59 protein-coding genes (1 of these 59 only partly in view) are annotated in these 56628 nt (G+C 62.0%); 25 read left to right on the top strand and 34 right to left on the bottom strand.

Translation table 11 applies throughout. The features are described from left to right. Positions 1-310, top strand: a 310-nt coding sequence (locus tag ACH2EI_RS15015; RefSeq protein WP_395160633.1) for a hypothetical protein, incomplete at its 5' end; no start/stop codon positions are given. A 64-nt stretch (positions 311-374) separates the two neighbouring features. Here the strand turns inward: ACH2EI_RS15015 and ACH2EI_RS15020 are convergent. Further along, the gene (locus ACH2EI_RS15020; protein WP_395160635.1) at positions 375-632 is read right to left on the bottom strand and encodes a hypothetical protein; all 258 of its coding nucleotides are present in this window, start codon (positions 630-632) and stop codon (positions 375-377) included. Positions 633-728: 96 nt separating this feature from the next. Here ACH2EI_RS15020 and ACH2EI_RS15025 point away from each other — a divergent pair, with 96 nt between their 5' ends. The 3 genes from ACH2EI_RS15025 to ACH2EI_RS15035 all read left to right on the top strand — a co-directional run bounded on the left by ACH2EI_RS15025 (position 729) and on the right by ACH2EI_RS15035 (position 3867). Then, the gene (locus tag ACH2EI_RS15025) at positions 729-2615 is read left to right on the top strand and encodes a hypothetical protein (protein ID WP_395160637.1); all 1887 of its coding nucleotides are present in this window, start codon (positions 729-731) and stop codon (positions 2613-2615) included. A gap of 212 nt (positions 2616-2827) precedes the next feature. Continuing rightward, the gene (locus tag ACH2EI_RS15030) at positions 2828-3496 is read left to right on the top strand and encodes a nitroreductase family protein (RefSeq protein ID WP_395153640.1); all 669 of its coding nucleotides are present in this window, start codon (positions 2828-2830) and stop codon (positions 3494-3496) included. Continuing rightward, positions 3493-3867, top strand: coding sequence for a limonene-1,2-epoxide hydrolase family protein (locus ACH2EI_RS15035; RefSeq protein WP_395153639.1), 375 nt, complete (start codon positions 3493-3495; stop codon positions 3865-3867). The genes ACH2EI_RS15030 and ACH2EI_RS15035 overlap by 4 nt, the downstream gene beginning before the upstream one ends. A gap of 76 nt (positions 3868-3943) precedes the next feature. On the opposite strand, the gene ACH2EI_RS15040 is transcribed toward ACH2EI_RS15035, so the two are convergent. The 8 genes from ACH2EI_RS15040 to ACH2EI_RS15075 all read right to left on the bottom strand — a co-directional run bounded on the left by ACH2EI_RS15040 (position 3944) and on the right by ACH2EI_RS15075 (position 12669). Next, the gene (locus tag ACH2EI_RS15040; RefSeq protein WP_395153638.1) at positions 3944-5209 is read right to left on the bottom strand and encodes an aromatic ring-hydroxylating dioxygenase subunit alpha; all 1266 of its coding nucleotides are present in this window, start codon (positions 5207-5209) and stop codon (positions 3944-3946) included. A gap of 41 nt (positions 5210-5250) precedes the next feature. Then, positions 5251-6366 (bottom strand): phosphotransferase, encoded by a 1116-nt coding sequence (locus ACH2EI_RS15045; protein WP_395153637.1) that lies wholly within the window; start codon positions 6364-6366, stop codon positions 5251-5253. A gap of 15 nt (positions 6367-6381) precedes the next feature. Continuing rightward, positions 6382-6771, bottom strand: coding sequence for a cobalamin-dependent protein (locus tag ACH2EI_RS15050; RefSeq protein WP_395153636.1), 390 nt, complete (start codon positions 6769-6771; stop codon positions 6382-6384). Continuing rightward, complete coding sequence (locus ACH2EI_RS15055) at positions 6768-8402, bottom strand: methylmalonyl-CoA mutase (protein WP_395153635.1); 1635 nt, start codon at positions 8400-8402, stop codon at positions 6768-6770. The genes ACH2EI_RS15050 and ACH2EI_RS15055 overlap by 4 nt, the downstream gene beginning before the upstream one ends. Continuing rightward, positions 8399-9217 carry an SDR family NAD(P)-dependent oxidoreductase gene (locus ACH2EI_RS15060; RefSeq protein WP_395153634.1) on the bottom strand — a complete coding sequence of 273 codons (819 nt, stop codon included), beginning with the start codon at positions 9215-9217 and terminating at the stop codon, positions 8399-8401. Before ACH2EI_RS15060 ends, ACH2EI_RS15055 begins: the two co-directional genes overlap by 4 nt. Then, the gene (locus ACH2EI_RS15065) at positions 9214-10485 is read right to left on the bottom strand and encodes a cytochrome P450 (protein ID WP_395153633.1); all 1272 of its coding nucleotides are present in this window, start codon (positions 10483-10485) and stop codon (positions 9214-9216) included. The genes ACH2EI_RS15060 and ACH2EI_RS15065 overlap by 4 nt, the downstream gene beginning before the upstream one ends. Positions 10486-10509: 24 nt before the next feature. Next, positions 10510-11598, bottom strand: a complete 1089-nt coding sequence (locus ACH2EI_RS15070) for an LLM class flavin-dependent oxidoreductase (RefSeq protein ID WP_395153632.1) — start codon at positions 11596-11598, stop codon at positions 10510-10512. A gap of 87 nt (positions 11599-11685) precedes the next feature. Continuing rightward, positions 11686-12669, bottom strand: coding sequence for a TIGR03621 family F420-dependent LLM class oxidoreductase (locus ACH2EI_RS15075; protein WP_395153631.1), 984 nt, complete (start codon positions 12667-12669; stop codon positions 11686-11688). 110 nt (positions 12670-12779) lie between these two features. Between ACH2EI_RS15075 and ACH2EI_RS15080 the strand changes: the two genes are divergently transcribed. The 4 genes from ACH2EI_RS15080 to ACH2EI_RS15095 are packed head-to-tail and all read left to right on the top strand — an operon-like array spanning position 12780 to position 16779. Then, on the top strand, positions 12780-14969 hold the full coding sequence (locus tag ACH2EI_RS15080; protein WP_395160639.1) for a molybdopterin-dependent oxidoreductase: 2190 nt from the start codon (positions 12780-12782) through the stop codon (positions 14967-14969). Next, a complete protein-coding gene (locus tag ACH2EI_RS15085) occupies positions 14966-16273 on the top strand; it encodes an aromatic ring-hydroxylating dioxygenase subunit alpha (RefSeq protein ID WP_395160641.1) in 1308 nt (435 codons plus the stop codon). Before ACH2EI_RS15080 ends, ACH2EI_RS15085 begins: the two co-directional genes overlap by 4 nt. After that, positions 16270-16458, top strand: a complete 189-nt coding sequence (locus ACH2EI_RS15090) for a hypothetical protein (RefSeq protein ID WP_395153628.1) — start codon at positions 16270-16272, stop codon at positions 16456-16458. Before ACH2EI_RS15085 ends, ACH2EI_RS15090 begins: the two co-directional genes overlap by 4 nt. After that, a complete protein-coding gene (locus ACH2EI_RS15095; RefSeq protein WP_395153627.1) occupies positions 16459-16779 on the top strand; it encodes a carboxymuconolactone decarboxylase family protein in 321 nt (106 codons plus the stop codon). 44 nt (positions 16780-16823) lie between these two features. On the opposite strand, the gene ACH2EI_RS15100 is transcribed toward ACH2EI_RS15095, so the two are convergent. After that, positions 16824-17228 (bottom strand): putative quinol monooxygenase, encoded by a 405-nt coding sequence (locus tag ACH2EI_RS15100; RefSeq protein ID WP_395153626.1) that lies wholly within the window; start codon positions 17226-17228, stop codon positions 16824-16826. Between the two features lie 19 nt (positions 17229-17247). On the opposite strand from ACH2EI_RS15100, the gene ACH2EI_RS15105 reads away from it, so the two are divergent. Next, a complete protein-coding gene (locus tag ACH2EI_RS15105; RefSeq protein WP_395153625.1) occupies positions 17248-18462 on the top strand; it encodes a cytochrome P450 in 1215 nt (404 codons plus the stop codon). Here the strand turns inward: ACH2EI_RS15105 and ACH2EI_RS15110 are convergent. From ACH2EI_RS15110 to ACH2EI_RS15160, 11 genes are all read right to left on the bottom strand, one after another. After that, entirely contained in the window at positions 18454-18753 is a 300-nt protein-coding gene (locus tag ACH2EI_RS15110; RefSeq protein WP_395160643.1) for a DUF1330 domain-containing protein, read from the bottom strand. The two genes, ACH2EI_RS15105 and ACH2EI_RS15110, sit on opposite strands and share 9 nt — an antisense overlap. Positions 18754-18817: 64 nt before the next feature. Beyond that, positions 18818-19627 carry an SDR family oxidoreductase gene (locus ACH2EI_RS15115; RefSeq protein WP_395153624.1) on the bottom strand — a complete coding sequence of 270 codons (810 nt, stop codon included), beginning with the start codon at positions 19625-19627 and terminating at the stop codon, positions 18818-18820. Between the two features lie 8 nt (positions 19628-19635). Beyond that, positions 19636-21648, bottom strand: coding sequence for an ABC transporter permease (locus ACH2EI_RS15120; RefSeq protein ID WP_395153623.1), 2013 nt, complete (start codon positions 21646-21648; stop codon positions 19636-19638). Positions 21649-21678: 30 nt separating this feature from the next. Beyond that, complete coding sequence (locus tag ACH2EI_RS15125; RefSeq protein WP_395153622.1) at positions 21679-22404, bottom strand: ABC transporter ATP-binding protein; 726 nt, start codon at positions 22402-22404, stop codon at positions 21679-21681. Beyond that, on the bottom strand, positions 22401-23246 hold the full coding sequence (locus ACH2EI_RS15130; protein WP_395153621.1) for an ABC transporter ATP-binding protein: 846 nt from the start codon (positions 23244-23246) through the stop codon (positions 22401-22403). The genes ACH2EI_RS15125 and ACH2EI_RS15130 overlap by 4 nt, the downstream gene beginning before the upstream one ends. Before the next feature lies 1 nt (position 23247). Then, positions 23248-25797: an ABC transporter permease gene (locus ACH2EI_RS15135; protein ID WP_395153620.1), complete on the bottom strand. Its 2550-nt coding sequence runs from the start codon at positions 25795-25797 to the stop codon at positions 23248-23250. Positions 25798-25924: 127 nt separating this feature from the next. Next, positions 25925-27367 (bottom strand): hypothetical protein, encoded by a 1443-nt coding sequence (locus ACH2EI_RS15140; protein WP_395160645.1) that lies wholly within the window; start codon positions 27365-27367, stop codon positions 25925-25927. 245 nt (positions 27368-27612) lie between these two features. Then, positions 27613-28539: an SDR family NAD(P)-dependent oxidoreductase gene (locus ACH2EI_RS15145; RefSeq protein ID WP_395153546.1), complete on the bottom strand. Its 927-nt coding sequence runs from the start codon at positions 28537-28539 to the stop codon at positions 27613-27615. Positions 28540-28605: 66 nt separating this feature from the next. Further along, entirely contained in the window at positions 28606-30363 is a 1758-nt protein-coding gene (locus ACH2EI_RS15150; protein ID WP_395153547.1) for an amidohydrolase family protein, read from the bottom strand. A gap of 104 nt (positions 30364-30467) precedes the next feature. Beyond that, entirely contained in the window at positions 30468-31004 is a 537-nt protein-coding gene (locus ACH2EI_RS15155; RefSeq protein WP_395153548.1) for a VOC family protein, read from the bottom strand. Between the two features lie 30 nt (positions 31005-31034). Next, complete coding sequence (locus tag ACH2EI_RS15160; protein WP_395153549.1) at positions 31035-32069, bottom strand: zinc-binding dehydrogenase; 1035 nt, start codon at positions 32067-32069, stop codon at positions 31035-31037. A gap of 92 nt (positions 32070-32161) precedes the next feature. Between ACH2EI_RS15160 and ACH2EI_RS15165 the strand changes: the two genes are divergently transcribed. The 5 genes from ACH2EI_RS15165 (at position 32162) to ACH2EI_RS15185 (ending at position 35692) form a co-directional block, all read left to right on the top strand. Next, entirely contained in the window at positions 32162-32509 is a 348-nt protein-coding gene (locus tag ACH2EI_RS15165; RefSeq protein WP_395153550.1) for a putative quinol monooxygenase, read from the top strand. Further along, complete coding sequence (locus ACH2EI_RS15170) at positions 32506-33168, top strand: HAD family hydrolase (RefSeq protein ID WP_395153551.1); 663 nt, start codon at positions 32506-32508, stop codon at positions 33166-33168. The genes ACH2EI_RS15165 and ACH2EI_RS15170 overlap by 4 nt, the downstream gene beginning before the upstream one ends. A 102-nt stretch (positions 33169-33270) precedes the next feature. Continuing rightward, complete coding sequence (locus ACH2EI_RS15175) at positions 33271-34680, top strand: SRPBCC family protein (RefSeq protein WP_395153552.1); 1410 nt, start codon at positions 33271-33273, stop codon at positions 34678-34680. Further along, positions 34677-34889: a hypothetical protein gene (locus ACH2EI_RS15180; RefSeq protein WP_395153553.1), complete on the top strand. Its 213-nt coding sequence runs from the start codon at positions 34677-34679 to the stop codon at positions 34887-34889. The genes ACH2EI_RS15175 and ACH2EI_RS15180 overlap by 4 nt, the downstream gene beginning before the upstream one ends. An 8-nt stretch (positions 34890-34897) precedes the next feature. After that, positions 34898-35692 (top strand): SDR family NAD(P)-dependent oxidoreductase, encoded by a 795-nt coding sequence (locus tag ACH2EI_RS15185; RefSeq protein WP_395153559.1) that lies wholly within the window; start codon positions 34898-34900, stop codon positions 35690-35692. A gap of 26 nt (positions 35693-35718) precedes the next feature. Here ACH2EI_RS15185 and ACH2EI_RS15190 read toward each other — a convergent pair whose 3' ends face one another. From ACH2EI_RS15190 to ACH2EI_RS15200, 3 genes are all read right to left on the bottom strand, one after another. Continuing rightward, positions 35719-36369: a nitroreductase family protein gene (locus ACH2EI_RS15190; RefSeq protein ID WP_395153554.1), complete on the bottom strand. Its 651-nt coding sequence runs from the start codon at positions 36367-36369 to the stop codon at positions 35719-35721. Then, positions 36366-36884 carry a pyridoxamine 5'-phosphate oxidase family protein gene (locus ACH2EI_RS15195; protein ID WP_395153555.1) on the bottom strand — a complete coding sequence of 173 codons (519 nt, stop codon included), beginning with the start codon at positions 36882-36884 and terminating at the stop codon, positions 36366-36368. The genes ACH2EI_RS15190 and ACH2EI_RS15195 overlap by 4 nt, the downstream gene beginning before the upstream one ends. 84 nt (positions 36885-36968) lie before the next feature. Beyond that, positions 36969-38273, bottom strand: a complete 1305-nt coding sequence (locus ACH2EI_RS15200) for a cytochrome P450 (protein ID WP_395153556.1) — start codon at positions 38271-38273, stop codon at positions 36969-36971. 69 nt (positions 38274-38342) lie between these two features. On the opposite strand from ACH2EI_RS15200, the gene ACH2EI_RS15205 reads away from it, so the two are divergent. Continuing rightward, positions 38343-39134, top strand: a complete 792-nt coding sequence (locus ACH2EI_RS15205) for a sugar phosphate isomerase/epimerase family protein (protein ID WP_395153557.1) — start codon at positions 38343-38345, stop codon at positions 39132-39134. Between the two features lie 38 nt (positions 39135-39172). On the opposite strand, the gene ACH2EI_RS15210 is transcribed toward ACH2EI_RS15205, so the two are convergent. The 8 genes from ACH2EI_RS15210 to ACH2EI_RS15245 form a co-directional block, all read right to left on the bottom strand. Then, positions 39173-39922 carry an SDR family NAD(P)-dependent oxidoreductase gene (locus tag ACH2EI_RS15210; RefSeq protein WP_395160647.1) on the bottom strand — a complete coding sequence of 250 codons (750 nt, stop codon included), beginning with the start codon at positions 39920-39922 and terminating at the stop codon, positions 39173-39175. A gap of 102 nt (positions 39923-40024) precedes the next feature. Continuing rightward, complete coding sequence (locus ACH2EI_RS15215; protein WP_395155019.1) at positions 40025-40894, bottom strand: LLM class F420-dependent oxidoreductase; 870 nt, start codon at positions 40892-40894, stop codon at positions 40025-40027. Between the two features lie 28 nt (positions 40895-40922). Further along, positions 40923-41450 carry a hypothetical protein gene (locus tag ACH2EI_RS15220; protein WP_395155020.1) on the bottom strand — a complete coding sequence of 176 codons (528 nt, stop codon included), beginning with the start codon at positions 41448-41450 and terminating at the stop codon, positions 40923-40925. A 55-nt stretch (positions 41451-41505) separates the two neighbouring features. Next, positions 41506-42288 carry an SDR family NAD(P)-dependent oxidoreductase gene (locus ACH2EI_RS15225; RefSeq protein WP_395155021.1) on the bottom strand — a complete coding sequence of 261 codons (783 nt, stop codon included), beginning with the start codon at positions 42286-42288 and terminating at the stop codon, positions 41506-41508. 28 nt (positions 42289-42316) lie between these two features. Continuing rightward, the gene (locus ACH2EI_RS15230; RefSeq protein ID WP_395155022.1) at positions 42317-43096 is read right to left on the bottom strand and encodes an SDR family NAD(P)-dependent oxidoreductase; all 780 of its coding nucleotides are present in this window, start codon (positions 43094-43096) and stop codon (positions 42317-42319) included. A gap of 140 nt (positions 43097-43236) precedes the next feature. Then, on the bottom strand, positions 43237-43881 hold the full coding sequence (locus ACH2EI_RS15235) for a TetR/AcrR family transcriptional regulator (RefSeq protein WP_395155023.1): 645 nt from the start codon (positions 43879-43881) through the stop codon (positions 43237-43239). Further along, on the bottom strand, positions 43878-44672 hold the full coding sequence (locus tag ACH2EI_RS15240; RefSeq protein ID WP_395155024.1) for an SDR family NAD(P)-dependent oxidoreductase: 795 nt from the start codon (positions 44670-44672) through the stop codon (positions 43878-43880). Before ACH2EI_RS15240 ends, ACH2EI_RS15235 begins: the two co-directional genes overlap by 4 nt. A 125-nt stretch (positions 44673-44797) precedes the next feature. Then, positions 44798-45976, bottom strand: a complete 1179-nt coding sequence (locus tag ACH2EI_RS15245) for a sugar ABC transporter substrate-binding protein (RefSeq protein WP_395155025.1) — start codon at positions 45974-45976, stop codon at positions 44798-44800. A 163-nt stretch (positions 45977-46139) separates the two neighbouring features. On the opposite strand from ACH2EI_RS15245, the gene ACH2EI_RS15250 reads away from it, so the two are divergent. The 3 genes from ACH2EI_RS15250 to ACH2EI_RS15260 are packed head-to-tail and all read left to right on the top strand — an operon-like array spanning position 46140 to position 49798. Continuing rightward, positions 46140-47642 (top strand): sugar ABC transporter ATP-binding protein, encoded by a 1503-nt coding sequence (locus tag ACH2EI_RS15250; RefSeq protein ID WP_395155026.1) that lies wholly within the window; start codon positions 46140-46142, stop codon positions 47640-47642. Positions 47643-47701: 59 nt separating this feature from the next. Then, positions 47702-48835 (top strand): ABC transporter permease, encoded by a 1134-nt coding sequence (locus ACH2EI_RS15255; RefSeq protein WP_395160649.1) that lies wholly within the window; start codon positions 47702-47704, stop codon positions 48833-48835. A gap of 12 nt (positions 48836-48847) precedes the next feature. Further along, a complete protein-coding gene (locus tag ACH2EI_RS15260; protein ID WP_395155028.1) occupies positions 48848-49798 on the top strand; it encodes an alpha/beta hydrolase in 951 nt (316 codons plus the stop codon). A 45-nt stretch (positions 49799-49843) separates the two neighbouring features. On the opposite strand, the gene ACH2EI_RS15265 is transcribed toward ACH2EI_RS15260, so the two are convergent. Both ACH2EI_RS15265 and ACH2EI_RS15270 read right to left on the bottom strand, forming a co-directional pair. Further along, positions 49844-50614: an SDR family NAD(P)-dependent oxidoreductase gene (locus ACH2EI_RS15265; protein WP_395155029.1), complete on the bottom strand. Its 771-nt coding sequence runs from the start codon at positions 50612-50614 to the stop codon at positions 49844-49846. Continuing rightward, on the bottom strand, positions 50611-50967 hold the full coding sequence (locus ACH2EI_RS15270; protein WP_395155030.1) for a nuclear transport factor 2 family protein: 357 nt from the start codon (positions 50965-50967) through the stop codon (positions 50611-50613). The genes ACH2EI_RS15265 and ACH2EI_RS15270 overlap by 4 nt, the downstream gene beginning before the upstream one ends. Before the next feature lie 121 nt (positions 50968-51088). On the opposite strand from ACH2EI_RS15270, the gene ACH2EI_RS15275 reads away from it, so the two are divergent. From ACH2EI_RS15275 to ACH2EI_RS15305, 7 genes are all read left to right on the top strand, one after another. Beyond that, a complete protein-coding gene (locus ACH2EI_RS15275; protein ID WP_395155031.1) occupies positions 51089-51844 on the top strand; it encodes an SDR family NAD(P)-dependent oxidoreductase in 756 nt (251 codons plus the stop codon). A 12-nt stretch (positions 51845-51856) separates the two neighbouring features. After that, complete coding sequence (locus tag ACH2EI_RS15280; RefSeq protein WP_395155032.1) at positions 51857-52624, top strand: ThuA domain-containing protein; 768 nt, start codon at positions 51857-51859, stop codon at positions 52622-52624. A 72-nt stretch (positions 52625-52696) separates the two neighbouring features. Further along, positions 52697-53278, top strand: a complete 582-nt coding sequence (locus tag ACH2EI_RS15285; protein ID WP_395155033.1) for a TetR/AcrR family transcriptional regulator — start codon at positions 52697-52699, stop codon at positions 53276-53278. Between the two features lie 88 nt (positions 53279-53366). Next, on the top strand, positions 53367-53807 hold the full coding sequence (locus tag ACH2EI_RS15290) for a Zn-ribbon domain-containing OB-fold protein (protein WP_395155034.1): 441 nt from the start codon (positions 53367-53369) through the stop codon (positions 53805-53807). Beyond that, positions 53804-54943: a thiolase family protein gene (locus ACH2EI_RS15295; protein WP_395155035.1), complete on the top strand. Its 1140-nt coding sequence runs from the start codon at positions 53804-53806 to the stop codon at positions 54941-54943. The genes ACH2EI_RS15290 and ACH2EI_RS15295 overlap by 4 nt, the downstream gene beginning before the upstream one ends. Next, positions 54943-55944, top strand: coding sequence for a thiamine pyrophosphate-dependent dehydrogenase E1 component subunit alpha (locus tag ACH2EI_RS15300; RefSeq protein ID WP_395155036.1), 1002 nt, complete (start codon positions 54943-54945; stop codon positions 55942-55944). The genes ACH2EI_RS15295 and ACH2EI_RS15300 overlap by 1 nt, the downstream gene beginning before the upstream one ends. After that, a protein-coding gene (locus tag ACH2EI_RS15305) for an alpha-ketoacid dehydrogenase subunit beta (protein WP_395155037.1) crosses the window boundary here: on the top strand, positions 55941-56628 show its 5' portion. It continues 302 nt past the right edge of the window; 688 of the gene's 990 nt are visible here — the first part of the coding sequence; the start codon lies at positions 55941-55943; its stop codon lies beyond the right edge, outside the window. The genes ACH2EI_RS15300 and ACH2EI_RS15305 overlap by 4 nt, the downstream gene beginning before the upstream one ends.

The raw sequence follows: 56628 nt of genomic DNA on the forward strand, positions 1-56628 counted from the left end.
CAATATCGTGTCCGATACCGGCAGCATCACGACGCTCATTCCCGCGTTCGTCGGCGTGATCTTCGTCGTGCTCGGCGCCGTGGGCCGCGCCAAGCCGGATCTCAACCACCACGTCATGCATGCCGCCGCAACACTTGCGTTAGTGGCGCTTCTTTCGAGCGCCGGGTCAGCAATCGGACGCGGCAGCACCGGTTTGGCGCTGTTTACGCAACTCGCCACCATTGTGGTGACGGGTGCCTTTCTGGTGCTGGCAATTCAGTCCTTCCGGGCCGCCCGGGTCGCACGAGAGGCCGAGGCCGCTTCGGCCTGAACCGGCCTTCGCCGTCAACACTGACGACGTCAGGCACGTCGCAACATGCCGAGGCCGAACTGAATCAGGTGTGAATTTCGTACATCCAGGTGTGAGCGCCAATCGCCTTATGGGCCACCCGTTCCACTCGGGCTTCTGGGATCACATCGCGGATGAACTCGAATTCGCTGGCGCATGCCTGGCCGAATTGTCTCGCGACGTCCCAGATGGGACAGCTGTGCAGGTTGATGTGAAAGCACTCGGCCCACATCTCAGAGCGCACGGCGGTGCGGTCGGACTCCCGATAGTCGTCCAAAATCGCCTCCGCCGAGATCGAAGCCATTGTCGGTTGCGACGCTCGATCGCGGCGGCAAATTTTTCCAGCCCCAGCTCTCGGTTGGGCACGCAGACAGGTGAAACAGCAGTGGGCGAACAGGTTGTGACGGAAAGTCAGTCGAAGCCCGATCCGGTGCAGCGCCATACCCTGAGCCAACGTCTGGGTTACCGGTTCGACGCAGCGCTGTCGCGTGGCCCGTCGATCGTGATCGGCTGGCTCGGGCTGCTCACCCTGATCGTTATCATGATCTCGGCGGTCATCCTGACGATCACCCGCCTCCGCGGTGTGGGCGGCGGCGAACGCCTGCCGCTCGGCGAGGCCCTCTGGCAGTCGATGCTGCGAGTCGTCGACGCCGGCACGTTCGCCGGCGACAGCGGTTGGTGGTCCCGAATCCTCGGTTTGCTCGTCACGTTGGCCGGCATCTTCATCGCCGGCAGCCTCATCGGTCTCATCGCGAGCGCTGTCGATCAACGCATCGAGGCGCTCCGCAAAGGACGCAGCACCGTCCTCGAGCACGGCCACACCCTCATCCTCGGGTGGTCCGAACGCGTGCCCGCCATCGTCAGCGAGTTGGTACTGGCGAACGAGAGCCTCAAACGTGCCGCGATCGTCGTGCTCGCAAACGAGGACAAGGTGATGATGGAGGAAACGTTGCGCGATGCAATCGACGACTTCCGCACCACGAAACTCGTGTGCCGCAGTGGACACACCTCCGGGTTTGCCGATCTCGCACTGGTCAACGTGACCGGGGCCCGCAGCATTGTGGTGATCGGGGGCAACGATGCATCCGTGGTCAAGACGCTGCTCGCGATGCGCCACCTCGGTACACACCCAGATGTGCCGATCGTCGCCGAACTCGTTGGCCAGGACGCGGCGACTTCCGTTCGTGCGTTGTTCGATCAACAGGTTCTGATCGTGAACTCCGACGCCGTCGTGGCTGAGCTCACCGCCCAGGCCTGTCGCCAGCGCGGCCTCAGCCAGGTCTTTCGTGAACTCCTCGATTTCGATGGTGACGAGATCTACTTCGAGGTGTTCCCCGAACTCGTCGGCACCAGCTTCGGTGCAGCACATCTCATGTTCGAGACGAGCAGCCTCCTGGGACTGGTGACGCCAGACCGAGACGTCGTCCTCAACCCGCCGTCCGACAGAGTGCTGGCCGTCGGCGATCAACTGATCGGCATCGCCTCCGACGACAGCACGTTTGTCGTCGGGCAGGCCATTCAGCCGCAGGAGCTTGAGGTCAAAAACCGACTCGTCGACGACGGCAACGCAGATCGTCGCATCATCCTCGTCGGGTGGAGCCAGCTCGGGCCCCGCGTCGTTGCCGAGCTCGACGAGTTCCTCGGCCCCGAGACAACCGTCGAGATCATCGTCGACCCCGCGATCCACGATCCGATCGAGGTGAGGCAGTCGTTCGAGACGCAGACGATCGCGATCGAGGTACACACCGTTTCCGGACGACCCGAGCAGATCGCTCAGGCTGTTGCGTCGCGAACTTTTCACGAGGTCATCGTTCTGGGTCGACGAATCGGGATGTCGGCTGAGGAAGCCGATGCTGCGACGCTGCTGACACTCATGTCGTTCAACCAACTGCCGCAGCGTGACGGGGCCGAACGGGTCCGTATCGTCGCTGAACTCCTTGAGCAGCGGCACGCGCCGTTGGCGATGGCAACTGGTGCGGACGACTTCATCGTCAGCGATGAACTGACGAGTTTGATGATGGCGCAGCTCTCCGAGCACGGCGCACTTGATCGAGTGTTCCGCATTCTGTTCGATCGCGGTGGCGCCACTATTCAGATGTTTCCGGCCGCCAGCTACGGCGTGACCACACGCACCGGGACGTTCGCAGACGTCGTCGCAGCAGCGACGGCCATCAACCAGTGCGCCATCGGATATCGACGCCACGAAGACGGCGAGGTCGTGGTCAATCCGGCCAAGAATGCCCCGCTGCGGCTCGATGACCTCGATGCCGTCGTCGTCTTGCGCTGACGTACCCCGCAACCGGTTCAGCCCGAAGAAGCCCTGCAGGCGAGTGACCCCGTGACGCATCGAAACCGATGTACCAACCGGTGCGACGAGCGTCCGGCTCGGTTGGACATCGGTGCCAGCGTTAGCGTGGGCTGGTGGCGTTCAGTCACACAGCACGCGCGCCACCACACCGCCGTCACTCCACGAAACGAAACACCGAAGGGGACCCCACCATGAAGCTGAACCTCAGCGTCGACGAGGTGCTCAGCACCACCCGCGCCGTCCGCAAGCGACTCGACTTCGACAGGCCCGTCGACCCAGCGGTGCTCGAGGAATGCCTCAAGCTGGCCGTTCAGTCGCCTACCGGGTCGAACATGCAGGCCTGGCAATGGCTGGTGGTCACCGATCCCGAAAAGCGCAAGGCCCTCGGTGACATCTACCGCAAGGGTTGGGAGATCTACACGACGATGGAGGGCAACGTCGCCACCGCGTACAAGGGTGACGATGCTGACCGTGAGGCGCAGCAAGACCGGGTGCTCGGCTCGGCCACGTATCTCGCTGAGAACTTCGAGAAAGCGCCTGCAATGTTGATCCCCTGCCTGCCAGGGCGCCTCGACGGGCTCCCGGCCATGGCGGGTGCATCGATGTTCGGTTCGATTCTTCCCGGCGTCTGGAGCTTCATGCTCGCGGCCCGCGAGCGCGGCCTCGGCACGTCGTGGACGACCATCCACCTCATGCACGAGCAGGAGGCGGCCGACGTCTTGGGCATCCCGTTCGACGAGGTGACCCAGTGCGCGCTCATCACCGTTGGCTACACGAAGGGGACCGACTTCAAGCCGGCCGCGCGGCCACCGATGGAGACGGTGACGCACTGGAATAGTTGGGGCGGTCGCCAGGCATGACGCCCGAGGAGACCGTCGACGCATTCATCGCGGCGCTCGAACACAAGGACCTCGACGCGGCCGTTGCCCTGGTGAGCGACGATTGCGAATACGACAACGTGCCGATGGGCAAGGTGCGCGGCCGAGCGGAGATCCGCGCCATCCTCGAGCCGATGATCACGGCCTGCGCAACCGTCGAGTGGATCGTCCATCGACAAGCCGCTGCCGGAAACCTCGTCATCAACGAGCGTCTCGACCGGTTCGAGATGCCGTTCGGATGGATCGAGATGCCGGTCGCCGGTGTCTTCGAGCTCGATGACAACGGCAAGATCGCACTGTGGCGTGACTACTTCGACCTCGCCACTTACCGCAATCAGTTGCCGGCGAGCTGACACCCGATCGATCATTTGTCTCGTCAGGCATGGTGCGGAACCTCTCCGTTCGGGATCGCGGTCGCGATCTGTCCACCTACGTCTCGACGTACGGCTGCAGAACGGGCGACATGCGCCACTTCTCGGGGACATTCTCGACACCGATGACGCGGTCAATCTCCTCGTGCAGGTGCCAGATGCGACGCTCCTGATAGTTGATCGGGATCCCACGCAAGGCAGGCGACTCCATCGACCGCTGCATTGGAGCCATGTTTCGCTCGTCCTCGGCCATGATCGAGTTGTAGCCATCGCGCCGTGTTTTCCAATGCTCAGGAAGGTCGTCAGGGTCGAATCGGTCCTGCCCCTCCGGTGGAAGGCCGTAGTAAATCCATTCGAGCAGGGTCGTGCCCTTGTCGATCGGCCAGAAGACATTGATCGGGAACCCAATCGGGCCAAGCGGGATGATCACGTTGGGGAAAATGCTGACCGCCGAACTCGTGCAACTCGCCATATTGGGCACCCCCGTGATCGACGCGAACGGACGGTGATCAATCGGCCTCCAATCGTCCCAGTCGGCCATGCCCATGCGGGCCGCATGCTGCGCGGAGAACGGTGTGATCATCCGGCTGTGTCCGTTCGGGTACAAACCCATTGCTGCGCCACGATTATCGAGGACGCTGACGCCACCGTGGGAGTGAATGTGCTTGAAGTGGTACACCTCGAGAAATGCTTCGGCGGTCACCTTCCAATTGCAGGGCACGATCCGCGTCTCGCGATACACCTCGCGCAGCTCCGAGCCTCGGAACGGGTCGAGCATCTCGGCAAGTGGCCCGATCCAATCGACCAACGGGTCGGCATCAAGGTCGAGATTGACGAAGACGAACCCGCCATACGCGTCGCAACTCGCCCTCGGCAGACACCGTTGTTCCCAGTCGAGGTCAACGAAGTCCCGTTCATCGGGCACGGCGACGAGCGTGCCACCGTCGACTTCGTACGTCCACGAGTGATATTGGCACCGAAGGCGCCGCGCCGACCCTCGTTCATCACGCACAACCGGCGCCCCACGGTGCTGGCATGTGTTGTAAAAGCAACGCACCACATCGTCGGTCCCACGCACCACGAGCAGCGGCACACCGAGCTTGTCAAACGTGAAGTAGTCACCTGGATTCGGGACGTCCTCGAGCCGACCCGCGATCACCCACGTCTTGGACCAGAGATGCTCACGTTCGAGATCGTGGAACGCATCGCTCGTGTGCCGTTCAGTGGCAATGTCGTGGAACGCCGGGAAACCTTCTGGAGGCGCGGTGCGCTGGAACTCATAGGCCATGTCGGCGCGGATGCGTTCCACCAGCAGATCGTCCATCCCGTCCGTCCTGTCTGTCCCGTCTGTCGCGTCCATCGGCCTCAGCTCACGAGTTGATTGATCGCCGAAACCCCGTCGAGGTCAACGATTGCCTCGACCGAACGCCGGAGGAGCTGACGAGTCATCTGCTGACTTGCGTCCGGCAAATTCTCGTAATCGGGATATGAGGCGAAGCCATACATGAGACAGAACGCTGCAGCGCAACGAACGTCGAACCACAACTGCTCGATGTCACGCTCGACGCCGTGCGCGGCCAACTGGCTGACGTATCGCTGTACCAGTTCCCGCTCCCGTCCAGCACGCGTTTCGCGTTCCAACGACTGACTCAGAAAGTACGCCAAGTCATAGGCGCCATTACCGGTCGCCATAATCTGGAAGTCGAACACGATCACGTTGCCGTCGTCGTCAAAGAACATGTTGTCGGTCCGCCAATCACCGTGGAGTAACGACGGCGACGTGCTGACGAGATCCAGCATGTGCCGAAGGTGGTCGGCCCAGGCATCGCCGAAATCAATCAGTTCTGGCGGAAGGAGATCGGATGCATGTTCCTTTGCCGCGGGCCAGCCAACGGCATGTAACCCTGGCAGCGCAGCGAGGTGGATCGGATTCTGGAAGGAGATGAACGTCTCGGACAGATCGTCGAGTTCAGAGGATCCAAACCACGTGGCATGAAATGCAGCGAGTGCGTCAAGTGCAGCCAGCGCTTGCTCCCACGTGGCACCCGTTGATGCATCTGCCTGTGAGAAACAACTCAGGTCCTCTATGACCAGACAGCAGTTCGACTTGTCGTCGGCCATCATCGCCGCGTGCACAACGGGTGTCCGGATGGGCGACTGAGGCACCACCTCGGTATAGGCCTTCACCTCCCGTTCGTAAATGTTGAACGCGTCAGCAATGCCGCGCTGGTGCGGAATGACCGTCGGGAACTTGACGATCACCGTGGCCGGACCCGGCGGGCCACCCACATATTCGAGCGTCGATCGAAAGAGCTGCGACAGCAAACCAACGCCGACTGCAAACGGCTCATTGCTGATCGAGCTCACCGAGACGTCGGCGGTGAGCGCACCACTCACGCGCAGGACGTTGGTCATCCACGACGCTGTGACTTCTTCGATGTCGGTCGGAATCCCGACCTCTTGTCCTGCGATTGCCACCATAGAAATTCTCCGTTCTTAGTGCTCTGCGAGCACGTTTCGTACCGCTTCGACGACCTGCGCGGCCGTCGCTCCCGGTGTCAGTACCGCGGCTACTCCCGCCGCTTTCAACGCGGCGAAATCATCGGCCGGCACGATGCCGCCGACGATCACGGGGATCTCGGCTCCTCGACTCCGTACGGCCTCGACGACCAGCGGAGCCAAGGTCATGTGCGCTCCCGACAACATCGACAGCCCAATGGCATCGACGTCCTCGTCGACTGCCGCAGCAGCAACCGTTTGCGGAGTCTGGAAGAGCCCGGTGTAGATCACTTCGAAGCCAGCATCGCGAAGGATTCGCGCAACGATCTTGACGCCGCGGTCGTGACCGTCGAGACCCACTTTCGCGACGAGAATGCGATGGCTCATATCACCGGTACTTCGACGTGGCGGCCGAAGACGCCTGCCATCGTGTTCATCATCTCGCCAAGTGTGACGTAGGCACGCGATGCCTCAAGCAGCGTCGGCATCAAGTTGACCTCGGGATCAGCGGCCTCGGCCGCCAGCTTCGCCAACACTGCGTCGACCGACGCTTGGGACCGATCGCCGCGCACAGTTTCGAGTCGCTTGCGTTGCCGGGTCTCGTCTGCGTTGCTGATGCGGAGCGTTTCGATCTGCGGGTCATCATTGCCTTCGGTGAAGTTCGAAACCCCAACGATGATCCGCTGACCCGAATTGAACTTCCGCTCGAGATCGTACGCAGAGTCGGCGATACGACTTTGAAACCAATTCTCGTCGATGCCCTCGATGCAGCCTTCGAGCATCGACCCCGAGCCGAAGTCGTCGAGTTTCGCAAAGATCTCTTCGGCCTGCCGCTCCATTTCATCGGTGAGTTCCTCAACGAAGTACGAGCCTCCGAGCGGATCGGCTACATGGGTGACGTTTGTTTCATACGCAATCACCTGCTGGGTACGCAACGCAATCCGAGCGCTCTTCTCGGTCGGCAGCGCGAGCGCCTCGTCCATCGAGTTGGTGTGCAGACTTTGCGTCCCACCGAGCACCCCAGCCAAGGCTTCGATGGCGGTGCGCACAATGTTCACTTCTGGTTGCTGCGCGGTGAGCGAGACTCCGGCTGTCTGAGTGTGGAATCGCAACTGCATCGACTTGGCGAGCTGCGCTCCATAGCGATCATGCATCCAGCGAGCCCAGATCCGGCGCGCCGCACGCAGCTTGGCAATCTCTTCGAAGAAGTCGATATGCGCATTGAAGAAGAAACTGAGTCGCGGTGCAAAGGTGTCGATCGGCAGACCAGCCCGCAACGCCAACTCGACGTATGCAAATCCGTTCGCCAGCGTGAACGCCAGCTCCTCAGCCGCAGTCGATCCGGCCTCGCGAATGTGATAGCCAGAGATAGAGATCGAGTTCCAGCGAGGCATCTCCGCAGCGGTGAACTTGATCGTGTCACGAACCAACCGCATCGACTGACGCGGCGGAAATACGTATTCTTTCTGCGCCTGGTACTCCTTCAATATGTCGTTCTGAAGTGTGCCGCCGAGCAGCGATCGGTCGACCCCGGCCTTCTCGGCCTGAGCGACAAACATCGCAAAGATCGGCGCAGCCGGGCTATTGATTGTCATCGACGTGGTGATTTCTCCCAGGTCGATACCCGCATAGAGATCTTCCATATCGGCAAGGCTGTCAATGGCAACACCACAGCGTCCGACCTCACCAAGCGACATCTCGTCATCGGAATCGAGCCCGAGCAACGTCGGCATATCAAACGCCGTCGACAGGCCTGTCCCGCCTGCTTTGAGAATCTCCTTGAAGCGCCAATTCGTGTCCTCGGCGGTGCCGAACCCGGCGAACATCCGCATCGTCCACAGCCGTGACCGATACATCGACGCATGCGGCCCGCGGGTGTACGGGTACTGGCCCGGGAACTCGCCATCGTCCGGTCCGTACACAGGTGCCAACGGGACACCCGACATCGTCGAGTAGTCGGCCTCGCGCCGCGGTGACTCGTCGAAGGCCTGCTGCCAGATCTCTCGGTTCGTGCTCAAGGGGCAACCCTTCGTCCGTACGCAGCAGGAGTCCGCCCGTACTCGTCGACAATGTTGAATTCGACAGCGAGGTCTTCGACCCACTGAATCGTGCCACTGCGATCCATCAAATCGTGCGCCGTCGCGAGCGCTGCTGCTGTTCTCCCGACGGCGAGCGGGGTCTGGGCGGTGTCCATTGCCAATGCATCGACGCCGCGCGCCTCGACGATGAACTCAGTCGACACGCTGCCGGGATACAGTGTGACAGACGCGATGCCCTTGGGTTCGAGCTCGATGGCCATGTCGGCGCTCAGCCGGTCGAACCCAGCTTTGCCCGCGCCGTACGACGAGCTGAAGTGATAGCTCTGCCCACCGGGCGACGACACGTTGCAGATGAATCCACCAGGGCCGGCGGCAAACAGCAGCGGGGCGGCGTGCCATGCAGCGACGTAATGCGCCCGCAAGCCGATGCCGACCTGGTCGTCCCAGATCGACACTGGGTGATCCCAGAATCCTCCGCCCCATGCCGGTGGGTCGGGAATCTTGTAGACGTTGTTGACCAAGATGTCGAGTTGGCCGTGATCGTCACCCACGCGTGCGAAAAGTGCTGCGATCTGAGCGTCGTCGCCATGATCGGTCTGCACTGCAACACCGTGGCCGCCCGCCTCGTTGACGAGTTGCGCCGTCCGGTCGACGGTCAACTCGCCGTCACCAGTGGAGCGACCAGTGATGTACACGGTGGCACCCAGTTCGCCGAGAGCGATTGCCGTGCCGCGTCCGATGCCTCGGCTCGACCCGGTGACAACCGCGACCTTGCCGGCGAGCGACTGCGTCATGTTGACGCTCCGGCAGGAACGACGTCGACGTCGAGTCGCGTCAGCCCACGCAGGAGGAAGCTGGGGAAGTAGCCGAACTCATTGGAGTCGGGCAGCGTGAAGCTGTCGAGGCGCTTCGACAGCTCTTCGAGCGCCACCTTGCCTTCGAGCCGCGAGAGCGCCGCGCCCAGACAGAAGTGAATCCCTTTGCCGAATGCAAGATGATCGCGCAGGTTCTCCCGGTCGGGGTTGAAGGTGTCGGCATCCTCGTAGAGCGTCGCGTCGCGGTTTGCCGATGCGAACACGATGACCAGGCGAGCGCCCTTCGGAATGTGGACGCCCTCGAGCTCATGGTCTTTCGTGGAGATCCGAAACATGCCCTGTGTGGGTGTGGACAGTCGGAGCGCTTCTTCGATGATGGCAGGCGCCCGTGATGGGTCGTCTTTGAGTTTGCGCCACTCGTCGGGGTTCTCGGCCAGCATCCGGATCGTCTCGGTGAGCAATTTCGTGGTGGTCTCGTTGCCTGCAACGAGCAGCTGCTGCACCATGCTGAGCATCTCGGCCATGTCGAGCGGGCGCTTGTCGGTGACATCCGGGTCGTCATCGTCGATGCGCGCGTTGAGCAGGTTGGTCAGCAAGTCGTCTTGGGGCTCGGTCCTGCGTTTCTCGAACTCGGAGGCGAAGTAGTGTTGGTATTCGTTGACGCCGCGTTCGGCCTCAAGGCGCCTCTCGAGTGAGATATTGGTGCCGATTCCGGCGATCGAATCGTCGGACCACCGCTTGAAATCGGCCAACCGATCGTCGGGAACGTTCAACGCATGGGCAATCACCTCGACGGGCAACGGCACCCCGAACTGCTCGACGTACTCGATCGAGCCGCTGTCGATCCACGAGTCGATCAGCCGTGTGGTGATCGCCCGAATCACTGGTTCGAGCTCGGCAATGACCTTGGGGGTGAATGCCTTCGAGATCAACCGGCGATAGCGCGTGTGGTCGGGCATGTCGGCGGTGAGCATCGTCGGCACGCGCGGGTAGCCGTCGGCCATCACCTCGGCCATCTTGGCTCGATCGTCGGGCGGTAGCGGCATGCTTGCCCCACCGAACATCGACGAGTAGGTCTCGACGTCGCGGATCACCTTGAGGACAAGGTCGTACCTCGTCACGAGATACATGCCCATCGATTCGAGCAACATCACCGGTTGCTCATCGCGCATTTGGGCGTAGTGCGGGAAAGGACACTGCAGCGTGTCAGCGTCGAAGGGGTTGAAGGTGGCCAAGTCGTTGGTCATGTGATGTCTCGTCTTTCAGTCGATTCAGAGTTCAGCGAGCGTTGCTTTGAGCGTCGGGAGTTCCAGACCACGTGCCATGATCTCGTCCATGCCACCGACTACGCCGGTGATGTTGGCGATCACGATGTGTTCGAGGCCGTTCTTGGCGTAGCCCTCGAACTGTGTTGCCAGCTCGTCAGAGTTACCGATGAACAGAACCTCTTTGACCATCTCGAACGGGATGGTGTCGGCAAGGTCACGCAGATCGTTGGCGTCGAGGTCGTGGATGATGACATCGACGAAGCCCTGCGAGTCGTTGCCCAGCGGATGCTGCAGGCCATGCTTTTCCCAGATGTGACCCATCGCGAAAAGGCCGAACAGCTTGCCAAGTGGCTCAGCCTCGAACATCTCAGCGGCCTTGTCCTGGCTCTCGGAGAAAAGGACGAACGGGAGCAGCGAACTCTCGGGTGCAGGGCGCCCCGCAGCCGCTGCGTGATCGGCGACGACTTGACGCTTCGCGCCGTACTCCTCGGGGTCCATCCACCAAGCAGGGATCCAGCCATCGCCGTACTGCCCCGTGAGGCGCAGCATTCGCGGGCCGTGCCCGGCCACCCAAACGGCGGGCGATCCACGACCTTCTGCTTGGAGCGGCAGGCCCATGCGACCGACGCCTCCATCAGCCATTTTGCCGGTGTCAAGCAGTGACCGCAAGTCGCGCAGTACGTCTTCGAGAACACTCACCGGCTTGTCGAAGGGGTACCCGAAGGGGAGCAGGCTCTCGGCTTCGCCTGATCCAATGCCCAAAATGAAGCCGCCCGGGTTGAGGTCGTTCAGCGTGAGCGAGGTGCGTGCGAGATCGGCTGCACCGCGCCGTGTGGCGTCAGTGACCGAAATGCCGAACGGCCGGTCGGTCAGGGTGCCGACCTTCGCGCCGTAGACAAACGGGTCGTAGAACGCGTCGGGGTCAGCGGCCAGGGCCGAAAGCGGCGTTTCACTCCACAGATCGGGGTGGAAAACACCGAGGATGTGATCGGGCGACCAGTACGAGTCAAAGCCGACCTGCTCGTAGACCTCGAGCATCATCGCAGTGCTTTCCCAGGGGAACTGTGAAGGGAGGTTGATGCCGACTTTCATGGTGTGTCTCTTTCCAAGTGTGAATTCGTGTAGTTCATGGGGGTCATGGGGTGATGGGAGTCACGGCGGTTCGGCTGGGTTGGGTCGTCACGTGCCAGCAAGCCGTTCGACGATCGGTGCGACAGCTTCAGCTGTCGACTGGCCGAACGTCACATAGCTGATTCCGTACGCGTCTCGGCGAGATTGCAGCTGCTCGCAGATCGCATCGACAGACCCGATCAGGGCGTGCGGATGTTCCGCCAGTTGTTCTGGTTCGAGTGCAAACATCGGCGCCATCTTCGCAAGCGTCGCCTCGCGTTGGTCAGTGACGACGGTGAAGTACGCCCCGATCTCGATCTCGATGTCATCCAGGCCACGACCGTCGGAACGCTCGCTCACGCCCGCCTTGACCCACTCGATCTTCTGTGCCGTGAGTTCGGCGGTGCTGCTGCCAACACCGCTCGGGCCGATCTTGCCCGAGCTGTTGTTGAAGTTGAGGCTCACGATGTCGGCCTCGCGGCCAGCAATACCGAGCACCCGCTGGGCTCCACCGCCGATCATGATCGGCGGCATTCCCTTGGCAGGTTTGGGCACGCCTTCGAAGCCCGTGGCATTCACGTGCTCGCCAGCTACATCGATTTGCCCGTCACCGAGATGCGCCCGAATGAGCCCGAGGGTTTCTTCCATTCTGTCGAGCCGAATGCCAGCGCGATCCCAGGGCACGCCCATCGCCTCGTATTCACCCTGCAGCCACCCGGCACCCAGACCTATTTCGAGGCGTCCTTCGGAGAAGAAGTCGAGAGTGGCCAGTTCCTTGGCAAACATCACCGGCTGGCGGTAGTCGGTGCAGAACACGCGCGCCCCAATGTTGATTGTGCTCGTTGCCTCGATCGCGACGGCCATGGCAGGGATCGCCGCGACGTTCTGGATCGGGTGGTTCGTCGCCGTGAGCGCAGGGCCAGGGCCGATGACATGATCCGCGACGCTGAAGGTGCCAAAGCCCATCGCCTCGGCTCGGCGCGCCTGATTGCGCCAGTCGTCCGGCGTGTCAGCTGCGTAACTTTGCAGGCCGAACCTGAACGGCTTCGTCATTTTGAGAACCCCTAAGAAATATCGCGATCAGACCACACCGGCCCGCTGATATGCGAAGCTAGTCGGTGAGTTACTTTACAGACGTACGGAAACTACCGGAGGTGTTTTACATGACGTCAACCGAAGCGCAGACTGCCGACCAGAACCCGATGAATACGACCGGCGCGGTGAACACGCGACACACCTTCTGCCGTGTGTGCCACGCCAGCTGTCCCATGGAAGTCGACATCGTCGATAACCGCGTCATCGCCGTCCGAGGCGTCATGGACGATCCGCTCTTCGAGGGCTACACCTGCATCAAGGGTCGCGCTATCCCCGACCAGATGGCTGACCCCAACCGCCTCCGCGCTCCCCTCCGGCGACGGCCAGACGGGACGTTCGAACAAACCAGCAGCGGCGCCGCACTCGACGAGATCGGCGCCGAACTACGACGCATCATCGACACCTACGGTCCACGCGCCGTCGCGTCATACACCGGTACCGGCGGGTACCAGAACTCCGTCGCTGTTCCTGCTGCACGTGCATTCCACCAGGGCATCGGCTCCCAATCGTTTTACACGTCGGTCACCATCGATCAGCCCGCCAAGGGATTGGCCGGGTTCCGCCTCGGCGGGTGGGAGGCTGGATACAACAGCTTCACCGACTCCGACGTCCACATGGCCATCGGCTACAACTCCCCGGTCTCGTCGTACGCGCCGATCGGCGGCCTCCAGGGCACCAATCCATTCGTCGTTATGCGCAAACGCAAAGCCGAGGGTATGAAGCTGGTCGTCATCGACCCGCGCCGAACCGAGCTCGCTGGCTTCGCCGACATCCACTTACAGATCCGTCCTGGCCAAGACCCGGTGCTCTTGGCGGGCATGATCCGAATCGTCCTCGAAGAGGGTCTGCAAGATCACGAGTTCTGCGAGCGGTGGATGAGCCAAATGGCCGAACTCGCGGCGGCGGTTGAACCGTTCACTCTCGACGTTGTCGCGCAGCGGTGCCAACTCGACGCCGACGACGTGCTTGCCGCCGCGCGCATGTTCGCGGCTGGTCAACGAGGTACAGCCGGCACCGGCACCGGCCCGAACATGGCAGCACACTCGAGCCTCACCGAGCACCTCGTCATGGTGCTCAACACCATCCTCGGACGCGTCAACCGCGAGGGCGACCTGCTCGAAAACGGATTGCTCCTCTACCCCGAGATGCCCCACCGGGCTCAGGCCGTCGCACCACGCCCACCTGCGGAGGGGCCTCGTGCGCGCATCCGCAACCTGCGGGGCTACCGCGGTGAAATGCCGGCGGCCACGCTGTGCGAAGAGATCCTGACACCGGGCGATGGCCGTATCCGGGCGTTAATCGTCAGTGGCGGCAACCCTGCCGTTGCGTTCCCAAACCAGCAGCTCACGCTCGATGCGCTCCAGGACCTCGAATTGCTGGTGGTTATCGACTATCGAATGACGGCCACCGCCGAGTTTGCTGACTACGTCATTGCTCCCACTGTGCCGTTGGAGCGCGCTGACGTTCCGCACCTGATGGATCGATGGTTCCGCGCGCCGTACACCAACTACACCGAGGCGGTCGTCGAACGCGACGGCGATGTCTTGAACGAGTGGGAAGTCTTTTGGGAGCTCGCTTCGAGGCTCGGCAGCACACTGCCCTTCCCCGGCGGATCACCCGACATGACCACCCGCCCCGATACCGACGAGATCATCGATCGTTCCTATTTCGGATCGCGCATGCCGCTCGACGAGGTGCGCGCCAACCTGCGCACCGTCCACATGGACAAGAAGCTGACAGTGCAGCCGGCTGAAGAGGGTGCCGGTGCGAAGTTCACGCCGGCTCCCGACGACTTCGTTGCCGAGCTCGCCAACGTGTTCGAAGAAGGCCCTGACGGCTTCGGTGGCACTGACGTTGCCGGCTACCCGTTCCGCCTCGTCAGCCGTCGGCTCAAGCACGTGCTCAACTCCACCGGCCCCGAGCTGCCGAGCCTCGCCCGCAAGGGCATCACCAACCCGGCATACATGCACCCTGGCGACGTCGACGAGATGGGCTGCGTTGCTGGCGACCTCGTCGAAATCACCTCCCCGCAGGCCTCGATCTGGGGGGTTGTGCAGCCGTCAGATGACGTCAAACGCGGCGTCATCTCCATGGCGCATTCGTGGGGCGGCTCCTCGCTCAGTGACGAAAAGGTCCGTGACATCGGCTCACCGACCAGCCGCCTGGTGTCCGAGCACGCAGCCCACGACCCTGTCACCGGGATGATTGTGTCGAGCGCGATTCCCGTCTCCGTTGCAAAGGTGAGCGAGCCCGTATGACCCTCCAGGAGGCACCAGGATCCCCCAGCGCCGAACGCGTCGACGCCACACCAAACGACGAGCAGCATCAGCGATATCAACGGTACGGTCAGCCCACCAAGCACGACCATGCAGGTGAACCCTGGCAGCACGATTGGCACGAGGTCGCCGGCCGCCTGCTCACGCATCTCGACGATGGCACGACCGACTCGCTCCCCGACATCCTCACGGTGAGCGTGAACGACTACCTCGACACCGAACGCTGGCAGCGCGAAGTCGATGTACTTTTCCGTTGCGGACCTGTCGTCTCGGCGCTCAGCGCTCATCTTCCATCTCCGGGCTCATACCGGTCAATTGACATCGCCGGCGTGCCGGTACTCACGGTGCGCCAGGCCGACGGCTCGGTCAAAGCGTTCATCAACGCCTGCCGTCATCGCGGTGCTCAGATCGTCGAGCACGGCTGCGGAGCGACGCGCCGGTTCACGTGTCCGTACCACGCCTGGAGCTACGACACTGCTGGTGCTCTCGTCGGCATTTCGGGTCGGGACAAGTTCGGTGAGATCGACGTCGACACCCGCGGCCTGACCGAACTCGCCTGCGAAGAACGCAGCGGCATCGTCTTCGCCATTCTCACTCCCGGCCTCGATTTCGACCTTGACAGCTGGCTCGGGGGCTACGACGTGGTGCTCGATGCGCTCGGCTTGGCCGACATGGAACTCCTCGAAGAACGCCATTTGGTCGGACCGAACTGGAAATTGGCCTACGACGGATACCTCGACGGATACCACCTCGACATCTTGCACAAGGACACGCTCGGGGTCGACACGATGGGCAACGTGATGACGTGGGACGCTTGGGGTCCGCACCAACGTGTCGCGTTCGCTCGTCACGTCACCCACGACCTGCGCGACATCCCCGAAGCCGAGTGGGAACCCCGCAAACACGTCGGCTTCGTCCACACCGTGTTCCCGCACGTCTCTGTCGCCGGCAACGGGGGCACCGGGGCCATGGTCAGCCAACTGATTCCTGGGCCGACCTCTGACCGATCGCGCACGATTCAAACCCACATCATCTCCAAGACGGCAACCGACGAGGAGCGAGAGGCCACGATGAAACGCGTCGACTTCCTCGAACGAGTCGTCATTGACGAGGATTACAAGACCGGCCTCGGCATTCAAGCTGCGTTGGCATCAGGCGCAAACACCGAGTTCGTTTTCGGGCGCAACGAGCCCGGCAACCAGACCTTCCATCGTTGGGCCGACCGCTTGCTCGCGGCCACACCTGTGGCGGCCCCACACCGTCCACGAGCAGAAATGAGCACATGATGGCCCGCATCGACGTCCCGGAGGGTGCAGGCCGCGAGGCCTCGCGGATCTGGCAACTTGCCCCGTCACTTGGCGAAGGCCTCCACGCTATGAGTCAGGCGGTCTACGAACAGTCGAGCCTCGCGGTCCGCGAACGCGAGGTGGCGCGCATGCGCATCGCCCAACTCAACGAGTGTCACGTTTGAATGAATACACGCGCTGCATCGGCGATGCAGCAAGGACTCACCGACGAGCTCTACCAGCACGTCCACGAATTCCGGGACAACCCGGAATTCACTGTCCGAGAGAAACTTGCGGCCGAGTTCGCTGAGCAGTTCGCAATCGACCATCGCGGCATCAGCGACGAGATGTGGGCACGCATGAGCGAGCACTACACCGACGTCGAGTTGCTCGAACTCACGGTCACCTGCGGTTTCTGCCTCGGCATCGGCCGCGCGTTCCAAGTGCTCGACATCGCTCGCGACTTCGACGTGTTGTGGAGCCGCGAGCCGTCTCCACCGAGTTGACCCGCAGTGAGTTCAGTAATGGTTCGGCAGGGTTCAATAATGGTTCAGCGCAGGGCCAGCCACCAGGCGGCTACATCGGCAGCAAAGCGGTCGGTGTATCGCGCTGTCAGTTCGTCTGCGTCGGCCGGGGCTGCTTGTGTTCGAGTCGGCGCCAGATCACCGGCGCCTTCGATCGGGTCGACCCATTCGAGTCGGATGTCGGCAACCAGTTCGCCCAATTGTGGAGAGGCGACCTCATGATGATCGCTGGTTTGATGCGCAATGAATGCTCGATGATCGCAGAAGCTGAGCAACGTGTAGTACGTGCCGGGTACGGCGCCACGCCAGTACTCGTAGCGCACGACGCCGGTTTCCAACGAGTGCGTCCGTTCGTGAAGCGTGCGGGCAATCGTCTCGAACCGTGCTTCGCAGCCAGGATTCACGGTGATGTGAGCCAGCAGCGTCGCCATTGCGCCATGGTAGGCAACCGTGGCCAGTGATATCGATCTGTTCGACCCCGCGACGCAGGAAAGCTGGTTTCCGACCTATCGACGGCTGCATGCCGAAGCACCCGTCTTCCAGATCCCGGGGACAACCACCTACGTCGTCAGTCGATATGCCGACGTCATGCACGTGCTCCGCCACCAGGACGTCTTCCCGAGTGGCACCGGCTTGACCAACCGTCACGCGGGCGCCGTGCAGGTCTACCAGGACCGCGGGTGGGACCGTATTGCGCCCCTGTCGGTCAATCCACCGGAGCATCGCGAGTACCGCAAACTCGTCGACCATTTCTTCGACGCCACCGGGAGCGCGCTGTACGCCGAGACGATCCAGGCGGTGATTGACGAATTGATCGACAGCTTCCTGGATGACGGCCAGGCCGACTTCATGCAGGCGTTTGCCCTGCCCCTGCCCGTGCGGATGATCACGCGTCTTCTCGGATTTCCCGATGAAGACATCGACCGACTCAAGGCGTGGTCGACAGCCTGGGTGCTGCCGTTCTCCGGCGGGCTCACCGACGAGCAGCAGGTGTGGGTCGCCGAGCAGGTCGTCGAGTTCCAGACCTACATCCAAGAACGGCTCGACGAGAAGCGCCTCACACCTGGCGACGACGTGTTGTCGAAGCTGTCCGTCGCCCGCTACAACGACGAGCGGCCGCTCACCGACCCCGAGATCATCTCGATCATCGACCACCTGTACATCGGCGGCAACGAAACCACCACGTTTGCACTGGCGTCGGCAGTGTGGATCCTGCTCCGCGAACCTGGTTTGTACGAGCGGGTGCGCGATGACCGGTCGCTGGTCGTGCCGTTTCTCGAGGAGTCGATGCGGCTCGAATCACCGACGCAGGGCCTCTACCGTCGCGTCGCCCGAGACACCGAATTGGCCGGCGTCGCGCTCCCGGAAGGAGCGACGGTGCACATTCGCTATGGCGCAGCGAACCGCGACGGCGACATGTTCCCCGACCCCGACAACGTCGACCTCGAACGACCAAACATGCTGCGGCATGTGGCGTTCTCACTTGGAGAACATCGCTGCCCCGGCGAAGGTTTGTCGCGTCTCGAGCAGCGCATGGCGCTGAACACGATCCTCGACCGACTCCCCGGCCTGCGGCTGTCGGCCGACAACGACTTCACGCACGCGCCAGGTTTCGTGCTCCGCGCACTCAACCGACTGAACGTCGCTTGGACACCCTCAACGTGAGGGCATGACAAAACCGTCGACGATCACGGCCCGACCGTTCTCGACCGCGCCGAGGCGGATGCCCACAACAGCTTGATACTCGTCGGATTCGTAGGCGGCGAGTGCCGCTTCCTTCGTCGGATACTCGATCACGACGGTCTGTGCGCCCGGCGTGCCTTCTTTCGTAACCGATGCCCCGTCGAGCACGAGGACGTTGCCCCCGCCACCCATGATCGGCATCGACTGTTTCTGGTAGGAGCGGTACGCGTCGGCATCGACGACGTCGTAGTTGGCAATGAGGTAAGCAGTCATGGTCTTCTCCGTCTGAATTGGATAGTGAGGTTGATGATGAATGGCGCGTGGATTGGCAACCGGGTCAACTCGTTGGCCGAGTGCTGCGCTCTGGGTACCCGTCGGGCGGCAGCGCACTGATCGGGCCGTGCAGCGCGTGCCCTCCGTCGACGTAGAGGCATTCGCCGGTGATGTACGACGCGGCAGGCGATGCGAGAAACACCACGGCATTGGCAATGTCGGACGGGCGACCAGGAAACGGCAGGGGCACACCCGACATGTCGGCGCCGACTTCGTCGTCGTACGTCGCCTCCCATCCGTCGGTGCGAAACGCTCCTGGGGCCACGCAGTTGACGCGCACTGCCGGACCCCATTCATAGGCCAGCGTCTTGGCCAACTCGACGACACCGGCACGGGCCGCGGCGCTATGAGCAATCCCTGGCAACCCTCGGCCAACGATGGCGACGATTTGGACGATGTTGCCACCGTGACCGTCGAGCATCTGGTTGCCAAACACCTGAGTCATTGCCCAGGTGCCGTTGAGGTTGAGGTCGATCACACTGTTCCAACCATTCGGGCTGTAGTCACGAGCCTTCTGTGGAAATTGACCACCAGCGTTGTTGACGAGAATGTCGACGTCGTGACGACCTGCGAGCGCTTCAATCGTCGACCGATCGCGGATGTCAACGAGATCAACATCGACGGGATTTCCCGTGGCGGCGGAGATCTCTGCAGCGGCCACGTCGAGACGCTCTTTGCGTCGCGCCGCGATGACGACGTCGGCTCCTGCAGCCGAGAGCCCTTCGGCAATCGCGCGGCCCAATCCGCTCCCTCCGCCGGTCACGAGCGCTGTCTTGCCCGCGAGCAGCGAGGAGGCAAACGGGCGCTCGGTCATGCCGTCCATCATGGTCGATGGTGCGGCTCAAGTTCGGGTCCGACCTCGAGGACGATGGCGGCCTCATCGGCAACGGGCTCGGGCGGTTCGGCAGGCGCCAAAATCTTGCGCTGCAACATCTGCCGTGACCCGGCGATGCCTTGGGGAAATCGAACGGCAACGATGATCAGGCCAAGACCGGTGAGCAGGAATTGCGTGTTCGACGCACCGCCACCGAGGATCGCAACGACGAACAGACCCGATGGAGCAAGCAGGCCTCCGATGACCGCCCCAGCAATCGAACCGATCCCACCGAGATACGCGAGCGCCAGGAGCTCCAGCCCATCTTGTGCTTCCAGGCCACCTCCGTTGAAGGTCGTGTTCTTGTACGCGAACATGACACCGGCGACTGCAGCAATGAATGACGCCAGCGACGCGCCGGCCACCTTCGTACGCCCCACGTTGATCCCCGCTGCTGCAGCCGCGCGCTCATTGGATCGAACCGCCAGAAAGCGTCGTCCGAGCCGGCCACGCCGGACCCCGACGACAATGAACGCACACGACACCAACACCACGAGCGAGAAGTACCCGAATCCACGCGCGGGGAACTGGCCGTCACCGACGATGCCAAGGTCGACTCCGGCGATACGGGGCGGTTCCACCGTGGCCATTCCACCGCGTCCAACGAACGTCGGGCTCCGGAAGAACAAGTCGTCGAAAACGACAGCTACCGAGAAGGTAACGATCGCGAACTGAACGCCGCGTACCCGTAGTGCTGGGATGCTGACAAGTGTCCCGACCGCGGTCGTGACAGCGATTGCGACCAGCGGTCCGAGCGGGAACGGCAGGACCGAGCCGAACCGGGACAGCATGAACGCACTGAACCCAGCAAACGACAACTGGGCGAGCGAAACCTGGCCAACGAATCCGGTGAGGACGACCACCGACAGCAGCAGTGTCGCGACGAACATCGACTCCAAGGCGGCGAAGCGGATCGTCGGATCGTTCGCGTTCAACACAATCACAGCGAGCAGGATGGAGCCGCCCCACAGACCCTTGTGCACACGATCCAGCGACATGGGGACCTGAGCACGCTCGACAATGGCCGCTCGGTTCGGCAACGTTCGTCCGAAGATGACGAGCGCTCCAATAATGACGACGAAGGGGACGAGCGAACTGATGCCACCGAGGAAGAAGCGGGGCACCTGCCGCTGGGCGACGATGTGGACGGCAACCGCCTCGAAGCTGCCGATGGCGACGGCAGCAAGCACGGCAACCGGTACCGACCGGAGACGCGCCGCGAGCGCTGCGCCCAGAGCCGGCACGACGAAGAGGCTGAAGTTGTACGGGCTGACCCCGCCAAGAGATGTGCCAACGATCCCGACGACGGCTGCCAGCCCAGAGGCGAACATCCAGTTGTACAACCCGAGACGTGCCGGCTCAAGACCCAACAGGATCGCGCCCTTCTCGTTGACGAACGAGGCACGCGTCGCCAACCCAAACCGGGTGGCCCGATACGTGGCTACCACAACTGCAGCAAGGACGATCACCGTCGCGAGCAGCCAAAGCCGATCGACCGGAAACCGTCGACCGAACAAGTCGACAACGCCCTTGGGCAGGATGCCCGGCGCCCGCAGCGTGACATTGCCGAACGCACGCACCGCCAATGCCTGCAGCATCAGCGTGAGCCCAACCGTGGCAACAAGCATCGTGACGGGTGGCGCGGTCCGTAACGGACGGATGACGACGAGGTAGACCACGCCCGCGACGAGTGATCCGACGGTCATGGCGATCGCTGCAGCGGGTGCGAACCCCAGTGGTTCACCAATGTCGTATCGGCTCGGCACGATGACGACCGGGAGGACGAGATCTCCACGTAACCGAAGCTCTGCGAAGACCATCGCCGGAATCATCGCCAGCGCACCGACGGCGAAGTTCACGACGCCGCTTCCGCGATAGGTGATGATGACGCTCATTGCGAACGCGGCGTACATCGCGCCGGTTCCCACGCCAAGCAAGGCGAAGAATACCCAGGTATTCACGTCGCGACAGCGATGGCCGCCACGCCGTTGCTACACCGCAGCTTCACCGAGATAGCTCGCCTCAAGCACACTTCGGTTTGCTCTGAGTTCTGCTGCCGTGCCTTCGAGGCGGACCTCGCCGTGGTTGAGCACATAGCCGCGATCAGCGACTTCGAGAGCCATGTGGACGTGCTGCTCGACCACGAGGACACCGCAGCCCGTCTCGTCGGCGATGTTGCGAACAATCGGGAGTAGACGCTCGACGATGATCGGTGCCAGACCGAGGCTCATCTCGTCGACAAGAAGGCACTTCGGTTCCGAGACGAGCGCGCGAGCGACAGCCAGCATCTGCTGCTCCCCACCAGAGAGCAGCCCTGCCAGTCGATCACGCAATGGCTTGAGCGCCGGCAGGAGATCCATTGCACGATCGTAAGCAGCTTGTCTCGACGCCCGGTTTCCGGTCAGCCCAAGTCGAATATTCTCATAGACCGTCAGGTCGAAGAACAATGACCGGTCTTCGGCGACATGGGCAAGACCGCGCCGCGGGATCATGTGTGGCCTCGTGCCATCGACCTTTTCGCCCAGCACTTCGACCGTTCCTTCCAACGGAGTCAACAAACCGGACAGCGTCAGCAGGGTGGTGGTCTTACCCGCACCATTCGGGCCAAGCAATGCCACGACCTCGCCCGGCGCCACCGTCAGGTTGAGGTTACGAACGACCGGGATGCCGCCGTAACCGGCGTGCAGGCCACGCACATCGATGAGAAGTTCGCTCATTGGTCCGACTCGCTTTCGGTCATTGTGGAATCGGCAGCGACAGGCGCTCTGGCTGCACTGGCGGCAGCCCCCTCTCGCGCCTGCGACTCACCGGCTGAGTCACCGAGATATGCAGCGATGACCGCTGGATCAGCGCGCACCTCTGCCGCCGTGCCGTGGGCGATGACCCGCCCGAAATCGAGCACGTAGATGTAGTCGCACACGTTGAGCACGAGGCCCATGTCGTGATCGATGAGAAACAAACTCATGTCGTAGTCGAGGAAGTCGCGGAGGTGCTGTCCGAGCAGTTGGCTTTCGGCTGTGTCGAGCCCGGCAGCAGGTTCGTCGAGCAGGACGAGTTTGGGACGAGCTGCGAGCGCCCGGGCGACACTGACGAGTTTGCGTTGACCATGACTCAAGTCGCTCGGCATGGTGTCGGCCCGATCGGTGAGCTTCATCATGTCCATCGCCCACTCGACCTGTTCGACATACTGGCGCTCGTTCCGCCCGGGAAGCGCTATGTCAGTGAGAAACGAATGCCATTTCGGCCGTTCGGCCGCCGCCATCAAGTTGTCGCGAACCGTGAGATCTTCGAACAGTTCGAGCGACTGAAACGTTCGTGTCAGCCCCATCTGGGCTCGCTTGTCGGGTCCGATCCCGGCGAGGTCCTGGCCGTCGAACGTGACGGTTCCCGTCGACACCGGGGTGAATCCCGTGATCGCGTCGATGAAGGTGGTCTTTCCAGCTCCGTTCGGTCCGATCAGGCCGACGAGTTTTCCGGCGTGACAGTCGAGGTCGATCTCGTCATTGGCGTGGAGACCTCCGTAACTGACCGTCAGCCCGCGTGCTTCAAGTAATGCCATGTCATCCCACCTCTGCTGTCATCATGTCACCTACGGCTGGTTCGGCCGGTGCGGCGTCGTGGCTGCCTCGAGGCCCCACGAGCTGTTTGAGGATGGACCAGATGAACAACGCGATCAACGCACCGAGAATCGGCATCCACAACTTGGAGTAGACGTCGCCACTGCGCAGCGGCCAGATGATCCAGCCGACGACGTAGCCAATCAACGCCACCGGACCGAAGTGCCGACCCCAGTTGACCCAGTGTCGCCCCGCTTCACCAAACGATGGCGACAGCGATCCGAGCGAACGGGCAAAGGCGAGGGACACTCCGAACAACAGGATCAGGCTGACCAAAATCCAGACATAGACGTCCTCGATGAACTGCGCCTTGCGGAGCCACACAGCGAAACCAACCACCGATCCTGCGAGCACTGGCTGGACGAGCCGCGCACGCGGGCCGCGATAGGCGGTCCGAATCGTGTCGGCTCCTGGAATGACACTCACCACCCAGTTCCCTGCCTGTCTCATCCCGTGAGCGAAGAACGGTGCCACGCCTTCCGGGTGCACGATTGCCGTGACGATGATCGCAAGGCCACCCAACATCCCGATGTACTTATCGATGTTGGTGCCAGCGAGCATGTAGTTGGACAACGTCGGGATGAGTCCGCCGGCGCTGAGGACAACGCCCGCGAGCAGTGCACCGTTGATCGAGGTGATCCCGGCGAGGTACGCAAACGCCAAGACTCCAAGCCCGGCTCCGTAACCGAAGTTGGCCGACGACACCTCAACCTGTTTGAAGCCGAGCATCACACCGCCGATGCCGGCCAATGCCGAGCTGAGTGCGAAGGCCAAGAGCTTGGAGCGCGACACGCTGATACCCGCCGCTGCTGCAGCACGTTCGTTGGCACGAACTGCCAAGAAGCGTCGGCCGACGCCGGTGCGACGAACATTGGCAACGGCGATGGCACAGAGCGCCAGAAGAATGGCGCCGAAGATGACGAACGCCGGGCGCTCGTTCTGCACGCGTGCACTGCGCGCTCCGATGTCGAGGCCAAAGAACGTCGGTTCTTTGACGTATGCCGGCACGCCGGCACGCAATTGCGTGATGTAGGCGTTCTCGAAATAGACCGACTGGATGGCAACAGCGGCTGCGATGGTGACAACGGCGAGTTGCACGCCGCGTATTCGCACCGCCGGTAATCCCACAATCACGCCGACAATCACCGCCGCTATCACCCCGATCAGTCCTGCGATCGGCCACGGCAGTCCGGGCCCTGTAACGGGCACAAGGTTCGACCCTCGACCGATGCCGTCCGCCATCATGCGCGCCGTAAAGAACGCTGCGATCCCGGCAAAGGTCATCTGGGCCAGTGAAATCTGTCCGGTGTAGCCGGTGATCACCACGATCGACAGCATGATGATCGCCGTCACGATCCCGTTCTGTAGCGAGTTCGCGAACCGTGTGCGGTCACCCGAATTCTCGAACATAAATGCAAGCAGAACCAACGCAGTGACCCACACCACCGAGTGTTCGAAGATGCGTTTCGGGTTCGGTGCCAAGGGCAGGCGGCGTTCGGTGACCGCACCGCGAATGGGAAGTGACTTGCCGCGAACGACCAGCACGACAACGATCACCAGCAAGGGCAGGGCACTGCGAACGCCATTTTGGAGCCATTCGAGGGCCGGGCCGGTGAACCAACTCCCGCGTTTGATGTCGAGCAACGTTTGGACGGCACCGAGCGCCAGACCGCCCGCGACAGCAATCGGCACTGATCGGAGACCGCCGATCAGTGCTGCGGCCAACGCTGGCACGATCAGCGCGGTGAGTCCGATCGGGGTGATGGTCCCCTGGATTGGTCCGACGATGATGACGGCGAGCGTCGCGGTGACCGAGGCAATCACCCAGTTGATTGCGGCGAGCGTCTGCGGGGAGTACCCGAGCAGGACCGCGCCTTTCTCGTTGCCTGCTGCGGCGCGTGTGGCGAGTCCGAAGCGGGTGAAGTGATACCCGGCCCACATCAACACGCCGAGCAAAATTGCGAACCCGATGACGTACAGCGTGTTGCGCGGGAAGGTCTTACCCAGACCCAGGAAGTTCGTGAGAGCTTCCTGCGGGACAATGCTCTTCGGTTGCGGAAACGAATTGCCGAAGTTCAGAAGTGCGACACCCTGGAGATACAGGGCAAGGCCCAGCGACGCAATGACTTTGCCAAGCGGAGCGGCGTTGCGCAGTGGACGAAAGACCAGGAAGTGAGCGCCCAGCCCGAGCAGCGCAGCCATGGCCAACGCCAAGATGAGCGACGGAATCATTGGCCAGCTTCCGTCGGCGGCGAGGGTGATGCGAACCGGAACGTTCAAGGAGTTCGTGGGGAGGAAGTCGACCCACGGGAAGAAAAGCTCACCGCGGTTCCACGCTGTGTCGAACGTGAAGATCCCGTACATCGCAAGCGCGCCATGGGCGAAGTTGATGACGCCGGATCCCTTGTATGAAATAACCAGCCCGGCGCCGAGCATGGCGTACAGCGAACCTATTCCGAGGCCCAGCATGAGGTTAAAAATGATGTCGTTCACGCAGTGCCCCCACGGATGCGTCGAATTGGATGAATGGGTATTGAGGTCGGGGCGCACCTCACGGTGCGCCCCGACACTCGGTGTTCGGTCACAACGTCACCTCATGTGACGCTCGATGACTCTGGAATTACTTCGGTCCGGGGCGGAGTGCCGTGCCAGCGACAAGGTCGAGACCGTTGAGACGGTCGACGACCGTGACGATCTTCTCCCCATCCCACTGGCCGACCGAGATCGACGAACCACACACCGAGACATACGGCGCTGGTGCGCTGTTGCAGTTCAGCGGAGAGTTGCCGAACGACGGCGCAGACCCATCGGTAGCAGCGTAGGCATCGGCCAACGCCTGGCCGGTGACGTCACCGTCGATGGTCTGGCTGAGCTCCCAGATCGACATGATCGCCGAGAAGCCTTGGCCAGCAAAGCCCTTGAAAAGGTCGTCTTCGCTCAGGCCGTACTCCAGACCCTTGGTCTGGTACGTCGTGGCATTGTCGAGTTGCTGACCTTCGAGCCCATCGAGTGGTGCGAGAATGCCATTTTCCGTGCCGGTGAGGTAGATGCCCTTGGCGAGATCGCCAGCGGCCTTCATGGCAGTGAAGTCGATGCAGGCACCAGACAGGACGAGTGGTGTCTGCTCAGTGGTCCAGCCGAGACGACCCATTGCGTCGACCAGGTTCCAGCAGTCGGCGCCCTGACCCGAAAACACGATCACATCTGCACCGAAGTCGAGGACCTCGGTTGCCTGTGGCGTGGCATCGGGAAGCGCCGGAGCGACGGGCACACCAATGTGGGTGAGGCCGGGCTTCGAGCCTGCACGAGCCGCAGCACCGGGCTCAGAGCCGTTGATCACGTCGAGCGGCTTCGCTTCGAGGTCGTTGTAGCAGACCACGCCGGGAGGCGTGTCGGCCCACGGAACGGCGACCTTCTGCACGTCGATGCCTTCGAGGGCTTCGATCTCATTCGTCGCGAACTCGATCAGGCCGGTGTGGACACCGAGGCAGCCGCCGCCTGCGCCGATGGCGAAGACGCCGGGCGAGGTGAAGTCGGCAATCGTGATCGGTGTAACCGCAAGCACTGGGATGCCAGAGCCCTGGTAGATCGCGTAGTGATTACCGAAGAAGTTGATCGTGGAGATCGCGAGGTCGACGCCGTCAGCAGACAGCTCATTGGCGCACCGCTGCGAGTCGTCGGGTGACACGATCGACTTACACAGGACGATTTCAATTGGACGCCCATTGAGACCGCCGAGTTCTGTGTTCACATATTCGGTCGCGGCCTGCATGGCAAGCGAGAACTCGGGGAACGATCCGTTCGGGTCGCCTTCGAGGTTCTGCACGCCGATGCGGAACGGCTCACCAGTCGCCTCACCCGAGGGCGCTGCGGTGGTGTCGGCTGGCGCGTCAGCAGTGGTGTCGGCTGGCGCCTCAGCAGTGGTGTCGGCTGGCGCGTCAGCGGTGGTGTCGGCTGGCGCCTCAGCAGCCGTTGCGGCTGGTGCGTCGGTCGCCGGCGAGCTGGCATCGCTGCTGCCGCAGGCCGCGGCAACCAACGCAAAACCGAATACGCCGGCGAGCAAACGCCGGGAACGTATCTTGGAGCGTGAAATCATTGGAACGTGTCCCCCTGTGTTGATGTGAATCCGCCGATTCCCCTGGGAGTCTGCGGCACAACCGCTGAAGCGGTGTGCGATGAAACTAACCGAGCGATTGTTTAGCAAACGAGTCGGACGTCACACCACAGGAATTATTTTCCCCTCCGAGCAGTGCTGCGACCTGGCAGTGACGTCGTACAAATCGCGGGCAATTCTCGTGTGTCGGCTCTTCACGCTTCGCCGGCTGTGTCAGCTGTGTAGTGGATGCCCGGGATGCCGGCACTCATTGCTTCGTACCAATCCGGTCGCGGCTGGATGCCTTCGTAACCGACACCGACCCGAGGCGCTGTATCAGCATTCCAGGCTTGATGGATGGGTGGGATCTGGTAGTAGCCGTTCGACGCATTGGTGCCACCGTCGACGTTGAGATCGTGACCAGTCACATAGCTCGCCGCGTCAGACGCAAGGAACATGACCGGTTGCACGATCTCGTCGAGTTCGCCGATCCGACGCATTGGAGTGCGCGAGGCAATCCACTTGTCCATACCCATGCCCTCGAGCGCTGGCCGCACCATCTCGGTCACGATAAATCCGGGTGACACTGCATTGACTCGCACGCCCCGGTCGGCCCACTCGCATCCGAGCTGCAGCGTGAGGTTTCTCAACGCGCCTTTCGCCGCGGTATACGCGATCACGTTCAACTCGTTGGCGCCATGACCCATGATCGAACAGATGTTGACGATCGAACCACCGCCCGACTCGAGCATGTGCTTACCAACATCGCGCATGAACATGAACGCGCCGTTGAGGTCGATCGACATGATCCAGTTCCATGTCTCCATGTCGAACTGCTCCGGGGCGATGCCGCGCATATCGCTGACGCCGGCATTGTTGACGAGCGCGTCAATCTTCCCGTGCGCTTCGATTCCCTTCGCAACCACGCGTGCCACGTCCTCCTCGACCGAGACATCGCCCGGCACCACGGTGACGGTGCTGCCCATCGACCGGCAGACATCGGCAACCGCTTCAAGCAAGTCAGCCGAACGTGCCGTGAGGATCAGGTCAGCACCTGCTTTTGCGAAGCCGTGAGCGAATCCCTCCCCCAAGCCCATCGATGCGCCGGTAATGAGGACCGTCTTGCCAGTGAAATCAAACATCTTTGCCTCAAATTCTGTAGTAGTCGGTTGCTGGTCGGTTGAGCCGTGTGATCTTGTCGGCGGTCGTCAGGTGCGCACCAGTCGCCCTGGTCGGGCACCGGTGTCTTTGTCGTGGTCACGCGTCATCACTCCGTTGCACATCGTTGCGAGGTATCCCGACACCGGCTGGATGAGCCGAGTGCCACCGGCCGGCAAATCGTGATGTGCGACCGGCGCCGATACCGAGAGGTTCTCGTGGTCGATCACATTGACGTCGGCGCGCATTCCCGCCTCGAGCGTTCCACGATCTTGGAATCCATAGAGCTGAGCGTTGCGCGATGTCTGCTTGTGGACAACGAACTCGACCGGGAGCTGCTCACCCTTCTTGCGATCGCGCGCCCAATACGTGAGCTGAGTCGTTGGCATCGTGCCGTCGCAGATCAACGTCACGTGGGCACCCGCATCACTGAGACCTGTGACGGTGTTCGGGTCGAGCAGCATTTCGCGCAGCACGTTCATACGTTCCGCAATGTCGACCGTGCTGAGTGATGCAAAACGCGTCCCACCGTCTTCGAGCATGAAGTCGTAGAGATATTCAATCGCGTCACGACCGGCTGCCTTGGCGAGCGCTCCGAGCGTCTCGCCAATGTCGGGTTCGTAGTCGACAGGGCTCGAGAGCGGATACATCACGGGAGCAGCACGCTGGAACAGCCCGTACACGTTCTCCATCGAGCCGGGAGCTTCCGGCCGAATGTCGTCTTCTTCGAGCAAAGCGGCCTTTACAGACGGATTGCGCATCGCTGTCACCCGCTCGGCCAACGGCAGATGAGCAAGCGTATTGAGGTAGGTCGGCTTGCGCATGAACGCGTGGTATGCGCTCAGGCCGGTGAGAAAACCGATCGGCCGGGAGGCCACCTGCGGATACATCTGGGCTCCTGCGGCGTTCGCCTCGGCCGTCATCCGCAGAATTTGCCGCCAGAGATCCGGGTCGTAGTCGGGCGACTGCACCAGCGTGAAGGTGACAGGCCGGCCGCTTGCGATCGAGAAGCGACGCATCAAGTCATGCTCGGCCTCTTGCGTCGTGCGTTCGCCGCCGAGGGCGTCGAGCTTGCCGACGGTCCCGGCCGGAATCATTTCGAACACACCTTTGCCGACCTTGCGCATCTCGTCGGCGATAGCGAGCAGTTCGGCATCGGCTGCAAACGTGCCCGGAACGGGTTCGCCCCACAACGAGCGATGACCAATCGTGCGTGATGTGCTGAACCCCACGGCGCCGGCCGACATTGCGTCAGCCACAATCGCTCCCATCGCAGCCATGTCCTCTGCAGTTGCGTCTTCGTTCAATCGGCCGCGCTCACCCATTGCGAAAAAGCGGACCGCCCCGTGCGCAATTTGGGCGCCAACATCGAGCGCGTATTCACGGCCAGCGACATAGTCGAGGTAGTCGGGGAATGATTCCCAAGAGCCCCACGCCATTCCTTCGTGCAACGCAGCTCCGGGGATGTCTTCGACACCTTCCATCAGTTCGATCAGTGCATCCTCAGCGCCGGGCTTCACCGGGGCGAACCCCACACCGCAGTTACCCATGACGACTGTGGTCACCCCGTTGTGCGATGACGGTGCCAACTCGGAGTCCCAACTGACCTGGCCGTCGTAATGCGTGTGCACGTCGATCCAGCCCGGCGTGACCAGTGCTCCGTCGGCGTCGATCGTGCGGCGCGCAGCCTGGGTGATCCGACCGCCGACCTCGATGATCAGGCCATCGCGAATCGCGACATCGCCCACGACCGGAGCCGCACCTGTCCCGTCGACGACGGTGCCGTTCTTGATGACGATGTCAAACATGGCGCTTGTCTCCCGTTGCTCACAGACTCTGATGTGCTGTCAATGATCACCGAGAGAACAGTCCTGGCCGTTACCGGACGGCCGACCGCCGTCAGGCACCGGCCTCACGGTTTGTCCGGACGAGCCAGGAACGGGCTCTCACCCTCACGCCGCAATTCGTGGGCGCGTCGCCACGTTGCGAACGCCTGCAAGATGCGCGGCGGATCGCCGTGTATCTCGGTGAAGCCACCATTGAGCTCGCGCGTGTCGAAGTAGGCCGCGTCAACGCCGTCGGCATACAGGCGACAGGCCGGTTCGAATCCGAGTCGCTCGAGCCGCTGAAATTCGCCCTCAAAGTCATTGACGAGAATCGCGAGGTGGTGGTATCCCTCATCGCCGGCTGCGTACATGTCGCGGTAGATAGAAGGCGTCTCATCGTGTTGCTGGATGAACTGGATCATCGTTTCGCCGAGATAGCCGAACGCGTAGGACACGTCGGCTTCCTGATCGGTTCCACGGTAGGTGAACCGGTCGCAGCGGTGGTGCGGCGACCGCACGAACGGCCCTGCGCCGAACGTGTCCGACCACTTCAGAATCGCCGTATCGAGGTCGTTGACATACCAGGCCTGCTGGAAGATCGGAAAGGACGTCAGTAATGTCATATTCGGTGTCTTTCTCCGGGAACGCTTTGCCTACAAGTTCGGGTTGACAAGCACTTTGGTTTGATCGCTGGTTCCGCTCGCGAGGTCAGCCAGAGCATCGGCGAAGCCAGCGAGGCTCACCGTCGACGTGTGGAGCGGCTCGACCACGATGCGACCATCAGCGATCATCCCCATCGACATTTCGAATTCCTCGTGGAAGTAGGCGAGCGCTGACGTGACGGAGATCTCTTTGATGAGCCACGTGCTTGGGTTGATCGGAGCATCGCCGTCGGCAAGCCCGATCAGACACATTGAGCCTCCGCGACGTGCCATGTCAACGGCAGACTGCACTGCGAAGGAACGACCGACACATTCATAGACGATGTCCGCACCAAGACCGTGGGTGAGTTCTGCGATTAACTCCTTTGCTTCCTCACCCGGAGCAACCGCATGGTGCGCCCCGAGCGCCCGAGCGAGATCACGGCGTTGTGGGTTCGGCTCAACGACAATCACCTTGCCGGCACCAGCTGCACGAACCCACTGCATTGTGCCCAACCCAATGGGGCCCGCACCCTGCACGACCGCGATATCGCCCAATCGGAGATCACTGACACGAACAGCATGGAAGGCAACCGTGATCGGCTCAACTTGGGCAGCCTGCTCGTCAGTCAGCCCGGGATCGGTCTTCACCACACGTGCCGCAGCGACTGCGATGTGCGGCGCGAATCCGCCGTGCGGCGGGGCGAGTTCATCACGGCCGAGCGTCGACAGGAACACCACTTGGCATCGGTCGGCCTGGCCGCGTCGGCACGCCGTGCACGATCCACAAGACGGCGCTGCTGCCACCACGACGCGGTCACCTTCAGATACCGAAGAGACATCGGCGCCCCGTGCCGAAATCGTGCCCGACCATTCATGTCCGCAGATCGCGGGGTTGTACGCGCGTCCTGACTGATAGGCGTGAATGTCGGTTCCACAGATGCCGCAGAACGCAACGTCGACAACGACACCGGTCGCAGCCGGAGTCGGGTGTGGGAACTCAACCATCTCGACGGTTTCTTTGCCAGTGATCAACGCTGCATACATCTTGGACCGTCCTTCGGTTCGCTTGAGTGGCGGAGCACCTTGTCATACTGGCCAATCGTCATGCACCAACACGAAGCCAGCAGGAGCCAACCATGAGTCTCATCGTCGTCGAAGCAGCAATCACCATTGCCGATCCCTCAACACGTCAACAACTGATCGACCGTTCAGCACCGATCCAGAAGGCGACTCGCGACGATGAGCCGGGATGTCTTGTCTACTGCTTCGCGCCCGACCCGTGCCAAGACGATCTGATCCAGGTCTACGAACTCTGGGAATCCGAAGAAGCGCTCACCGCCCACTTCGACCATCAGAACTACTTCGACATGCGCACGATGCTGAACGACGGCGGACTCACCGGCGCAGTCAGTCGCAAGCACCGCGTCGACGCGTCGGCCCCGGTGTACAACGCTGATCGAACTCCGACCGCCGACTTCGGGTGAGCGGCAACGCGCCAGCTGCCCGGACAATTCTACGTCGTCCCGTCGCTGTCGTTTTTGACTTCGGGGGCGTGTTGATCACCTCGATCACGAAGCAGATCGGCATGGTCGCTGCCACACATGACGTCGCTGCATCCGTGATGCATGAACTGTTGCTCGGGCCTCGCGAGAGCGGCATGCATCCGTGGCACCGCGCTGAGCGAGGCGAGATTGCCATCGCTGACATCCAAGGTCTGCTCGAACCCTGGGCCGCAACCGCTGGCGTGCAATTACATGGTGACGAGATCGGCCGGCTCCTTGCCGCCGGCGAGTACACCGTCGTCGACGAGATGGTCGCCCGCGTCGGCACACTCCGCGACAACGGCCACCGCACGGCGCTCTTGACCAACACGTTTGCCGAGTTCCGTCCGACGATGGAACGCGACATCGACCTGACGATGTTCGACGCGGTCATCGAGTCATTCGCCGTTGGAGCGCGCAAGCCGGAACCGGCGATCTACGAAGCAACCGCTGCGATGCTCGGTGTCGACCACGAAGCAATCGTCTACCTCGACGATTTCGAGCAGAACCTGGAGGTCCCGAAGATGTTGGGATGGCGGACGATTCTTGTTGCCGACCCACTCGTCGCCCTCGCGGCGCTCGATGCCACCGTCAGCGTCTGATCTTGACCCCGCACCCCCTGATCGCGACCGAGCAGACTTCTCAACCGTGACGAATGGCCTCCGGTAGCGACATAAAGTCACCATGTGATCAATAATGGTGAGATGACAACCACCGAACAACCTGCCTCGATACCCGACGCGCGCTCCCCTGGTGTCACCTATCAAGATCTCCTGGACGCCGACACGCACCCGGTGCCCGACGTACTCCGACTGGAATCACCGCGCTACCTCGGCAGCGACGACATCCCGAAAGAGCGATACACATCGCGCGAATGGCACCGTCGCGAAGTCGATCAGTTGTGGAGCCGCGTCTGGCAGTTCGCTTGCCGCGAGGAACACATTCCCGAGTCCGGCGACTACATCGTCTACGACATCGCTGAGCTGTCGTACCTCGTTGTTCGTCAGACGGACGGCACGATCAAGTCGTATCCGAACGCGTGCCTCCATCGAGGCCGTCAGCTGAAGGAATACGACGGTCACTGTTCAGAGATCCGCTGTCCGTTCCATGGATTCGCGTGGGACCTCTCCGGCAACCTCGCTGATGTACCAGCAGCTTGGGACTTCCCGCACGTCGACCAACGACCTGACGATTTCACGCTCCCCGAGTGCAGTGTCGACACGTGGGCCGGGTTCGTCTTCATCAACCCCGATCCCAATGCAGCGTCGCTCGCTGAGCATCTCGGCGAGATCGTCGAGCAGTTTGAAGTGTGGGATCTTGGCGACCGCTACGTCGAGGCCCACGTCTCACGAATCATCGAAGCCAATTGGAAGATTGCTCAAGAGGCGTTTTGTGAGGCCTACCACGTCAACGCAACGCACCCGCAGATCCTGGCATACCTCGGCGACGTCAACAGCCAGGTCGATGTCTGGGACCGCTGCTCGCGGGTGATCACTCCGGGCGGCACCCCGAGCCCACTGCTCGACGGCGAAATATCTGAGCAAGACATGCTGCGTGGCATGCTCGACGTACGCGTCGACCAAGAGGCGCCACTCACACTGCAAGAGGGACAAACAGCACGGGCGGTTCTCGCCGCAATGTCTCGCGACCGGTGGCGGCCAGCGGCCGGGGACGCAGTCGACCAAATGAGCGACTCCGAAATGATGGACTCGATCGACTACACAATCTTCCCCAACATGCATCCATGGGGCGCGTTCAACCGCATCACGTACCGCTTCCGACCAAACGGTGATGACCATCGAACGTCGATCATGGAGGTCTTCTTGCTCGCTCCGTTTGCCGGCGATCGACCGCCTCCAGCAAAGGAGCACAAGCTTGGCGTCGTCGATCCGTGGACAGACGCCCCCGAGCTCGGCATGCTCGGCAAGGTCTTCGAGCAAGACGTGTTCAATATGACGAAGGTGCAGAAGGGTCTGGAGACGACTCGCAAGGCTGGCGCCACATTCTCGAACTATCAGGAATCAAAGATTCGTTGGCTGCACCATTTGTTCACCGAGTGGATCGGCGACGATGTCCCCGACACCCAGGTATCGGTCAGCCGAGGTCGGTCATGAACGGCATCGTCCACCCGTTCACCGGAGCCCTGCACGAACAGGACGGCAAGGGCAACATCCAAGTCACGCTCGACGGGACAGTCGGCATCTTCGGCACCGATGGCCATTGGATTTCCGGTGAACTGCGCGAGTGCGACCCGCAGCTCTGCGGCTGGGTCGGCGGCCCACAGATCGCCAACCATCGCGTCAACTCCCAGCAGGGTGTCTGAACGTGAGCATGCTGAACGGGCGTACCGCCGTGATCGTCGGTGGTCACAGCGGATTCGGTGAGGCCATCAGCCGGGCCTTTGCCAAAGAAGGCGCGAAGGTCGTCATCGGCGCACGGCGGGCCGACATCGTCGAAGCCGTTGCGTCCGACATCGGCGGGCTCGGCACCACCTGCGACATCACCGACGACCAAGACGTGCAGGCACTGGTGGCGTTCGCCGTCGAAAAGACCGGACGACTCGACATTTTCGTCAACTGCGCCGGCTACGAGCAGTCGACCCCGATTGCCGACCTCACACCGGAAAAGCTGACGGCGATGCACGCGGTACAGATCCACGGCGCGATGTACTGCATTCGGCATGCGGGTAACGCGATGCGTCAACTTGGCAACGGCGGGTCCTTCGTCTCGATCAGTTCGCTCACGGCCCACAACCCGGCGAACGGACTCGCCGCGTACGCAAGCGCGAAATCGGGCCTTGAGTACGCCACCAAGATCGCCGCCGTCGAGTACGGAGATGCGAACATTCGCTTCAACGCGATCGCTGCGTCGTTGATCGAGACCCCGATGACATCGCGCGTTTTCGGCATCGCGCCCGCGATCCAAGCGGTCGTCGAAATGACGCCGCTCGGACGGATGGGTTCGGTTCAAGACATCGCCAACGCGGCGCTGTACCTGTGCTCGGACTGGGGCTCCTACGTCACCGGCCAGACGCTGTGCGTCGATGGCGGTGCATCTCTTCTCGCGCTGCCGACACCGCAGATGTACGCCGATGTTGCCCGTCGCTGGAGCGAAGCGCAGGCCTGAGCCCACTCACTTGTCGGCGGTGCGGACTACGACCACTCGTTCCAACGGATGAATTCTTCAGCAGGCGGGCGCTTGGCCAACTTGAAGTCAGTGCCGATCGTGTAGGCGACTGGGAAGAGTCCGGCCTGGCTGTATTCGTCGTATGGAATGCCCAGTAGTTCGGCCACGTCTCGTTCGTTCTGCAGGTGGAGTGATGTCCACGCGGACCCGAGGCCCCGCTCGCGGAGCGCGAGCATGAAACTCCACACCGCAGGGAGGACGCCTCCCCATCGTGATGCCTGGCGCCACGACGGAGTCCCTTCGTCCATCCTGTCGGCAAGGAGCGGAATGACGTGCACTGGTACCTCGTGGAGGTGCGCGGCCAAGTGGCGGGCCGATTGGTTGACGCGATCGGCCTGCGAGCCTGGCTCCGGCGCATCGGCACCGACGTAGGCGGCCTCGAAGTTGGTGCGATAGATGTCGGCAATCGCACGGCGCTTGTCGGCATCTTCGATGATCATCCAGCGCCACCGCTGGGAGTTCGATCCTGTGGGCGACTGATGCGCGATCTCGATGCACTCGACCAGGGTGCGGCGCGGCACTGGGCGAGTGAGGTCGAGGCGCTTGCGGACACTGCGGGTGGTGGTCAGCACCTCATCGGCACTCAGGCCGAGCTTGCTGATTGGTTGGTCGGTCATGAGCTCTGGTCAGCGTTCGCCGTCATCCACTCGGCCGTGGCCTTACCCAACTTCCCTCCGTCATATCCGATGCGCTGGGTTGGCTCGACCTCAAGGATGACACGTCGCGGCGAGTCGAGGAACTTGGCGAAGACCGCACGTCGTTCTGGATCCTCCTGGATCGCTGCAGCGAGCGCCGGGTAGAACCACTCCTTGGTTGCCTGGTCGTCGCGGATTGTGCACGTCCCCTTGTACGTGACGGTCTTGTTGCGGGCCATCTTGGAGCCGGTCGAAGTGACAACGATGCAGACTCGGGGGTCGCGGCGCACGGCGCTAATCCGGGCTCGCTGGCTCGAAGCAGTGAGCCAGAACTTTCCGTCAAGGAAGACGTACGACATGATCACGCCGACCGGCCACCCTTCCTTGTTCGACCAGATAAAGGTGCACTCGTTCTGGGCATCGAGCATTTCGGCTTCGACATCGTCGTCGAGTCCGTACACCGTGACGTCTTCGTAGTTTTCGGGATGTTCGCTCATGGTCGAACGCTAGAGGTCCGCGGCAAGATGAGACGATGCGGAACCAATCAAACGGTTAATTTCTTCGGCGCTGCCCGCAAGCTCTCAGGCAAGCGTAAATCGCAGCGGCAGTTCCTTCATCGGGAAAAGGATGAAGCTCGGCTCGTGGACCGCCCCCTCGAACGGACGAGCGAGCTCAATCGACGACGTGCGTTCAATCCAGTGTGTGAAGGCCGTGGTCAGTTCCTGGCGAGCAAGCGCGGCACCGACACAGAAGTGGGGGCCGGCACCGAACGCCAGGTGCTTCGTTGTTTCACGATCAAGATCGAAGTCGGCAGCGCGGTCGAACACCGCTTCATCACGGTTCGCCGCGGCGTAGCGGACCATCACTATTGAGCCCTCGGGGATCACGACGCCGCTCACTTCGACGTCTTGAGTTGCTGTCCGCACGAGCCCCTGTACCGGGCTCTCGAAGCGGAGCATTTCCTCGATAAACGCAGGGATCAACGACAGGTCGGAACGCAGGCGGTCCTGCACGTCGGGGCGTCGGGTGAGTAACCACATGCCATGGTTCAGCGCGCTCGTCGTCGTTTCGAAGCCACCGGTGATCAACTGATGCATCAGGTTCTGCAACTCAGCGACCGTCAGCTGTTCGGCGTTGTCTTCGCCCTCGTGCGCATGGACCAGGGTCGAGATGAGATCATCGGATGGTTCCGCTCGACGCTGCTCGAACACAGCGGCGAGATGATGCTGCGCTTCGAGTTCGACCTCAGCGGTTTCCAACAGCTCGGCTTCGGTGAGTGGACGCATCGAGAGCGCCAGCATCGCATGCGCCCACCTGTTGAAACGGTGGATCTCGGATCGATCGAGACCGAGCTGCTCGGCGATCACGATGCCCGGCAACGGCATGGCGTAATCCAGGTTGAATTCGCAGTGACCGGCGCCGATCAGCCCGTCGATCAACTCCGTGCTGATCTCCTCGATCTGTGGCGCGATGGCCTTGATCTGTCTGGGGAGAAACGCCTTACCGACAAGCCGCCGATACGCCGTGTGTTCGGGTGGGTCGCACCGCTGAAGTGTCTCGACGTGCGGCCACCCGCGCAAGCGCAAGATCTCACGGTAGCGGCGGGCATTATCGACCTGTAATCCCTTTTTCGCGCCACCGGCCCGGCCGCTGTTCGAAAATAGGTCGGGCCGAGTCAACACGAATCGGACGTCTTCGTATTTCGTCACCATCACCCCGCCGATTTCGGGCATGGGAAAGACGGGGCACTGGGCGTGGAGTTCGTTGTAAAAGTCCCACGGGTCGTCCTGGACCGCGGGATCGAGAATGGTGCGATCGACGGGACACGCCATCGCAGCGATCCGATCGTCGATGGTCACATCGGATGCTGTGGAGTCGGAAGACATAGTGAACAGTCTTTCAGTTTCTGTTTCGCCAGCACGGGCCGAAGATCGATCAGTCCGTACGGTTACACAATGCAGGTACCCGAACGATTGTTGTCACTGGCGGCCGGCGTCTGTCTTGAGACCGGGCCAGCTGACTTCGTCGAGGCTTGTGCGGCAGCGGGGTGGGCGGCGTGTGGCCTCTGGTTCGACGCGGCAACGTGGACGGACGCAACAACGTCCGAGGTGCGGCGCCGACTCGACGACACCGGCCTGATCGCACTCGACATGGAGCCGGTCTTTGTCACGCCCAACGGCGACTTCGGCGACCGGATGGTGGATGCAGCGGCGTCAGTCGGCGCACGGAACCTCCTCATCGTCTCACGGGGTGTGGATGACGCCCGCTTCGCTCACCGATTCGGCGAGTTGTGCGATTTGGCTGCACCGCACGGCATCGGGTGCAGCGTCGAATTCATGCGGTTCATGTCGGTGCAGGATCTGCCACAGGCTCTGAGCGTTCTCGACGCCACCCAGAGGCCGAACGCCGGCGTGCTCATCGACAATCTGCACCTCGCCCGAACGGGTGGGTCGGTCGACGACGTTGGCGCCGTTGCGCCCGAGCTGCTGGCCTATGCGCAGCTCTGCGACGCGCCGTACGCCGCTCCGGTCGATCTCTACAGCGAGGCAATCGATGGGCGCGCCGTTCTTGGCGCCGGAGGGCTCCCGATACGAGAGCTTGTTGCCGTCTTCCCTGCGCACACCGCGCTGTCGATGGAAATCAGATCGTCGGCGTTGCGATCGGCATTTCCCGATGCGACCGAACGGGCCCGCCACGTTCTCGAGACGTCGCTGAAGGTATTGCGCCCAGGTCCGCCGCGGCGATGACGCGCGATGACGCGCGTTTCCGGTTTCAGTTGTCGGTCTTAGTTGCCGCCGGCGACGATGATCGTCTGACCCGTCACCCAACTGCCTGCGTCGCTGGCAAGGTAAACGGCAGTCGAACCCATGTCGTCGGGCGTGCCGAGCCGCTTCAGAGGGATGCGCTTCTGCGCCATTTCTTCGAGCGCTGCTTGATCTGTGTCGAGCGCCGTCATCATCACCTCGGTCGGGACGTATCCAGGCGAGATCCCGTTGACACGAATCGACGGCGCAAGCTCGAGCGACAGCGTCTTCGTCAGCGAATTGACGCCTGCTTTCGCCGCCGCATAGTGGCCGCTACCGGGCACCCCGCGGTCGCCTGCAGGCGACGAGATGTTGATGATGGTGCCACCTTCGGTCATCCGTTCGGCGGCGATCACCGAAGCCATCCAAACTGCCGTCAAGTTGAGGCTGAGACAAGCGTCCCACGCCTCCTCGTCGAGTTCGCTGAGCGGTGAGCGCAATGGCGATCCGCCGGCGTTGTTGACCCACACATGCAGTCCACCAAACGTCTCGACTGCTGCATCCGCGAGCGCGACAAGGGCCGCTCGGTGCGTCACATCGGTGGGCACAGCCAGAGCCTGCCCACCATCCGCCACGATCTCGTCGACCACGCGCTGCACTCGGTCGACGTGTCGTGCTGCAACAACGACCGACGCCCCCGCGGCCGCGAGGTTCTTGGCGATTCCTTCGCCGATGCCCTGGCCGCCACCGGTGACGACCGCGACTTTTCCGTTGAGGTCAAATGAATGCATGTTGTAGCTCCGAGATGATGGCCGACTGGCCGAGATGATGGCCGACTGGCCGAGATGATGGCCGACTGGCCGAGATGACAGACGGATCGACGGCCGGAGCCGTCAGCTCGCCTGCTGGATGACCTGTTCGCCAAACTCGCTGAGGCGATCGAGTCCTTCGGTGCCTGCAAACGCAAACGCCGGCACCATGATTCGGTCGACACCGATCTCACGAAGTTGCTCGACGCCAGCCTGCGGGTTCCTCATGTGGGCACCGAACATCGCGTTGATGCCGATACTGCTCGGGTCGCGGCCCGCCGCATCTGCACCTTGGCGGACTCGTGTAACGAGGCCGCTCAATCGCTCGGCGTCGCCCTCGCCTGGGAAGTAGCCATCAGCGAGCCGAACGGCACGAGAAATCGCAGCCTCGGAATCTCCGCCGACGAGCACGGGAATGCGTTCTTGGATCGGACGCGGGCTGCACGTGACAGGCGCAAAGTCGACGAAGTCACCATGAAACTCGGCGTGCGGCCCAGCCCACAGCGCACGCATCGCCTCGATGTATTCGTCGTTCCGCGCGCCACGGCGTTCCCACGGCACTCCGAGCGCATCGAATTCTTCGCGCAACCAACCGACGCCAAGCCCGAGTTCGACGCGGCCTCCCGAAAGCTGGTCCAGCGTGGCCAGTTCCTTGGCCAGGATGAGCGGATTGCGTTGCGGCACGATCAAAATACATGTGCCGAGGCGCATGGTCGGCGCCGCCGCCGCCGCGAACGCCAACCAGATCAGGGGATCCGGGATGGGGGTCTCGGGTTCGGCCGGGATCTTGCCGTCAGCGGTGTACGGGTACCGCGAGTCGATCGTGCTCGGCAGAATCACATGCTCGCCTCCCCACAGCGATTCGAAGCCAGCGGCCTCGGCACGTCGACAGATCTCCAATGCCGAATCGTGCCCGACCGCAATACTGCTCGCAAATGCCAGCCCAAATTTCATCGAGACCACCTCACCCGACCGCAAGCCATCACTCGCCCGCCCGGGCAGCGCTACTGGCGGCCATTGCCTCAACCGTGAACGAGCGGAACTTTGCGGTGTCGAACGCCACGACAACGCGTGCATCGGTCTCGATGATGACCCGGTGCGGAGAGTCGAGGAACTCGGTGAAACTCTGAATGTACGGGTCGTCGGGGTTCGTGTCGAGGCGTGACAGCTTCCGGTAAAACCAGTACTTCAACTCGTCGAAGCCTGGATCACCGTGCGCATGGACGATCGACTCGCCCTTGTAGCTCGCTGTCTTGCCGGCACTGTTGATGACAATGCCCGACTGCGGGCGGGCCTTCAACGCTGGCACGCGTTTGCGGCGCTCGGCGCACGTCGTGAAAAATTTTCCATCGTGGTACACGAACGCCACGACGACGCCGACGGGGTATCCATCACGGGTGGTCCAGTTGAAAATGCACTCACCACCTGCGTGCAACAATTCGTGCAAGGCGTCGTCGTCGAGCTTCATGCTCGTCAGGTCCTCGTAGTCGACCGGTTTGTTTCCACTCATGATCGTTTCCTTCCGTGCGGCCAATCCGCTGATCCCATGCTCGCTACTCTCGTACTCAGTACGGCATCGTTCCGCCGTCGACGGGGAACAAGCAGCCGGTCATGTTTTTCGCTGCGTCAGACGCCATCAGCACGGCAACTGCGGCGACTTCTTCGACTTTGTTGGGCCGCTTGATCGCCGATTCACTGGTGAACGCATTGATCAGGTTTTCGTAGCTGCCAAGGCCCATCGCTACTGCTGAATCGGGGCCGGTGGCGAGCACGATGTCGGTTTCGATGAGCCCCGGGAGGATGGCGTTGACCGTGATGCCGAGCGTGCCGACCTCGTGGGCTGCAGACTTGACGAGGCCATTGACTGCGTGCTTTGTCGCCGAATATCCCGGGATACCCGGCTTGCCGAGCTTGCCTTCGACTGACGAGGTGACGATGATGCGACCAGACTCGCGCGGGATCATGTGCTGGAGTGCGCGACGCATCCCCCAAAACACATGATTGAGGTTCCAGTTGATTTCAAGTTCCCACTCTTCATCGGTCATCTGAAAGACCGGGGCGGTCATCAGGACCCCGCCCGAGTTGAGACAGCAGATGTCAAGGTGGCCGTACTTCTCGATCGTGAAGTCGATCAGACCTTCGACGGCCCCCTGCTGGGAGACGTCGCCTGCGAAGAACGCTGCGTTATCGCCAGCACCCATCTCGTCGAGGCACGCCTGCCCTTTTGCTTCGTCCCGTCCGTTGACGACGACTTTGGCGCCCTCAGCGATGAAGGCTTCGGCCATTCCACGTCCGATACTCCGAGTGCCACCTGTGATGCAGGCGACCTTTCCGTCAAGCTTTCCCATGGGAAGTTCCTTTCGTAGGTCAGCAGGCTCAGTAGGGAGCCGTGCCGCCGTCAATCGAGATGAGTGAGCCGGTGATACCGGCCCCTGCGTCGGAGGCGAGCAACGTGGCCACCGCGGCGACGTCTTCGACCTCGTTGAGCTTTTTGATGGCTGATTCCTGGGCGAACATGTTCAGGAGGCCGTCGTAGTCCATGCCCATCGACTTGGCCGCAGGTGGCCCTTCGGACTTCATGATGTCGGTTTCGATGGCACCGGGGCACAGTGCATTAACGGTGATGCCGAGGGTCCCGACCTCGTGCGCTGCCGACTTCGTGAGCCCGTTGATCGCATGCTTGGCAGCGACGTAGATCGAGATGCCGGGCTTGCCCACTTTGCCTTCGAGTGAACTGACACACATGACTCGTCCGTACTGCTGCGGGATCATGTGCTTAAACGCCGCACGCATCGTCCAAAACGTATGCCAGAAGTTCCACACCATGGAGTCCTGCATGGCTTCATCGGTGAGGTCGACGATGGGGGCGTGCCCCGAAGCTCCACCAGCGTTCGCGACCAGGATGTCGATTCGGCCAAAGTGATCGACCGTGCCGTCAACGATCGCTTCACACGACTCGCGTTGCTTCACGTCACCAGCGATGTAATGCGCTCGATCACCTGCATCAAGTTCGGCGAGCGTGCGCTCCGCCTTACTTTTGTCTCGACCGTTGACGACCACCATGGCCCCTTCGTCGAGAAACCCTTTGGCGATACCGAGACCAATGCCTCGGGTACCGCCAGTAATGCAGGCAACGCGCCCGTCAAGTACTCCCATGAGCAACCCCCTTGTCTGTGCTCGTTCAGACGGTACCGCGTCGAGACAGGCCACCGGGAGTCAGAAGTCACCAATCGGTCAATTCTTTTCTCCGTGGAAAATGTTCCATGCTTGAGACGAACTCGACCGGGGTGTGTCGCTCAGTTGTGAGGCACCGCCAACAACCCGCCGCGCATGACTCTCTTAATTGATGTAACAGCGCGCTTGTGCCTCGTGGTGTCGTGGGAAACACCGTCGGTGAGGCCAATCAGAACGATGCGGATGAACTCGATGACGAACAGTCGATCAGCCTTGGCGATCTCACCATCGGCGACACCGATATCGACAAGTCGGACAAAGAAACCATCACGCCGCTCAGCATCCGTCCGGAGGGCCGCGTTGATCTCAGGGTGTCGGCGCATGTCGGACCGAACGACGCCAACAAATGCGGCAAGCGTCGGATCCTGTCGGTTCAGTTTGTGCGCCGTATCGAGGACCGCTTCGAACTTGTTGAAAAAGCCGTCGACACGTTCGACCGCCTCGGTGAAGCGGCCGTAGACCAACGCCTGCACGTCCCCATGCACCGCAAGATACAGATCAAGTTTCGAGCCGAAGTAGTGGTAGAGGGCGCCAGCGGTGATGCCCACCTCAGCGGCAAGCTCACGATTTGTCGAGGCGTCGTAGCCCCCGGTTGCGAACGCAGCGCGGGCGATGTCGAGAATTCTGCGTCGAGTGTCGCCGGAATCAGTCGCTGGCGGGCGACCAAGGCGTTTGCCCTTTGTCGGGTTGGTGGGAGCGGCGTTCATTCGGCCCTCGGAGTGTAGTTGTGCGTGCGTTGGGTCCGACCACCTGCCACCAAGATGAGCTGACCGGTGACCCATGACGCCAGGTCTGACGCCAGGTAGAGCACTGCACCCGCGATGTCGTCGGGTGTCCCAAGCCGACCGAGCGGGATTGTCGCAGCGATCTCGTCGAGCTTGCCAGCAGTGTTGAGCACTTCATCGAAGGCCTCCGTCGCCACCGGACCAGGCGCAACAGTGTTGACGCGAATATTCGGAGCGAGTTCGAGCGCCAGCGTCTGGGTCAAATTGTTCATACCCGCTTTTGCCGCTGCATACGGACCGGTGAACGGTGAGCCACGCATCCCTGCGCCCGAGCTGATGTTGACGATCGAGCCACCTGGCCCCATGCGCGTCGCGGCCGCCTTGCAACCTTGAAACGCTGAGGTCAGATTCAGTTCCAGTTGCGACCGGAAGATGTCATCGGGTGTATCAATCAGCGCCCGCGTGGTCTTTTCGTCGGAGCCGCCAACGTTGTTGACCCAGATGTCAATGCGGCCAAAATGCTCCATCGCTCGACTGGCAATGGTTTCAGAGAAGTCTCGAATGTCGCCTTGCGCGATCAGCGCAGTGCGCCCACGTTCCTCGACACCTGCTGCAGTCTCTTCGAGGTCATTGATTCGACGGGCGTTGAGCACCAGATCGCAGCCTGCATCAGCCAGACCCCAAGCGATGGCGCGTCCAATCCCCTGTCCGGAGCCCGTCACCACCGCCACTCGTCCGGCCAGATCCAAACCTTCAAGCAAACTGCTTGTCATCTCGTCACCCCAACCCTCTCATTTGATGATGTGACGGGCGGTGAGGCTGCCCTGGCAAGCCAAGGCAGCCTCACTACTCGCATGTACCTGTCGTCGTGAAACGACGGTGGCTATCTGACCAGAGGTCAGACGCCCCAAAGGGTGGCGAATTGCTCTGCCATGCCGTCGGGCCCCGGCCAACCATCGGTCGGGATCAACGACGCAGCTAATTCTGGCGTCGACACCACGAATGTCGGCAGCACAGCGTTGGAGCGCTCTTCGGTGTTCTCCTGGCCGATGGCATGACGAGCCATGCCGTCAACCATGATCCACGCCGAGTACTCCTTGGGGTTCGTTGTCCAGAACTGGTGGGTTCCGTCAACGATCTCCTGCAAGATGGCGCCGCTGTAGTCGACTCCGACCAATTTGCGGCCTTCGAGCAGATCGGCTTCGGCAAGAGTCGCCGAGACGCCGCCCGCAAGACCATCAAATGCCATGTGGATGTACTCGACGTCTGGATCCGCTTGCAGCGCGGACAGGATTGCCCCAGGCACTTCACCGGCGAGCAGTTGGTCCAACGTCAGAGCAAGTTCGCTGAACGTGCAGTCAGGGCAGTTCGCGGCGTACGCAGCCTCGGACCCTTCCCGCTCGGACACCAGAACGGCGAAGTCAGGAATGTTCACCATCAACACGTTTGCGTCGCCGCCAGAATCAACGATGATCTGATTGGCGATGAGTTGACCAGTGGAAAACACTGCATCGTCGTCACCGCATTGCGTCCAGATGTTGTTGGCCGCGCCGCCGGGGTCAGCAGTATCGAAACAGCTGAAGAAGCCAATGCCAGCTTCGGCAGCTGCATCGATCTGATCTTGGAGCAGTGCTGGCGCTGTGCCAGTGACAGCGACGTAGTCGACACCAAGGTCGATTGCTTGCTGGAACGCGGCCGCAGCATCGGTGCTGAACGAGACGACTTCCAGCTTCCAGCCCAACGCCTCAGTTGCGTTCTTGAAGCCAACCCCGATCGCCGCGCACGAAGGCAACGAGCATTCGAGCCAGGCAACGGTCTTCGCCTCGGGCACCGACTCGAGTGGAATCGTCGGTCCAATCTTCGTCGGCGGCGTCGAGTTTGCATCGACAATTTCCTGAGCGGCAGCGAGGCCGGCAACCTGTGGCGAATCCGCGCCAGCATCAGCGGCTACTTCGGCTGCGGTGTCGGCCGGCGGTGCGTCGGTCGTGGCGGAATCGCCACCACCGTCGCTTCCGCATGCCGCAACGACCAGTGCGAACGCCAGCGGCGCCGCCAAAACCTTGACAAGTCTTCTCATTTTTTCCCCATTGGGTAGGTGTTCGGTTCGAAGCTTTCAGGCCACTGATTGGCTTGATAACTAATTGATCGGTTAGTCTATATTGACCAGGTGCTGCTGAACCCCAGCGGAGAAACGACCGTGGTTCGAGTGCCTTGGGGGTGCAATGCAATCGTTGTTGACCGTGCGCGACTTATCGAAGACTTTTCCGGGCCAGGTCGCGCTCAGCGACTTCAACCTGACAATACGACCGGGCCGCACGCACGCCCTTGTTGGACAGAACGGATCGGGCAAGTCGACATTCATCAAGGTCCTCGCGGGGTACCACCAGCCGGACCCGGGAGCCACTGCCGAACTCGCCAACGCACCGCTGCGACTCGGAGACGGGCGAGCGGCGCATGAGGCAGGTATCCGATTCGTCCATCAGGATCTTGGCCTCGTCGACAGTCTCAACGCCGTCGAGAACATCTCGATGGGCGTGGGTTACACGACGCGGCGCGGTGGGCGCATCGACTGGCAGGCCGATAGTGATCGAGCCAACGCTGGCCTTGATGCACTCGGTTTTACCGACATTAATGTCTCGGTACCAGTCGGCATGTTGGCGCCTTCGCAAAAGACAGCAGTTGCCCTCGCCCGAGCCCTCCACGGTTGGGAGCAAAGCGCTCACCTGCTCGTCCTCGACGAACCAACCGCCTCCCTACCCGGTGACGACGTTGAGCGACTTTTCAATGCGATTCGACTCCTCAAAGACCGCGGCGTCGCCATCTTGTACGTCTCGCATCACTTGGATGAGGTATTTGCCATCGCAGATGACGTCACTATCTTGCGCGACGGCCGGCGCGTCGCCACTGAAGCAACAGCCGACCTCGACCACGACCGCCTCATCGAGTTGATGATCGGGCACTTCCTCGTTCGATCACACCATGTTTCAGCAGCGCGGCCTGGCAGTTCCGCTTCGCTCGTCATCAATGATCTCACCGGCGCCACGGTCAACGGAGTCGACCTGAGTATTCAGCCCGGCGAAATCGTAGGAGTGGCCGGCATCACCGGGTCCGGGCGAGAAATGCTGGCGCCGCTCATCACCGGCCAGGCCCCGAGCGATCGGGGCTCGGTTGTTGTCAACGGCACCCCGATCGGCAACTTCGCACCCGGGGAAGCAATCCGCGCCGGCATGGCGTTCGTACCAGCCGATCGCACCACGCACGGCATCATCCCGCTCCAATCCGTCGGCCACAACTTGACCCTCGCCAACGTGCGGGCTCACTGGCGTCGATGGCGTCTCCGTCATCGCGACGAGGCCACCGAGTCGCTCGAGTGGGTCGAACGACTTGGCATCAAGACGCAGGGCATCACACCGCCGATTGCCTCACTCAGCGGTGGGAATCAGCAGAAGGTGCTCTTCGGACGAAGTCTGCGACTCCAGCCCACCGTGCTGGTGCTCGACGAGCCCACCAGCGGCATCGACGTGCAGGCCAAGGAACAAATCATGAAACTGATCGACCAGGCGGCTCACGACGGCGCAGCAGTGCTGGTTGTCTCCACCGACACCGACGAACTCGTCCAAGTGGCCCATCGAGTCCTGATCATGGTCGACGGCACGTTTGTCGACGAGCTCCAAGGAGACAATTTGACCACCGAGAACGTCGAGCGAGCACAGCTCAATACCACCGCGACAGGAACCCGATGACTGCAACAACCGTGAACGACACACCGAACTCCGAACAACCAGTGCCATCCAGATCGTGGGTGAGTCGACTTGGGCTCAACCGCTTCAGCGGGCTCTACCTCTTGGCGGCCTTCTTCATTTTCTTCGGGTTGACCGAGAGCAACTTCTTGCTCTGGAACGGCAGCGTCGAATTCGTGCTCACCGAGAAGGTGATCGTCTGCATGCTTGCGCTCGCTTTCCTTGTGCCGCTCACCACCGAGACGTTCGACCTGTCGATTGGTGCCACCATGGCGTTGAGCCTGGTCATCGTCAACAAGATGGCGCTCGAAACCGACCTTCCTGACGGCGTCGGTGCCATTGTCGGAATGCTTGCCTGCCTCGCAATCGGAGCCGTCAACGGCTTCATCGTGGTGAAACTTCGGGTCAACAGCTTCATTGCCACCCTCGGCATGAGCCAAGTGATTGCAGCCATCATCCGTCGCATCCACGACGGTGGCAACATCACCTCAGCGTTCGGCAAGAGCTACATCGACTTCGGCAAGCGCAATGTGTTCTCGTTCAAGTGGCCGTGGTCCGACAGCGAGATCTCGCTGCCGTACTACTTCTTGTACGGCCTGATCGTCGCCACGCTGATCTGGTACGTGCTCGAGCACACACCCGTCGGACGCCACATGTTCGCGACGGGCGGCAACCGCGAAGCGGCTCGCCTGTCTGGGCTCAACACCGATCGACTGTCGTGGGGATCACTCGTGGCATCGGCCGGGATCGCTGGATTTGCCGGATTGATTTACTCATGGAAGTTCGCGACGTACACCTCGTCGGTCGGGCCGCCGCTGCTTTTCACAGCGGTCGGCGCAGTCTTCTTTGGTGCCAGCCAACTCAAGGGTCGACCCAACGTCTGGGGCACAATCATCGCGGTCTACACACTGGCGTTCGGCATCAAGGGCATCGGCCTGCGCTACCCGCGCGAAATCGACTGGATGCAGCCCATGTTCGAAGGCCTCACCTTGATCATCGCCGTCGGCATCGCAAGCCGTCAGGGCCTCGTGAAAATCGCCAAACGCCGAGCAGATGTGGCACCAGCTCTTCCATCTCCGGACACACCACCAGATGCACTACCTGATTCACCTGATTCCGAAACATCGTCGTTGCCCGACGCCGCTGAAGAACCGAGTCGAGCAAATGCCGACTCTGCCGTAGACAGCTCCCACTGAAAGAAGTCAACGATGGACATCAACGAACGACTCGACGACACCCACCGTGAGATTTTGGGGTTTTTCCCACTGGATCTCCTCGACCTCAGCAACCTCGACGGGGCACGTATCAGAATCGCCGAGTTGTTCGGCGCAACGCCGGTGGAGCTCCCCAAAACCATCACCGTCGACGACCACTCTGTCGATGCTGACGATGGCCATCAGATCCTTGTTCGAACGTACAGCCCGCCGACACCGACGGGCGCCGCGCTGTACTGGATCCACGGCGGCGGCTTGGTGCTCGGCGACGTCGCGATGGACGACGCACACTGCGCTGCAATTGCGGACGAACTCAACATCGTCGTCGCATCTGTCGACTACCGGCTCGCACCTGAGTTCCCCTATCCAACGCCGCTCGACGACTGCTCCCAGGCGTTCGAATGGTTCGTCAGCCATAGCGACCAGTTCGGTGTCGACAGCAACCGCATCGCGCTCGGTGGCGGGAGTGCCGGTGCAGGATTAGCGGCTGGGTTGGCATTGCGAGCACGCGACCGAGGCACCGCCCAACCCTGCTTCCAGCTCCTGCGCTATCCGATGATCGACGACCGTAATGAAACACCTTCGAGTCACGCGATCACCGACACCCGCGTGTGGAACCGGCCCGCAAACCTCACCGGATGGGGCGCGTACCTCGCGGGCCAGAATGGCACCAACGACATCGACGCGTACGCCGCACCAGCACGCGCGACCAACCTGGCTGGCCTCCCGCCTGCGATCGTCACCGTCGGCGAACTCGATATGTTCCTCGACGAAGACATCACCTACGCCCAAGCGATGCTCCAAGCTGGCGTACCCGTCGAGTTGCACGTCTATCCGGGGGCATTCCACGGGTCAGACACCATGGTGCCGCACGCCGACGCCTCCCAGCGCTGGCGCCGCGACGAGATGGCCGCACTGCGACGCGCGCTCGATCTCACCGACTGATTTTCATCTCGGTGTACCGAGCCATCAGCAGCCCACCGAGTTCAGCTATGCGCTGGACGCACGCGGCCGGAACTGGCCGGTGCTCGCCGTGATCCCCCCGTCAACGGGAATGATCGCTCCGTTGACAAACGATGCTTCGCGCGAGGCGAGGAACACGATCATCGCAGCAATCTCTTCGGGCTGGCCCCATCGCTGGAGTGGGATCGCGCGGCGGAGATCCTCGTGCACCTCGGGCAGCGATTGAAGACGTGAGGTCATGGGAGTTTCGGTTGGCCCGGGACAGACCGCATTGACAGTGATGCCGTCAGGCCCGAGGTCGATCGCCGCCGCTCGGACAAGGTTGATCACCGCACCCTTGGTGGTGTTGTAGGCCCACATGTTCGGATCGCCCCCGATACCCGAGGTCGATGCCGTGACAACGATGCGCCCCGCACCGGCAGCTCGCATTGCGGGCGTGACCGACCGGATGCCCAGCGCCACAGCGCGCACGTTGACGTTCATTGCTCGATCAAAGTCTTCCATCGGCAAATCGAGGAGGCCGCCGCCCATCGACACCCCCGCATTGAAGATCGCTGAGTCGAGCCGCCCGAAGCGTTCGAGCGCGAGGTTGACGGCGGCCACGTTGGTTTCGTTGGACGTCACGTCACCCACAACGATCGCCACGCGATCGGCCAGCCCGTCGTCTGCCACCCAGCCCAGTGTGTCGGCGTCGCGATCGACAGCAACCGCAGACCCGCCACTCCGAACGAACGCCGCGATGACTGCACGCCCAATGCCCGAAGCTGCACCGGTCACCATCGCTACTCGCTCGCTCATGAGTTCATGTAGTCCTTGTAATAGGTGAGCCGACCGTCTCGGACCCGGTAGACACCGACCCCGTTTCGTACACGGTCACTGCCGTCGTCGTTCTTCGTCGTGACGGCCCACTGGGCCCACGCTGTCTCGTCGTCACCTGACAATTCGACCAGGTGGAATGTGGCACCCGCCTTTGCCATCTCCGAGTTCATCATCGTGAAGAACCCGGCGATCGCCTCGCCACCGACGAAGGTGCCATACACCGGATCGACCACCTCGGCATCGTCCGCGAACAGTGCCGCGAGTGGCGCGTAGTCGCCCTCATCCTGCATCTCCCAGAATCGCTTGATCGTGTTGTACGCGTCGCCAGCCATCCGCGAACGTTAGACGTCCGGCTTGAGAAACTAAAGACTCATTCGGTAATGTTTCACAGACGCGAGCAATCGCTTTTGCTGCGGCCAACTTCAGCTGCAGCCAACTATGTAGGAGACAACAATGGACCTCGGACTCAGCGGCAAGAAGGCATTGATCACCGGCGCAACGAAGGGCATCGGCCGCAGTGTTGCCGAAACGTTGCTCGCCGAGGGCGTCTCCGTAGCAATCTGTGCTCGCGACGCTGCAGGCGTCGAGGCTGCGGTCGAAGAAATGTCAGCGCTCGGCAACGTGTTCGGCGCATCCGTTGATGCCGCCGACGGCGACGCGGTCGAAGCTTGGGTCGCGTCGGCTGCCGAACAACTCGGGGGCATCGACATTTATGTCCACAACACGTCGGGCAAGCCAGCCCGCAAGATCGAAAACTGGATCAACAACTTCAACATCGACCTGATGGCCATGGTCCGCGGCGTCGGCGCAGCGAGCGAAGCACTGTCCGAAGGCGGCGGCGCCGTCATCAGCATCGGCACGACAGCCACCGCTGAGCACTTCGCATCCGGCTCGAACAGCTACAGCGCTTTCAAGTCTGCGGTCACCAACTGGACCCTCGGCCAGGCTCAGGTACTCGGCGCCAAGGGCGTGCGCTGCAACGTCGTCTCGCCGGGGCCGATCTTCGTCGAAGGTGGCGACTGGAACATGATCAAAGACAACATGACCGAGTTCTACGAGGCCACCGAAAAGGTCCACCCGCAAGGTCGTCTCGGCACGGTGCAAGACGTCGCCAATGTCGTTGCCTTCCTCGCCAGCGATGCCGCCGGACACGTCAACGGCGTCAACGTCACCGTCGACGGTGGCTTCCTGAAGCGCATCGATTTCTGACGGAGGTCGGCGATGAGCGACACAACCGGCACCCGCATCGACGTCACCCTCGTCGCCGGCGGGATGTACCACGACATCGACTTCGCGCGCCTTGAACTGTTGAAGCTGCTCGGTGAGCACGACGAGTTCCGCGTGCGTGTGCAGCCCGACTACGAAGATGCCGACGCGATCGCTGCCGGGTCAATCCTCGTCAGCTACACCTGCAATGTCCGCCCATCCGAACGAGCGCAGCAAACGATCCGCACATGGGTCGAGGGCGGCGGGCGCTGGATTGCACTGCATGGCACGAACTCAGCGCTCGACATCGGCACCCCAAACGGCGTCGACGCTCCTCGAGCGTTCCCGGTCTGGGCCGACACCCTCGGTTCGCAGTTCGTAGCCCACCCTCCGATTACCCCCTACCTCGTCGAGGTTGCCGCGCCCGATCACTGGCTCGTTGCGGGGATCGAACCCTTCGAGACCGACGACGAGCTGTACCTCAGTGAACATGCCGACCGAGCTGCACTCGTGCCGCTCCTCCACACCACCTGGTTGGGCGATGCACGTGGGTTTGTCGAACACGATTGGACCTCGGGCTCCGGGCAACACCTCGTGATGTACCTCCGCGAGTTGGGCGACGGGGCCGTGCTGTACAACACGCTTGGCCACTGCCGCAGCCACTACGACATGGCGCCGGCAGTCGACTACTACCCCAAGATCGAACGCGGGTCGTGGGAGCAGCCGGCGTACTTCGAACTGCTCCGCCGATCACTGCGCTGGGCGCGCGGCGAGATCACGTGAAGCCGGCAGCAAAGTCGGCACCTCCATTGATAAAAAATGCCAATACGACTGGCATTGATAGACATGTTCATCATGACTGAAAGCGACGCGGCCCCAACCGGACGAATCGGGCGGCCACCAAAAGTGGACGAGAACGGCATCCCTACCCGCGACCGACTGCTGCAGGCCGCCGTCGATGCATGCATCGAATTCGGCTACGAGGGCGTCACGTTGTCAGATATTGCGCGACGCGCGCAGGTCTCGACCCCCGCCGTCTACGGTCACTTCGATGGCAAGGCTGCTCTGCTCGTCGAGGCGTGCAAACACGAACTCGACAAAATCAGCAGCGGCCGGTTACGTGACGCTGTCAGCATTCGCGGTGTCGTCCAGCAGTTTCTCGCGCCGGGCTTTGCTCGGACCCGGGTGCTGCTGTCCGAGTTACACAATGCCGCACACCGCCAGCCAGAGGTCGCCACGTTCCTCGCCGCATGGCAACGCGATAATGGTCGCGTGCTGCAGGAAAGGGCCGGCTTCACGCCTGCTCAGGTCCACATCTACTACCTGCTGTTACTCGGTGCAACACACGTCGACGCAGTGACTGGCCTCGGCGTCGAGCCATCGGCGCTCAACGCCGAAATGGCTGAGCTGATCGACGGTTGGCTCGGCACACGATAGGCCTTGCGTCGGTCCGCTTCGCTGCGAAATTCAGCGAGCCGGAATGCTAATCTTCCTAACTGAACGACCATTAAGTATCAGGAGCGAGATGCCCAACACCATTGCCGTCGCTGACGGCATTTTCAATATTGTCGATGGTAGGCCCGTGTTGCTCGGCAGCCGTTGCACCAACTGCGACAACCACATGTTTCCGCGCCAGCAAGGCTGCCCGCGCTGTATGTTCGACCAGCAAGAAGACATCGAACTCGCCTCCACCGGCACCCTGTGGTCGTGGACGATTCAGGCCTTCCCTCCGAAGGCGCCTCCCTACCTCGGGCCGGTGGGCGAAGACTTCGTCCCGTACGGAGTCGGGTACGTCGAGCTCCCCGGTCAAGTCCGCGTCGAGGCCCGCCTCACCGTTGCCGACCCCGATCAACTGAAGATCGGCATGGCGATGGAAATCGTCCTCGAACCACTCACCGTCGACGACGATGGCAACACCGTCGTCACCTATGCATTTACGCCCACTTCACCAGGAGGCCAGTCATGAGCGACGTCGCGATCGTTGGAATTGGAATGCACGAATTCGGTCGCCACGACGGCGTATCGGGTATGGACATGGGTGTCGTCGCCGTGCGGCGCGCACTTGCTGATTGCGGCCAGCAGTGGTCCGATATGCAGTTCGCCGTGGGCGGTTCGATGGACTCCGGAGCTGCCGACACCATGGTCAGTCGCGTTGGTCTGACGGGTCTGCCCTTCACCAACGTGATGAACGGATGCGCGACAGGCGGCACCGCACTGTCTCAGTCGATCAACACGATCAAGTCGGGCGCCGCCGACATCGGCATCGCGATCGGGTTTGACAAACACGAAAAGGGAGCGTTCCGCATCAAGGGTCCGCGCGGCAAAGACTGGTACGGCGGCTCGGGGCTTGCGCTCACCACACAGTTCTTCGGCATGAAGATCACGCGCTACATGCACGAGTACGGCATCACCCAGCAGACGCTCGCACGCGTCGCGGCCAAGGCATTTCGTAACGGCGCCATCAACCCGATGGCATGGCGCCGCAAGCCCATGAGCGAGCAAGAGGTCCTCGACTCACTGATGTTGTCGTGGCCGCTCACGCAGTACATGTTCTGCTCACCCGGCGAAGGCGGTGTGGCAATGGTGGTGTGCCGTGCCGACAAGGCCAAGGAGTACACCGATCGTCCGATCTACTTGAAGGCCGCCACGATGCGCACGCGTCAGTTCGGTTCGTTCGAGGTGCTCGCACCGTCGGTCGCGCTCGACCGCAATGCCGGTCCGACCTCCGATGCCGCCAAGGCCGCATTCGAGATGGCCGGCATCGGGCCGCAAGACATCGACGTCGCGCAACTCCAAGACACCGAGTCGGGTGCAGAGATCATGCACATGGCCGAGAACGGTTTCTGCGAACACGGCGAACAAGAACACATGCTCGCCAACGGAGAGACCGAGATCAACGGTCGCCTGCCGGTCAACACCGACGGTGGCTGCCTCGCGAACGGCGAACCAATCGGCGCCTCTGGCCTGCGCCAGGTGTACGAGAACGTGTTGCAGCTTCGCGGCGATGCCGGCAAGCGGCAGGTTCCGAACAATCCGAAGGTTGCTTACACCCACGTCTACGGCGCGCCGGGTATCAGCGGCGTCACCATCTTGAGCCGCTGATGGAACTCTCAAAAGATGCCCTGATGGACATGCATCGCCGCATGGTGCGCATCCGTCTTTTCGAAGAAGCAGCTGGCAAGCTGGCCGAGTCGGCCAGGTTGCCGGGCTTCTTGCATCTCTACGTTGGCCAAGAGGCGGTAGCCGCAGGCGTCTGCGCCACCCTCAGCGATGACGATCAGATCACTTCGACGCACCGCGGCCACGGCCACCTCGTCGCGAAAGGCGGCCAGTTCAACCAGATGATGGCCGAACTGATGGGCAAAGCAACGGGCTACTGCAAAGGCAAGGGCGGTTCGATGCACATCTCGAACCTCGACGTCGGCATGCTCGGAGCCAATGGCATCGTCGGTGCCGGCACACCCATTGCGGTCGGTGCCGGATTCGCAAACAAGTACAAGAAGAATGGCAATATTTCGGCGGCGTTCTTCGGTGACGGCTCGACCAACATCGGCGCCTTCCACGAGGCTGCCAACATGGCATGCGCGTTGCGGCTGCCGGTGCTGTTCATCTGTGAAAACAACGAGTACGGCGAGTTCACACCACGCGACAAGACCATGGCCATCACCGACATCGTCGACCGGGCAGCCGGCTACGGCATGCCCGGCGTCATCGTCGATGGGATGGATGTGGTCGCTGTACACGAGGCTGCGGTCGAGGCCGCGGCACGCGCGCGCCGCGGCGAGGGACCATCGATGATCGAGGCCAAGACGTATCGCTTCTACAACCACCACGGCGTCCAGAATCTCGGCCTGAAGTACCGCACCGACGACGAGGTCGCACAATGGAAAGAACGTGATCCGATCTTCACGTTCGAAGATCGCCTCATCGAATCGGGCACAGCGAGTCGCTCGGACTTCGACGACATCTGGGCCGAATTGCGTGCCGACATCGACACCGCCATCCAGTTCGCCGAAGACAGCCCACTCCCTGATCCCGACCAAATACTCGTCGACGTCTACAGCGCAACGCCATCGCCTGGTTTGACCGGAGCAGCATCATGACTCGCAAGCTCGGCTACGTCCAGGCATTCAACGAGGCGGTCCGCCAGGAAATGGCTGCCGACCCCGACGTGTTCTGCGCGGGCGAAGATATCGGCGCCTTCGGCGGCGTCTTCCAGTCCTACGCCGGCCTCCAGGCTGAGTTCGGTGAAGATCGAGTCGTCGACACCCCGATTAGTGAACAGGCGATCATCGGGCTGGGTGTCGGTGCCGCCGTGACCGGGCTGCGACCCATCGTCGACATCATGTTCATGGACTTCATCTGTGTGGCGTTCGACCAGATCGTCAATCAGGCCGCAAAGTTGAAGTACATGTTCGGCGGCTCGGCCACCATTCCACTCACCATCACCACTGGCGGCGGCGGCGGCCTCTCGGCAGCGGCACAGCACAGCCAGAGCCTCGAAGCGCTGCTCTGCCACATTCCCGGGCTGATCGTCGTCCATCCGTCAAACCCTTACGACATGAAGGGGCTGATGACATCGTGTATCCGTGAGAACAACCCGACAATCATGATCAAGCACAAGCGTTTGCTCGGCATGCAGGGCGAGGTGCCTGAAGAGTCCTATGCCATTCCACTCGGCAAAGCGAACGTGCTGCGCGAAGGTACCGACGTCACGGTGGTCAGTTGGGGCAAAATGGTCAATGACGCCCTCGACGTAGCCAACTCGCTCGAATCCGAAGGCATCA

The organism is Ilumatobacter sp. (assembly GCF_041688325.1).
Taxonomy (GTDB): Bacteria; Actinomycetota; Acidimicrobiia; order Acidimicrobiales; family Ilumatobacteraceae; genus Ilumatobacter_A.

Coding starts and splice junctions, on each gene's coding strand:
- ACH2EI_RS15220 (WP_395155020.1), bottom strand. CDS start 41,450: ATGAGTGGAAACAAACCGGTCGACTACGAGGACCTGACGAGCATGAAG.
- ACH2EI_RS15275 (WP_395155031.1), top strand. CDS start 51,089: ATGGACCTCGGACTCAGCGGCAAGAAGGCATTGATCACCGGCGCAACG.
- ACH2EI_RS15175 (WP_395153552.1), top strand. CDS start 33,271: ATGACAACCACCGAACAACCTGCCTCGATACCCGACGCGCGCTCCCCT.
- ACH2EI_RS15110 (WP_395160643.1), bottom strand. CDS start 18,753: ATGACTGCTTACCTCATTGCCAACTACGACGTCGTCGATGCCGACGCG.
- ACH2EI_RS15060 (WP_395153634.1), bottom strand. CDS start 9,217: ATGACGCAGTCGCTCGCCGGCAAGGTCGCGGTTGTCACCGGGTCGAGC.
- ACH2EI_RS15050 (WP_395153636.1), bottom strand. CDS start 6,771: ATGAGCCATCGCATTCTCGTCGCGAAAGTGGGTCTCGACGGTCACGAC.
- ACH2EI_RS15240 (WP_395155024.1), bottom strand. CDS start 44,672: ATGACAAGCAGTTTGCTTGAAGGTTTGGATCTGGCCGGACGAGTGGCG.
- ACH2EI_RS15020 (WP_395160635.1), bottom strand. CDS start 632: ATGGCTTCGATCTCGGCGGAGGCGATTTTGGACGACTATCGGGAGTCC.
- ACH2EI_RS15115 (WP_395153624.1), bottom strand. CDS start 19,627: ATGACCGAGCGCCCGTTTGCCTCCTCGCTGCTCGCGGGCAAGACAGCG.
- ACH2EI_RS15090 (WP_395153628.1), top strand. CDS start 16,270: ATGATGGCCCGCATCGACGTCCCGGAGGGTGCAGGCCGCGAGGCCTCG.
- ACH2EI_RS15040 (WP_395153638.1), bottom strand. CDS start 5,209: ATGGACGATCTGCTGGTGGAACGCATCCGCGCCGACATGGCCTATGAG.
- ACH2EI_RS15035 (WP_395153639.1), top strand. CDS start 3,493: ATGACGCCCGAGGAGACCGTCGACGCATTCATCGCGGCGCTCGAACAC.
- ACH2EI_RS15205 (WP_395153557.1), top strand. CDS start 38,343: ATGCAGGTACCCGAACGATTGTTGTCACTGGCGGCCGGCGTCTGTCTT.
- ACH2EI_RS15260 (WP_395155028.1), top strand. CDS start 48,848: ATGGACATCAACGAACGACTCGACGACACCCACCGTGAGATTTTGGGG.
- ACH2EI_RS15145 (WP_395153546.1), bottom strand. CDS start 28,539: ATGTTTGATTTCACTGGCAAGACGGTCCTCATTACCGGCGCATCGATG.
- ACH2EI_RS15075 (WP_395153631.1), bottom strand. CDS start 12,669: ATGACGAAGCCGTTCAGGTTCGGCCTGCAAAGTTACGCAGCTGACACG.
- ACH2EI_RS15065 (WP_395153633.1), bottom strand. CDS start 10,485: ATGACCAACGACTTGGCCACCTTCAACCCCTTCGACGCTGACACGCTG.
- ACH2EI_RS15215 (WP_395155019.1), bottom strand. CDS start 40,894: ATGAAATTTGGGCTGGCATTTGCGAGCAGTATTGCGGTCGGGCACGAT.
- ACH2EI_RS15200 (WP_395153556.1), bottom strand. CDS start 38,273: ATGTCTTCCGACTCCACAGCATCCGATGTGACCATCGACGATCGGATC.
- ACH2EI_RS15150 (WP_395153547.1), bottom strand. CDS start 30,363: ATGTTTGACATCGTCATCAAGAACGGCACCGTCGTCGACGGGACAGGT.
- ACH2EI_RS15155 (WP_395153548.1), bottom strand. CDS start 31,004: ATGACATTACTGACGTCCTTTCCGATCTTCCAGCAGGCCTGGTATGTC.
- ACH2EI_RS15280 (WP_395155032.1), top strand. CDS start 51,857: ATGAGCGACACAACCGGCACCCGCATCGACGTCACCCTCGTCGCCGGC.
- ACH2EI_RS15290 (WP_395155034.1), top strand. CDS start 53,367: ATGCCCAACACCATTGCCGTCGCTGACGGCATTTTCAATATTGTCGAT.
- ACH2EI_RS15125 (WP_395153622.1), bottom strand. CDS start 22,404: ATGAGCGAACTTCTCATCGATGTGCGTGGCCTGCACGCCGGTTACGGC.
- ACH2EI_RS15190 (WP_395153554.1), bottom strand. CDS start 36,369: ATGACCGACCAACCAATCAGCAAGCTCGGCCTGAGTGCCGATGAGGTG.
- ACH2EI_RS15300 (WP_395155036.1), top strand. CDS start 54,943: ATGGAACTCTCAAAAGATGCCCTGATGGACATGCATCGCCGCATGGTG.
- ACH2EI_RS15225 (WP_395155021.1), bottom strand. CDS start 42,288: ATGGGAAAGCTTGACGGAAAGGTCGCCTGCATCACAGGTGGCACTCGG.
- ACH2EI_RS15265 (WP_395155029.1), bottom strand. CDS start 50,614: ATGAGCGAGCGAGTAGCGATGGTGACCGGTGCAGCTTCGGGCATTGGG.
- ACH2EI_RS15085 (WP_395160641.1), top strand. CDS start 14,966: ATGACCCTCCAGGAGGCACCAGGATCCCCCAGCGCCGAACGCGTCGAC.
- ACH2EI_RS15230 (WP_395155022.1), bottom strand. CDS start 43,096: ATGGGAGTACTTGACGGGCGCGTTGCCTGCATTACTGGCGGTACCCGA.
- ACH2EI_RS15270 (WP_395155030.1), bottom strand. CDS start 50,967: ATGGCTGGCGACGCGTACAACACGATCAAGCGATTCTGGGAGATGCAG.
- ACH2EI_RS15080 (WP_395160639.1), top strand. CDS start 12,780: ATGACGTCAACCGAAGCGCAGACTGCCGACCAGAACCCGATGAATACG.
- ACH2EI_RS15100 (WP_395153626.1), bottom strand. CDS start 17,228: ATGGCGACGCTGCTGGCTCACATCACCGTGAATCCTGGCTGCGAAGCA.
- ACH2EI_RS15180 (WP_395153553.1), top strand. CDS start 34,677: ATGAACGGCATCGTCCACCCGTTCACCGGAGCCCTGCACGAACAGGAC.
- ACH2EI_RS15130 (WP_395153621.1), bottom strand. CDS start 23,246: ATGGCATTACTTGAAGCACGCGGGCTGACGGTCAGTTACGGAGGTCTC.
- ACH2EI_RS15030 (WP_395153640.1), top strand. CDS start 2,828: ATGAAGCTGAACCTCAGCGTCGACGAGGTGCTCAGCACCACCCGCGCC.
- ACH2EI_RS15285 (WP_395155033.1), top strand. CDS start 52,697: ATGACTGAAAGCGACGCGGCCCCAACCGGACGAATCGGGCGGCCACCA.
- ACH2EI_RS15165 (WP_395153550.1), top strand. CDS start 32,162: ATGAGTCTCATCGTCGTCGAAGCAGCAATCACCATTGCCGATCCCTCA.
- ACH2EI_RS15095 (WP_395153627.1), top strand. CDS start 16,459: ATGAATACACGCGCTGCATCGGCGATGCAGCAAGGACTCACCGACGAG.
- ACH2EI_RS15210 (WP_395160647.1), bottom strand. CDS start 39,922: ATGCATTCATTTGACCTCAACGGAAAAGTCGCGGTCGTCACCGGTGGC.
- ACH2EI_RS15245 (WP_395155025.1), bottom strand. CDS start 45,976: ATGAGAAGACTTGTCAAGGTTTTGGCGGCGCCGCTGGCGTTCGCACTG.
- ACH2EI_RS15045 (WP_395153637.1), bottom strand. CDS start 6,366: ATGGTGGCAATCGCAGGACAAGAGGTCGGGATTCCGACCGACATCGAA.
- ACH2EI_RS15070 (WP_395153632.1), bottom strand. CDS start 11,598: ATGAAAGTCGGCATCAACCTCCCTTCACAGTTCCCCTGGGAAAGCACT.
- ACH2EI_RS15195 (WP_395153555.1), bottom strand. CDS start 36,884: ATGAGCGAACATCCCGAAAACTACGAAGACGTCACGGTGTACGGACTC.
- ACH2EI_RS15295 (WP_395155035.1), top strand. CDS start 53,804: ATGAGCGACGTCGCGATCGTTGGAATTGGAATGCACGAATTCGGTCGC.
- ACH2EI_RS15185 (WP_395153559.1), top strand. CDS start 34,898: ATGCTGAACGGGCGTACCGCCGTGATCGTCGGTGGTCACAGCGGATTC.
- ACH2EI_RS15160 (WP_395153549.1), bottom strand. CDS start 32,069: ATGTATGCAGCGTTGATCACTGGCAAAGAAACCGTCGAGATGGTTGAG.
- ACH2EI_RS15235 (WP_395155023.1), bottom strand. CDS start 43,881: ATGAACGCCGCTCCCACCAACCCGACAAAGGGCAAACGCCTTGGTCGC.